The organism is Pantoea sp. X-Soil-YNGN-844 (genome assembly GCF_059730595.1).
The window spans coordinates 1,493,032-1,549,317 of sequence record NZ_AP036007.1 but is presented as its reverse complement, the minus strand read 5'-3'; the positions used below and the strand labels follow the sequence as shown (position 1 = coordinate 1,549,317).

Genomic DNA, 56,286 nt, shown 5'->3' with positions numbered 1-56,286 from the left:
TCCGACACATTAGCAAGTTAAATGTAAAGAAACTTCACAAGCTGGCTAAAGTCGCCTTGCTATATGAAGGTTAGCAATGGAATAATGCCTGAGTTTCTTAACTGAAGCATTTCAGAGCAGAAACCGAGCGAAATTGTCATTTTGCCGGATTGAGCAGACACGCAGCAATGGCGTAAGACGTAATGCGAAATCAGGCACTTAGCGGGCTGCGGGTTGCGGCCTGGACAACAGTATGGGATGCACGGGTTTTCATTATTCTCTCAGGCATTTCCACTATCTGGTGCTGTTTTCCCTTATGAAAAACAGGCCACCGACGTTATTTGCGCCCCTCGCGCGGTCGACAGCCGTGAGGTTGACGACATTGCACTAAGTCACGGGGCCATCGGTTGATACTCGTCCAGGGTAACTATGCCCGCAGCTGTAATCACTCATGAAAGAATAACGAGTAAGTCACGATGAAAAGAATGTTAATAAACGCAACTCAGCAGGAGGAGTTGCGCGTTGCCCTGGTTGACGGTCAGCGTCTGTACGATCTGGATATCGAAAGTCCTGGACACGAACAGAAAAAAGCCAACATCTACAAAGGTAAAATCACTCGCATTGAACCCAGCCTTGAAGCTGCGTTTGTCGATTATGGCGCAGAGCGTCACGGTTTCCTCCCGTTAAAAGAAATTTCCCGCGAATATTTCCCCTCCAGCTACAACGCACATGGCCGTCCGAATATTAAAGACGTGCTGCGTGAAGGCCAGGAAGTCATTGTTCAGATCGATAAAGAAGAACGCGGCAACAAAGGCGCTGCGCTGACAACCTTTATCTCTCTGGCGGGCAGCTACCTGGTACTGATGCCGAATAACCCACGTGCAGGCGGTATCTCTCGCCGCATCGAAGGTGACGATCGTACCGAACTGAAAGAAGCCCTGTCAGCGCTGGATCTGCCGGAAGGCATGGGTCTGATTGTGCGCACTGCCGGCGTTGGTAAATCTGCCGAGTCGCTGCAGTGGGACTTAAGCTTCCGTCTCAAACACTGGGAAGCGATTAAGAAAGCCGCTGAAAACCGCCCTGCTCCGTTCCTGATCCATCAGGAGAGCAACGTGATTGTGCGTGCCTTCCGCGACTATCTGCGTCAGGACATCGGTGAAATCCTTATCGATAACCCGAAAGTGCTGGAACTCGCGCGTCAGCATATCGCGGCGCTGGGTCGTCCGGACTTCAGCAGCAAAATTAAGCTCTACACCGGTGAAATCCCGCTGTTCAGCCACTATCAGATCGAATCGCAAATCGAATCCGCCTTCCAGCGTGAAGTCCGCCTGCCTTCCGGTGGTTCGATTGTGATCGACAGTACCGAAGCGCTGACCGCTATCGATATCAACTCAGCACGCGCTACGCGTGGCGGTGACATCGAAGAGACGGCCTTCAACACCAACCTTGAAGCGGCCGATGAGATTGCCCGTCAGCTGCGCCTGCGTGACCTGGGCGGTCTGATCGTTATCGATTACATCGATATGACGCCAGTACGCCATCAGCGCGCCGTTGAGAACCGTCTGCGTGAAGCTGTCCGTCAGGACCGCGCCCGCATTCAGATCAGCCACATTTCACGTTTCGGCCTGCTGGAGATGTCCCGTCAGCGTCTGAGCCCGTCATTAGGTGAATCCAGTCATCACGTCTGCCCACGCTGTAGCGGCACCGGCACCATCCGTGATAACGAGTCACTGGCGCTGTCCATTCTGCGTCTGATTGAAGAAGAAGCGCTGAAAGACAACACCAAAGAAGTTCACGCTATTGTTCCGGTTCAGGTTGCTTCTTACCTGCTGAATGAAAAACGTGAAGCGGTAAACGCCATCGAAAAACGCCAGGGTGGCGTGCGGGCAATCATCGTTCCTGATGACAAGATGCAGACCCCGCACTACTCCGTGCTGCGCGTGCGCAAAGGCGAAGAGACCCAGACCCTGAGCTACCATCTGCCGAAGCTGCATGAAGCCGAAATGGCTATGCCATCGGAAGAGGAACATGCTGAGCGCCGTCGTCCTGAGCAGCCTGCTCTGGCCGCCTTTGTGATGCCTGACGCGCCTCCTGCGCCGGTAGAAGTTGAGCCTGAAGTGAAGCGCACTGAAGCTCAGCCAGCAGCAAAATCAGCCCCGGCTGTTGCTGCACCAGCGACCGTCAGCACCGGTTTCTTCGGGCGTCTGCTTGGCGGCCTGAAAAAAATGTTCGCTGGCGAAGAAGCGCCTGCTGCTGCACCAGTGGCCACTGAGGTTGCTGAACCGCAGAAAGCGACTGAAGAGCAGGAAAGCAACAGTGGCCGTGGCGAGCGCCGCAGCAACAATAACAACCGTCGTAACAACAATCGCCGTGAACGTACGCCGCGTAACGGTGACAATGCACAGTCCCGTGAAGGCCGTGAACCACGCGAAAGTCGCGAGCCGCGTGAAAGCCGTGAACCGCGCGAAAGTCGTGAGCCACGTGAAAGCCGCGAGCCGCGCGATGGCAACGACAACCGTCGCAACAAGCGTCAGTCTCAGACGGGTGAAGTGCGCGAAGAGCGTCCGGCACTGAGCGAAGAAGCGCGTCAGCAGCGTGATGAGCAGCAGCAACAGCGTCGTGAACAGCGTGCTGAACGTCAGCGTCGTCGTCAGGAAGAGAAACGTGCCGGTGAAGAAGCGGCCAAAGCCGCTGAGCAGCCAGCCGTCGTTGCTGAAGCCCTGGACGTCACTGAGGCGCAGGATGATGAACGCGTTCAGGTTATGCCGCGTCGTAAGCCGCGTCAGCTGAACCAGAAGGTGCGTGTGGATGATAACCGTCAGCCTCTGCCAGCCGAAGCCAGCGACATCGCCCAGCCTGCTGAAGTGCGTCAGTCACAGCCTGCTGACGTTGCTCAGACACAGCCTGAGTTCCAGGCTTCTCAGAATGACGAGCAGGATGACAACGACAGCCGTGATAACGCCAATATGCCGCGTCGTTCACGTCGTTCGCCACGTCATCTGCGCGTCAGCGGACAGCGTCGTCGTCGTTACCGTGATGAGCGTTACCCGACGCAGTCCGCTATGCCTCTGGCCGCTGCTGCCGCTTCACCTGAAATGGCATCCGGCAAAGTCTGGATTCGCTATCCGGTGAGCCAGTCCAGCGAAGAGCAGGTTCAGAATGTAACGCATGAGACGCCAGCTTATAACAGCGAAGAGACCGCAGACGCGACCCCTGCGCTGCCGGTTGCTGTCGCCGTTGAATCGGTTACTCAGGACGCGCCAGTGCAACAGGCCGAGCCGCAGGCAGAAACGCCAGTGTCGATCGTCAACACTGACGATACCCGTGCTATCGACGCCCCGGTTGACGAGCAGCCTTCTGTTGTTCCGGCTGCTGATGAGGCCAAAGCGGAAGCTGTAGCGGCTGAAGCTGTGCCTGCTGAGCCCGTCGCTGAAACGCCCGTGTCACAGCCCGCTGAGCCGGTCACCGAAACAGCGGTGGTAACGCCAGCTGCTGAGGTTTCACAGCCTGTCGAAGTTGCACAGCCTGCCGACGTTGCTGAGCAGTCAGCTACTGATGTCAGCGAAGCGATCGCAGCAGAGGTGGAAGAAGTGCTGAACGCGCCGGTTGCTGCTAACGCTGAAATCGCGCCAGTCAGTGAACCTCATGCGCCGGTTGCCGCGCGTGATGTCGCGCCTGAAGCACCGGTAACGGCAGCTGAACCTGTCTCATCAGCGCCGGCTGCTGAAGCGGTGCCGAATGACGGTACGCGCTGGAAGCACTATGCCTCTGCGCCGATGACCAAAGCGCCTGCGCCGGTCTGGCAGTCAGAACCCGCTCCGCACAGTGACTGGGTCCGTGCGCCGTATGAGTTCGACGGTCGCGGTTCTGCGGGTGGTCATAGCGCCACCCATCAGGCCACTGCCCCGGCGACAAAGCCGTAACGCATAAGCTGTTGTGAACTGAACCCCGGCCTGAAAGCCGGGGTTTTTTTATGGCATCGATTCAGCCCCAGGCTGAAAAGAATTAATAGTGCCCCGTTTACGTTGTCAGCCATCAGGAAAGACGGCGTCAGTTACCCTGGCGTAACAAAGTGCGGGAAAATATCAGGCATGCATGGGTGCGGGATAGTGTGAAATGAGGAAGCAGGAAAGCCATGCGTGCAGACTTTATGACAAATCGCCCTGCCACCAGCTGAATCACAGGCAAAAAAATCCCACTCTCCTTTAGCAGGAGAGTGGGAAAAAGTAAGCGCATCCGGTTAAAGTACGCTCAAAATTTCAGGTCAGACTACGAATTCATCTGGAACAGAGACATCTTCGACATATCAGTGAAGGTCTTATAAGAGGCCTGAAGTGCTGTCTGCTGCATGGTGTAGCTGGAAGCCGCTTCCGTTAAATCCACGTTAACCAGGTCACTCATCTGCGAGCTGTAAATCACTTTACGATCATCGCCCTGCGCATTCAGCGTATCAATTTCACCAAGCTGAGTACCAATCTCAGAAACCACGGTTGAGACATTATTCAGCGCGTTGCCCAGTCCGCGGTTGGTTTTATCCATTGCATCCTGGAATGTCTGCTTAGTCGCGGCATCCGCATCATCCTGCGGGACTTTCAGTGCTGCAATGGCGCTATCCAGCATCTTAAACAGATTGGTTTCGCTGGCGCTGCCATCCGGCTCTTTGGTGGCATTGCCGGTGATTGACATGAAGATGCTGTCACCGGTATGCGCCACGGTCATCGTACGACTGGTATCAACCTTCTGGGTGATCGCATCGGTGCCGCCTGCATAACTGACACCTGTGCCCGCCGTATCAACAAAAGGCGCGCTGTCGGTTTTATAGCCAGCAAAAATGTAGCGGCCATTGGCATCTTTGCTGTTGGCCAGGTTCAGCAACTGGGCGCGAACACCCTCCAGCTGGGTAGCAATCGAACCACGATCGTCGTCGCTCAGCGTACCGGTTGAACCATTGACGATCAGCCCCTGCGCCGCAATGATGCCATTGGTTACGCCTTTCAGCGTATTGTCTTCCAGTGACAGGCCCTGTTCAGCGAAGGTGCGCGCCAGCGCATACTGTTCACCCTGCTGCTGAGTCTGAGTCAGCACCACAGCACGTGACGCGGCAATCGGGTCATCCGAGGGATTCGTTACACGGCGACCGCTGGAAAGCTGCTCACCCACTTTCAGCCAGGAGGCTTGCGAGTCAGTAATGCCGCGCACCTGCTGTTCAAAAATCATATTTGTACTGATTCGCATGTTATCTCCTGCCCTTAGCGAATATTGATCAATGCGTTAAACACGGTGCTGGCAGTCTGAAGCACCTGCGCATTGGCCATGTAATATTGCTGATACCTGGTCAGATTGGCGTACTCCTCATCAAGGTTGACGCCAGAGACCGACTGCTGGCGTTCGGTCAGCTGACTGACCACACTTTTCTGAGTCGTACTGGTCGTTTCCAGCGAGCTGGTTTTGTTACCCACGGTGCTGACGATAGCCGCATAGGCCTGCGAAAGCGTGGCATTACCGCCGACCAGCTTTACATCCTGCAGATTCAGCAGTTTCTGCGCATTGCGGTTATCACTTTCACCGCCAACCGCGCTCGCAGCAGCCACCTGAGATTCACTGGTGATCGCCACGGACATGTCGTTAATCACATTCTGGACCGGCTTCACCAGGAAGCTGTCTTTGGCGGCAGGTGCAGGTGAGGCACCCACAGTCAGTTGCAGGCCATCAAAGCTCAGCGTGGTATTGCCACTGGCATCAGTACCCTGCGTGATGGTCACAGCCGTGCTGTCAGAGGCTCGCGTGGCGGTCCAGTTACTGCCATCAAAGCTGACGTTGTAGTTAGTGGCTTTCAGCGCGCTGGTGTCAGTCCATTCTGCGGTCACGGAGGCGGCGGTGCTGTTTTTACTGTTACTCACCACAGTTGGACTGCCGATATTAAAGAAATCGACGCCCTGGTCGCCATTGCTGTCAAAGCCCTGCTTATGGACATCGTTAAAGCTGGTGGTAAACGCCGCCGCTAACTGACCCAGCTGATTCTGTGCCAGATCCAGATCCTGAGTACGGAACGCCAGCAGACCGCCGAGCGAGCCGGTGGTGATTAGCTTTTCCGGGATCTCGACGTTGCCCGCCTGCTTATCGACATAGCCGATGGTGGTGCGCGTCGGATCGCTGCTGGAGTTCATCGCCACCAGATCGTGAGATTTGTTGCCGTTCACCAGCGTCAGGCCGTTGGCCATCGATACGGTGTAATTGCCATCCTGCTGCGATACCGTCACGCCAACGACTTTATTCAGGTCATTGACCAGTTGATCACGCTTATCAAGCAGATCGTTAGGCGCAGCACCGTTGCCATTAGTCAGCTTGCCAATCTGCTGGTTAAGATCAGCAATCTGGCTGGTGATCGTGTTGACCTGTTTAACACTGGAACTAACATCAGAATTGACGCTGTTCTGCATATTGTTCAGGTATTGCGCTGAGGTCTGGAACTGGTTCACCAGACCCTGCGCATTGCTGAGCATCGACTGACGCGCTGACGGATCGTTGGCGTTGCTGACGACGTTCTGCAGGTTGGTAAAGAAGCCCTGCAGCGAGGTCGACAGGCTGGTCGTCGCGGTCGACAGCAGATCGTCAATGTTAGAAATCTGCGTATGCTGAGTATCAACTGCACTGTAGCTCGCGCTGGCACCCCGCAGCTGTGTGGCAATGAATGAATCATATTCACGTTGTACACCGGTGATATTCACGCCGTTACCATAATAGCTATTGCCCTGCAGGGTACTGTTTGCCTGCGCCAGTACCGTGGTCTGACGTGAATAGCCCGCCACGGTGTAATTGGAAATGTTGTTACTGGTGGTGCTCAGAGCGGCCTGCGCGGCACTCAATCCGCTCATCGCGGAGTTAATTATGCTGGACATCTCGGTTCCTTACGTTCCCCGTCAACCGGGCTGGCAGACATCAAAGTGGGCGCCAGCAGGCAAAAGCGCTTCTGGCTATAGGGATGTTATCGGCTTGCTTAAGTGAAACTTGAGGCGAAATAATCAGAACAGGTCGCCAATATCCTGGCTGTACGCTTTAACGACTTTGTCGCCCATGCTTTTGAATTGCTGAATCATTCCCACCAGCTTTTGCGCATATTTCGGGTCGGTGGCATAGCCTGCCGCCTGTAATGCCTGCGCGCCCTGCTCTGCGCTTGGGGCGTTGGTCACCGCCGCATAGCGAGGGTTTTTGGTCAGCAGTTTGACGTAATCGGTCAGCGCCTCGAAATAGGAGTTGTACACCCTGAAGCTGGCACGGACTTTCTTCGCTGCGCCCTGCTCATATTCGGTGGTCATGATATCGGTGGTCTCACCTTTCCAGTCACCGCTGGCTTTAATCCCGAACACGTTATAGCTCGGCTTGCCGTCGCGGGTCAGGATCTGTCGCTGGCCCCAGCCTGATTCCAGCGCAGCCTGCGCCAGAATCAGGTGATGCGGAATACCACTCTGCTGACTGGCCGCCTGCGCTGGCTGCGTCAGCTGAGCGATAAACTCACGGCTGTCGCTCGGCAGCCCCGTCGGAGACGCAACCGGCGGCAGACGTGGCATCGCTTTACGCACCATCTGCTCCAGCTGCTGGGCGGGCAGTGGTGTAGCCCCGCTGGTGCTGAGAATAAAGCTGTTATCCAGCTTCATCGGCACCGTACCGGCTTTTTCATCCGGCGCGGTGGCGGGCTGCATCTGTTTGACGATGGTTTCCGCCAGGCCGAGGCCACGTTTGCCCATCTCCTGTGCAATCTGCTGGTCATACATAGAGGTAAAGAGTTTGGTCTGCTCGTTGCCCATAATGCCGTCCTGCGGCAACGCATCGCGCATACTCTTCAGCATCATCTGTACAAACATCCCTTCAACCTGACGTGCAACCTGCAACGCATGTCCTTTCGGATCGTTGCTCGCCTGGCGTTTAAGATCATTCAGGGAGCGGCTGTCGAAAGCCGGACTCGTAACAGATTGCATATCAGCCATCAGATAATTTCCAGTTTGGCACGCAGACAGCCGGCACTCTGCATCGACTGCAGAATCGACATCAGTTCGATAGGTGATGCACCCAGCGCATTCAGCGCACGCACTACATTGTTCAGGTTAGCGCTGGCATTGACGCGCTGCAGCGCACCGCCGGTCTGGCGCAGATCGATCTGGGTCTGCGTCGTCGCCACGGTCTGACCACCGGCCAGCGGTGTATCAGGCTGACTGACGTTCTGCTGCTGGTTAACCGTCACTGACAGGTTGCCCTGCGCTACCGCACACTGATTCAGTGTGACTTCGCGGTTCATGACTACCGAGCCGGTACGGGAGTTGATGATCACTTTGGCATCTTCAACCGGAATCGAGACATCAATGTTCTGGATCTCAGCCAGCAGACGCACCTGCGCACCATTATTGGGTGATACGCGGATCTGCACGGTACGGGCATCCAGCGGCTGCGCTGCGCCATAACCGCCACGGGCGTTGATCGCATCAGCAATACGCTGCGCCATCGAGAAATCTTCATTATTAAGCTGCAGGTTAAGGGTGTTCTGCGAGCCAAAGTTGCTCTGCAGTTCACGTTCAACCGTTGCACCGCCGGTGATACGACCACCGTTCAGCTGGTTGACCTGAACACTGCTGCCGCCCGCAGAGGCACCTGCACCACCGACCAGGATGTTGCCCTGAGCCAGCGCATAGACCTGGTTATCAACCCCTTTCATCGGCGTCATTAACAGCGTGCCGCCGCGCAGGCTTTTGGCGTTACCCAGCGATGAGACCACCACATCCAGGTTCTGTCCCTGACGGGCAAACGACGGCAGCTTAGCCGTCACCATGACGGCTGCGACGTTTTTCAGCTGCATGTTGGTGCCCGCAGGCACGGTGATACCAAGCTGTGACAGCATGTTGCTGACTGTCTGGGTAGTAAATGGCGTCTGCGTGGTCTGGTCACCGGTGCCATCCAGACCCACCACCAGGCCGTAGCCCAGCAACTGGTTATCACGTACGCCCTGTACCGTGGTTAAATCGCGAATCAAATCGGCTTTGGCCAGCAGGCTGACGCCCAGCAGCAGCGCCAGCCCGGCGCGTAACAGCGTTAACTTTTTCATTGAAACCTCTTACATCGGCGAGATGTTCAGGAAGAAACGCTGGAACCAGCCCATGGTCTGCGCCTCATTGATGTAACCATTTCCGACGTACTCAATACGTGCATCGGCGACAGCGGTAGATAACACGGCGTTACTGGCGCTGATGGTGCGTGGGTTGACCACGCCCGAGAAGCGAATGAACTCCGTGCCCTGATTAATGGCGATCTGTTTTTCACCGACCACGTGCAGGTTGCCGTTTGACAACACCTGATCCACGGTGACGGTAATGGTGCCGGTAAAGGTGTTATTGGCAGATGCGCCGCCTTTACCTGCGAAGTCGTTTTTGCCTTCGGCGCTGAGATTGGCTTTTTCGCCACCTGCACCCACCAGGCCTGCCAGACCCGTCGGCACACCGCTTACGCCAAAGCTGTTGCTGCCGTCGCGGCTGGCACTGGCTGAGGAGCTTTTGCTGGCGCTGACGTTTTCCTGCAGCGTAATGGTCAGGGTATCGCCGATGTTGCGTGGACGGCGATCTTCAAACAGCGGCTGATAGCCGTAGTTAAGTGGCGCGACGCCCTGAAATATAGAGCCGTTTACCACCGGTGGCGCGGACGGCATCGGCTGCGCCGTGGTTGCGCCTTCGACCAGCGGAGTACGCGGGACCAGGGCACATCCGTTAAGAGTTAGCAGCAACGAGGCGACTAACCAATGTCCAGGCTTGAGAATCTGTTGCTTCGCCACGGTGTCACGACCTTATTAATGTCTGTATCTCAGGCCAGCACGGGCTGGCCCTGTTCGGGATTAAAGCTGGGTTAATTTCGCCAGCATTTGATCAGAGGTGCTGATCGCCTTGCTGTTGATTTCGTAAGCGCGCTGCGTCTGAATCATGGTAACCAGCTCTTCCGCCACGTTAACGTTCGAGGTTTCGGTATAGCCCTGATAGAGCAGACCCGCGCCGTTCTGGCCTGGCGTGCTGTCCGTCGGTGCGCCCGAGGCCTGGGTTTCCTTGTAGAGGTTTTCACCCACGCTATCGAGACCGGCGTCGTTCATAAAGGTGCTCAGCGTTAACTGACCGACCTGCGCGGCCTGAGCCTGCCCCTGCTGCGTCACGCTGACCACACCGTCACGCGACACCGTAATGCTGGTGGCGTTGGCCGGAATGGTAATGCCTGGCTGCACCGGGAAACCGGAGTTGGTCACCAGCTGGCCGTTTTGATCAACCTGAAACGCGCCATCACGGGTATAGGCAGAGGTGCCGTCCGGCATCTGAATCTGAAAATAACCCTGACCGTTAATAGCGATATCTTTTGAGTTACTGGTCTGCGACAGGTTGCCCTGGGTGTGCAGACGCTCAGTGGTCACCGGACGCACACCGGTACCGATCTGCAGGCCCGATGGCAGCGTTGTCTGTTCTGACGACTGCGTGCCCGGCTGGCGCATAGTCTGGTACATCAGATCTTCAAACACGGCACGTGAACGTTTAAAGCCGTTGGTGCTGACGTTTGCCAGGTTGTTGGCAATGACGTCCATGTTCATCTGCTGCGCATCAAGACCGGTCTTAGCGATCCATAAAGAACGAATCATGTTGTTATCCTCGCGCCTTAGCTCATGTTCAGGAGCTGATTGGCTTTTTGTTCATTTTCGTCGACGTTGGTGATGACTTTCATCTGCATCTCAAAACGTCGGGCGTTGGCGATCATATCAACCATGGTTTCCACTGGTTTAACGTTGCTGCCTTCCAGCACGCCAGGCATTACCTGCATGGTGGCGTCAGCCTGCAGCGCAGCACCACGGGTCGCCTGCGTCGACGCAGTAGGACGGAACATGCCGTCATCACTGCGCTGCAGCTCCTGCCCGGTTGCTCTGACCAGCTTCAGCTTGCCCAGCTGAACCGTGGCGTTCGGCGAATCACCGGCGTTCAGCCCGGTGATGGAGCCGTCTGCCGCAATGGTGATTTCCGTACCCTGCGGGATCACAATCGGACCGCCATCGCCCATCACAGGATTGCCCTGAACCGTCAGCGTACCGGTCGGACTGATTTGCATATTGCCGTTGCGGGTATAGGCTTCGCTGCCGTCAGCGGTACGCACCGCCAGCCAGCCATCCTGCTGCACCGCCACATCGAGCGGACGCTCGGTGTAATCCATCGCGCCCTGACTCATGTCGGCGCCGGGTGTAGAGGCGGCGACCAGCGTACGGGTCGGCAGCGACCAGCCACTCACCGGCACCGCGCGCAGCGCATTCAGCTGTGCACGAAAACCCGGTGTTGAGGCGTTGGCGAGGTTGCTGGCGGTCACCGCCTGCTGATCCAGCGTCTGGCTGGCCGCGCCCATCGCGGTATATATCGCGTGATCCATATGGCAATCCTGTTAGCGAATTAACGTAAGTTAACCAGCGTGTTGAGAATCTGGTCCTGAGTTTTGATGGTCTGGGCATTCGCCTGATAGTTACGCTGCGCGACGATCATGTTCACCAGCTCTTTACTCATGTCGACGTTGGACGATTCCAGTGCGCCCGCCGTCAGTGAGCCGAAGGTGCCGGTATTGGCCAGACCAATAGCTGCCTGGCCGGATGCGCTTGATGCAGACCAGACGTTGTCGCCCTGTGACTGCAGACCTTCCGGGTTAGAGAAGCTTGCCAGCACAATCTGACCCAGCAGCTGGGTTTTCTGGTTTGAATAGGTACCGGTAATGGTGCCGTCATCATTAATCGCGTAGCTGGTCAGATCGCCTGGCGCATAGCCATCCTGCGTCGGGCTGCCAAAGGTGGTAGTACCGGTGTTCTGCTGCAGGCTGCCCAGCATGCTCAGGTTGATCGGCTGATTGGCGACCGCGCCATTGGCGCCGCCCACGTTCAGCGTCAGGCCGACGGTGCCATCCGTGGTGGTGCTCACAACGGCACCGGTGGCATCCAGCTTAGAGACGCTGGTCAGCTTACCGCTGGTGTCAAACGCCATTCTGAAGTCACCCGCTGAGGTGCCGGTGTTGCCATCAATGGTGTGGACGGTCCAGCTGTTGCTGGTGGTGTCTTTCACGAAATACATGTCGAGCGCATGGTCATTACCCTGCGAATCGAACACGGTAGCGGTGGTTTTCTTGTTGTAGCTGTCTGCGTTCGCCGTCGAGAAAGTGGTCACCGTTGGCGTGGTATCCGTTGAGTTCAGGTTGGCAACCAGACCGGCGGTGGTGGTCGCGCGGGCTGACATCTGCGTGGTAGGAATAGTCAGCGCCACCGGGTTCGCACCCGCCTGGATGGTGGCCGGTGAACCGCTGGCCGGATAGCCGGTCACGTTCAGACCCTGGGTGTTCACCAGGTTACGGTTGGCATCCAGCGTTAACTGGCCGTTACGTGAATAGAAGACGCCGCCGCTGCTGTCGGTCATACGGAAGAAACCGTTGCCGCTCAGCGCAACGTCCAGGCCACGGCTGGTGGTGGTGGTCGCGCCATCGTTAAAGTTCTGGATCACCGCAGCGACTTTGGTACCGAGACCGACGTTAGAACCGGCAAACATATCGGCAAACGCGATGGTGCTGGATTTAAAGCCCGCTGTCGCGGAGTTAGCAATGTTGTTACCGATGACATCAAGGTTACTTGAAGCAGCACCAAGGCCGCTGACCGCTTGGGAAAATGACATGTGTTTGTTTCCTGTCTACAGGTTAATCAGAGAATCTGACGTACGTCGTCAAGGGTGGCGGAGCCCATGGTGCCGAGATCCAGTTTTGTGGTGTTGTTCGCAGTACTCACCCCATTGACGTAGGCGTAGTTAAGCGGTTGTGCCACCAGTTGTGTGTTGCCATTGCTTGCGGCAATCGCAACGCTGTATTTACCATCCGGTGCGACAGAGCCATCAGTCAGCTTGCCATCCCACGAGAAGGTGTGGACGCCAGCGCTCAGCGCGCCCAGATCGACGGTGTCGATCACCGTGCCATTGGCATCTTTAATGGTGGCGGATGCGCCGGTAGAGGCGGAAGCCAGCTCCACGCCAAATGGCGTTGTGGTGCCGTTGCCTACCAGAATCTGTCCGCCATTAACCATCACGCCATGCCCAATCAGCGTGGAGCTCTGCAGCGACTGACTGGTGCTGATCTGACCGGAGATCGATCCCAGTGTTGTATTCAGTTTTTCAATGCCGCTCAGGGTATTGATCTGTGCCAGCTGCGTGGTGAGCTGGCTGTTATCCATTGGATTGGTTGGATCCTGGTTCTTTAACTGCGTCACCAGCATGGTCAGGAACTGATTCTGCAGATCCTGCGCGTTGTTGCCGGTGCCACTGGTGCTGGATGAGCTAAGGACCGTGGGGTCCAGCTTTTCATTAACGCCTACCGCGATAGCCATAATTTTTCTCCGTTATTGCCCGATCGTCAGGGTTTTCATCATCATCGACTTCACGGTGTTGAGCACCTCAACGTTGGCCTGGTAGCTGCGTGACGCCGACATGGTGTTGACGCTTTCAGAAACCACATCCACGTTCGGCATCTTCACGTAGCCTTTGGCATCGGCCATCGGGTTGCCCGGGTCATAGACCAGCTTCGCAGGTGTCGGATCGTCCACGACGCGTGCCACTTTCACACCGCCGGTCGCAGAACCCGGTGCCGCATCGGTCTGGAAGACCACCTGCTTTGCCACGTAAGGCTTGCCATCGGGGCCGGTGACGCTGTCGGCGTTTGCCAGGTTACTGGCACTGACGTTTAATCGCTGTGATTGCGCGGTCATCGCTGAGCCGGCAATGTCAAAAATATTCAGCAAGGCCATAATTATTGCCCTTGTAACACGCTCATCATGCCTTTGATCTGGCTACTGATGAGGGTGAGGTCGGTTTGATATTTCAGGCTGTTATCCGCGAACTGCGTACGCTCACGGTCCATATCTACGGTATTGCCGTCGGCAGAAGGCTGATCGGGAATGCGATAAAGCATATCCATCGATGGCGCTCCGTTTGTCTGTGCTTCAATGTGGCGAGCTGACGTGACTTTTAACGCCATGCTGTTGCCTTCCGCACGACCATTGGACATCACCCGACTCAGCTCGCTGGCAAAGTCGATATCCCGGGCCTGATAACCAGGGGTATCGGCGTTGGCAATATTTGACGCCAGGATCTCCTGACGTTGAGCACGCAGGTTGAGGGCCTCCGTTCCAAATTTCAGCGCCGCATCCAGTTTGTCGAGCATGTTTCCTCCGCGTATGAGAATTTCGAGCTCGCAGCTTAATTTGAAAAAGCAAGCCGTCATCGTCTGAATAACGCCTTAAATGACCGCTATTTTGACAATTGAGGATTTTTCTTAACGGGTACACTCGTCGCCATCATCAGTGAGGAACTGCACAATGCGTCGATATCTGACTCTGCTGACCAGCCTGCTGGTCGTGCTCGCCCTGCCAGCTTCTGCCGGGGATCTCAATGCACAACTGAATCAATTTTTTAAAGCGCGTGACGCTCAGCATGCTGAAGGCATGGTGGTAGTGGTGCGCACGCCGAAAGAGCAATGGCCAGCCTGTGAGACGCCTAAGTTCACCCTGCCAGGCAATAGCCGGTTATGGGGCAACATGAGCGTGGCAGCAAACTGCGATGAGAATCGCCGTTATATCCAGGTACAGGTTCAGGTCACCGGGTCTTATCTGGTGGCGACCCGGCTGCTGAGCCAGGGCAGCAGCGTCAGCGAAAGTGATTTCACGCTGCAGACCGGCCGCCTTGATACCCTGCCTGCCCGCGCCCTGCTGAATGCGGACGCAGTCGCAGACGCCGTAGTGCTGCGTGATATCCAGCCAGGACAGCCGATTAATCCCTCCACGCTGCGTCAGCCATGGCGTGTTAAGGCGGGTCAGAATGTGATGGTGATTGCCAGCGGCGACGGCTTTGACGCCAGCGGTGAAGGCAAGGCGCTGAACAACGCCGCCCGCTCGCAGTCGGTTCGGGTGAGGATGGGAAATGGCCAGATTGTCAGCGGTAAGGTGCGCGAGGATGGGAATATTCTTATAACGCTGTAAAGTGTTAAAGAAGCCCGCAGTGCTGCCGATAGAAGAATCAACAAAGCGATAACGCTATTATGATTCAGGTGGCAGACTTCCCCTGACCGTACAGGAGCCCGAATATGAGCATTGACAGAACGCAACCTTTGAAACCCGCCAGCACCGTACAAAGCCGCGACAGCAGTGAGTCTGGCAGCAGCAAAGTGCGTCAGAGTGCCAGCCCGGTAGCAACCACGACCCCCGCTGCAGCCCAGGTCAGCCTGAGCAGCGCGCAGTCGCAGCTGATGCAGCCGAGCAGCAAAGATATTAACGTCGAGCGCGTTGAACAACTGAAAACCGCCATTCGTAATGGCGAACTGAAGATGGATACCGGCAAAATCGCCGATGCGCTGATTGCCGACACTAAGGCGTATTTAGAGGGTAATTAATTCCCATGAGTAATTTGCAGACCACATTAGATAAGATGCAGGACGTGCTGGCGTCGCTTTCAGCGGTGCTGGAAGAAGAGCAGCAGCAACTGGCAGCGGGCAGCATTAACAGCAACCTGTTGCAGCGCATCACCGAAGATAAAAGTGCGCTGCTCAGTACGCTGAACTATCTGGATGAGATGCGCCGCACCGCTGAACAGAGTCAGGCGACATCGGCACCTTATCGTGGTCAGAACGACATGGCGCGCCGCTGGGACAGCATTCAGCAGCATACCCGTCGTCTGCAGGACGCCAATGTTCATAATGGCATGCTGCTGCAGCACCAGATTCGCTACACCGAAAATGCACTTGAAGTGCTGAAGCCGCATCAGACCCAGGCCTTTTATGGCCCGGATGGGATGGGTAAAGGTCAGGCAACGTTAAGTCGAAAAGCCTGAGCCGCTAAGTAGCGAAAAAAATCCCGCCTGGTGCGTAATGCTTGTCAGTTAAGATTAGATTTGTAAAGGCTGCCACGGTCAAACGTGGCAGCTTTTTTTATGGGCGAGGGAGCCGCAGTGCGGGCCAGCGCACCTCTGCTGCTGCCGGGCCGTCCTCGCGCCGCTCACGCGGTACCTTCGGCTTTGACGTCGTGCCGACGAACCGTTCGGGGATCGGCCCTCCCTGGCCGGCCCCGACCTGTCCACGCTTCCCGGCGTGGACTTCTGGCCCGCCGTCACGCCTCAGCGCTGCGGATAGCCCTTTCAGCAGCAGAGGCGCTCAGGCCTTCACTCTCGTGCCCTTTTTAACAATACGCACCAGAAGCTTCAGAGCAGGCAGGGGCCGGGCAGGGGCAGGCAATCCGCAGCGCTGAACAGAATGAGTCTGCCAGGAGAGCCCGCAGGACGCGGGCGAAAGGCGGGGCGGCACAGGATGTGCCATCCCCGGCGGTCCGTCAGGCAGGCGAATGAAGTGAAGGAACCGCGCAGCGGCGCGAGGACCGCCAGCCCCTGCCCGGCCCCAGTCTGCGTTATCACCTGTCGCTTAACTGACTGGCATTACGCCTGGTGCGGGATTTTTTATTGTCTGCTTTACGCTCAGTCTTACACAGCGGTGCGCCGTGCATAGTCGCGCAGCCGGAAGCCCAGCACTGCCAGCGCCAGGAAATAAGCGCCGCCGCCGACAGCACAAACCGCCGCCAGACGCAGCAGTCGCCACAGCATGGAGCCCTGTTCCCAGGCCGGCATCCACTGCAGCATGGCAAACAGCGCGCCGGCCATCACCACCACAGCGATCAGCAGGCGGAGCAGGAAGCTGCTCCAGCCAGGCTGCGGCATAAAGATATTCTTCTTACGCAGCTGCCAGTAGAGCAGCGACGCATTCAGACAGGCCGCCAGACCAATCGACAGTGACAGACCGGCATGTTTCAGCGGGCCAATAAACGCCAGGTTCATGAGCTGCGTCATGATCAGCGTGATAATCGCGATTTTCACCGGCGTTTTGATGTCCTGACGGGAATAGAAGCCCGGCGCCAGCACCTTAACCACAATCAGGCCCATCAGTCCCACGGAGTAGGCGATCAGCGCACGCTGCGTCATCAATGCATCAAAGGCGGTGAACTTACCGTACTGGAACAGCGCCACGGTCAGCGGACCGGAGAGCATGCCCAGCGCCACGGCACTCGGCAGCGCCAGCAGGAAGCAGAGGCGCAGGCCCCAGTCCATCAGTCGGGAATATTCATCATGGTTGCCGCTGGCAAAACTTTTAGCCAGCGACGGCAGCAGAATAGTGCCCAGCGCCACGCCCAGCACACCCGAAGGAAACTCCATCAGGCGATCCGCGTAGTACATCCAGGAGACCGAACCCGAAACCAGAAACGAGGCGAAGATGGTGTTGATGATCAGCGAGATCTGACTGACGGAAACGCCCAGAATGGCCGGTCCCATCTGACGCATCACTCGCCACACGCCCGCGTCGCGCAGATTAAGACGCGGCAGCACCAGCATTCCCAGCTTTTTCAGGTGAGGAAGCTGATAGCCGAGCTGCAGCACGCCGCCCGCGACTACCGCCCACGCCAGCGCCATTACCGGTGGATGAAAGTGCGGCGCAGCAAACAGCGCAAAACCAATCATGCTGACATTCAGCAGGGTTGGCGCAAACGCCGGCACCGAGAAGCGGTTCCAGGTGTTCAGCACCGCCCCCGCCAGCGAGGCCAGCGAAATCAGCATAATGTAGGGGAACGTCACCCGCAGCAGCGAGCTGGTCAGGGCAAACTTATCGGCACTGTCGGCAAAGCCGGGAGCCGTGACCATGATGACCCAGGGCGCAGCGATCATCCCCGCCACCGTGACCAGCGCCAGTGCCAGCGTCAGCAGGCCTGAGACGTACGCCAGGAACAGTTTCGTCGCCTCTTCACCCTGCTTGCTTTTATATTCAGCCAGAATCGGCACGAACGCCTGAGAAAATGCGCCTTCAGCGAAAATACGGCGCAGCAGATTGGGCAGTTTAAACGCAACAAAGAAGGCATCGGTCGCCATTCCGGCACCAAACACCCGCGCCACGATGGCATCACGGGCAAAGCCCAGTACGCGGGAAAACAGGGTCATAGAACTGACCGCTGCCAGCGATTTCAACAAATTCATAATTGACGGCGCATCCTGAAAAGAATCGGCAAAAAAGGAGAATTAGCGCGGGCACCCGAGGATGCCCGGCGACAGTCTACTGCCACGGAGGGAAATGACCAGCACGGAGTGTTACAAGGCGTTATTCCTGCGTCGCCTCACGCCACAGTTTTTCCACCACACGCTGCGCCATCAGCGCCTGCTCACCGCTGGTTTCAGGCTTCGTCTGATTTTGTACGCAGTCAATAAAATGGCGTGCTGCACCGCTGAAGCCGCGCTGCGTCAGATGGCTCTGCCAGGCGGGCGGCGGGGTGATTAGCAGGCCATCACTGCGCTCTTCCTGCCAGTCGCGCATCTCGCTGATGTCGATGCACTTACCGTCACACACTGCGCTGACCCGCTCGCGCTGACTGCCTGCGCGCCGGTGCATACTGGTGGTGATCGCCAGGCCTTCAACAGCGAAATGGTGTTCGGCATAGAGCATCTGCCCCTGTTCATTGGTATCAATGCGTCCGTGAACCTGGCGAACAGGCTTGCCGCCCAGCCAGAGCGCGGTGTCCACCACATGCAGGTAGTCATCAAGCAGAGTAAAGCGAAGATCCCGTGGCCCGACGCTGTCGCTGCGGTGCTTTTCAATCCGCAGAGAGGCGGCATCAGCCATCTCCGTCTGCAACTGCTGATAGCGCGGAGCGAAGCGGCGGTTAAATGCCACCATCAGTTTACGCTGACGTTTTTCTGCCAGCGCCACCAGCGCTTCAGCCTGCTCCAGGGTTTCAGCCAGCGGCTTGTCGACGCAGACATCTTTTCCTGCCAGCAGCAGCGCCCTGACCACTTCATAGTGGGTGGCGGTGCTGCTGTGGACAAACACCGCGTCGCAGGCTGCGGCTAATTCATTCAGTGATCCAAAGCACTGCATGCGATAGCTGTCACAGATCGGGCGGGCTTTGGCCTGATTCGGGGAAAACGCCCCCACCAGCGTCCAGTCTGTCGCGGCCGACAGCACCGGCAGCCAGGCTTTCTGTGCGATACCGCCCAATCCCACCACGCCAATACGTAATGTCATCTCAGCTCTCCGGTTGCAGCAATTGGGTGAGTTGTGCCTGAAGTGCTGCAACCTGTTGTTCCAGCGTAGTGACGCGCGCCGCCAGATCGCCCTGCTCCTCCGGCGCGTCGGCAGCCTGATGCGCGTCATCTTCATCGCCCAGCAGATGCATAAAGCGGCTTTCACGCTTGCCTGGCTCACGCGCCAGGCGGATGACCTGTGCACTGTCTTCGCGCTGCATCAAGCCTTCCAGCGTCTGCTCAACGTCGCCGACATCACTGAACTCGTGCAGACGACCGCTGCGGGTACGTAGTTCGCCTGGCGTCTGCGGCCCGCGCAACAGCAGCAGGGTGAGAAGAGCGACTTCCGCACTATTGAGTTTCAGTGTACCAAACGCGGAATTACAGAAACGCTGCTCATATTTCACCACCCGCTGTCCGGCGGCGCTGCTGCCGGTGACCAGATGACGCTTTTCAAGCTGATCGAGCTGATTCTGTACCTCGCTTTCACTCAGCTCCATCACCGGCTCGCGATTCGATTTCTGATTACAGGCCACCACTACGCCATTCAGTGACAGCGGATACTGCTCTGGCGTGGTGACCTGCTTCTCCAGCAGGCAGCCCAGCACGCGCAACGCCTGCGCGGATAAAGCCATCTTCATGCTCGCGTCCTCATTATTGTCCACGCCGGTCAGGCGTCCATTCCCGCAGGGTTAAGGCTGTCAGCACGTGATCCTGCCAGCGTCCGTCGATCAGCAGATAATCTTTCGCGTAACCCTCTTTTTCAAAACCGAGTCGCGCCAGCAGATCGCCGCTGCGCTGGTTGTGCGGCATGTAATTCGCCATGATGCGGTGAATATGCTGCTGGCGCTGCATATAGCGGATAGCCGACTGCAAGGCTTCAAACATCAGCCCCTGCCCCTGCCACTTTTCACCCAGTGAATAGCCAAGATAACAGGCGTGAAAAGAACCGCGCAGCACGTTGCTGAAGTTCGCCACGCCCCGCACTTCGGTTTCATCGCTGTCCATTAAAATGAAATAGAAGGCCGACCCCTGCTTATGCATGTCGGAAATCAGCCCGAGGCGCGCCTGCCAGCCCGACGGGTAGCAGTGGCTGTCATCGCGCACCGGCTCCCACGGTTTTAAAAACAGGCGGTTTTCCGAATAGTAATCTGCCATTCGCCAGGCATCACGTTCGTGAACCAGACGGACCACCAGTCGATCGGTGGTTAATCGCACCCTGGGCGCGGCAGAACGATAGCCAAACATCCTGACTCCTGAAATCAATGGCTGTGAGTGATAGCCGTCATTACCCGGCTTTCACTATAACCGCCGCCTGGGCTGCGGTAAAACGTTACAGCGGTTTAGCTTTAAAGAGGTTGATTTTGCTCTGTTATCACAGCGATGACCCGTCGGTTCGCCCGGCTACAGCCACCAATCCTGGCTGGCAGGTTTGCCCTGCAGGGTAATCTCTTCCATACTTTTTGAGCGCCCGAAAACAGGATGAATTGATTCACTCTGTTAAACACTAAACCTGTAAAAATCCGGGAGATCAGGATGAAACTCTATATCTATGACCACTGTCCTTTCTGCGTTAAGGCGCGAATGATTTTCGGTCTGAAGAATAAGCCGGTTGAGCTGGGGGTGATGCTCAACGACGATGAAGAGACGCCAAAACGACTGATCGGGCAGAAAATGGCACCGATTCTGCAAAAGCAGGATGGCAGCGCAATGCCTGAGAGCATGGAGATCGTGCATTATGTCGATCAGCAGGATGGCGCGCCGCTGATCACCGGCGCGCTGAACCCGGCGATTGGCGACTGGCTGCGCCACATGAACAGCTATGTCAATAAACTGCTGCTGCCGCGCATTGCCGAAGCGGCCTTTGCCGAGTTCGCGACGCCTGAGGCGCGTGACTATTTCCGCAGCAAAAAGCAGGCGAGCCTCGGTGATTTTGAAACGCTGAAGAGTCACTCGGCCGGGCTGATTAAGAATGTGAGTGAGGATCTGCGCAAGCTTGACAAACTCATCGTTCAGCCCAATGCGGTAAACGGCGAGCTGTCGGAAGATGATTTTAATCTCTTCCCGCTACTCCGCTCTCTGACGCTGGTCGCCGGTATCGACTGGCCGAGCCGGGTGGCGGACTACCGCGATAACATGGCGAAACAGACCCAGATTAATCTGCTCTCTTCGATAGCGCATTAGTCCCGCCCTGATGAGAGACGCTGCGGCGTTTCTCATCCCTTTCCTGATGACACCCGGCACGCATTCAGGCAGGCTATGGCCTGTTTACTGGCTTTGATATTCAGGATAAAGATCGATGAAAAAGGCTTTTTTCGGGCTGACTGCCCTGTTGATGGCGCTGCTGGTCAGCGGCTGTAATCAACTGACGCAATACACCATCAGCGAACAGGAAGTAAACCAGGCGCTGCAGAAGCACAACAACTACGAGAAAGATATTGGCGTTTCCGGGCTGGTTAACGCACACATCGTGCTGAACAACCTGACCAGTCAGATTGGTCGCGAAGAACCGGGTAAAGTGACGCTCTCCGGTAACGCAAAAATCAACGTCACCTCACTATTTGGCCCGCAGCAGGCCGACATGCAGCTGAAAATGCGTGCTCAGCCGGTTTATGATCAGCAGCAGGGCGCCATTTATCTGCGCGATCTGGAGATTGTCGATGCGCAGGTTGCGCCGGAAAAAATGGCCTCCATCATGAAGACGCTGACGCCTTACCTGAATCAGTCGCTGAAAAGCTATTTTGATCAAAAACCCGCCTATGTGCTCAGCGCTGACCGCAGCAAAGGCGAGTCGCTGGCGAAGAAGTTTGCCAAAGGACTGGAAGTGAAGCCTGGCGAACTGGTCATTCCCTTTACGCAGTAGTCCCGATTTCCGCGCCATCCGGCGCGGATTTTCTCTGGCGGCATAAAAAGCAGGTGCAAACGGTTGCCTGAATCCTTATGCTTAGACCCCGGCCAAAACACGCCTTTTGTTTCCTTTCTGCCGGAGCTTCACTGATGACAGCACAACCTCAGCAACTTACCCTGCGTCGCCCTGACGACTGGCATATTCATCTGCGTGATGATGAGATGCTTAAAACGGTCCTGCCCTATACCAGCGCGGTGAATGGTCGTGCCATTGTGATGCCAAACCTGGTGCCGCCGGTAACCAGCGTGGCGGCCGGTGAAGCGTACCGCGATCGCATTCTGGCGGCACTGCCCGCCAATCACGCCTTTACGCCGCTGATGACCTGCTACCTGACCGACTCGCTGGATCCTGATGAGCTTGAGCGCGGTTTCACCGCCGGTCTGTTCACCGCGGCGAAGCTCTATCCGGCGCATGCTACCACCAACTCCAGTCATGGCGTGACCAATATCGCGTCGATTGCCCGCGTGCTGGATCGGATGCAGACGCTCGGTATGCCACTGCTGATCCATGGTGAAGTCACTGATGCCCATATCGACATCTTTGACCGCGAAGCCCGCTTTATTGAAACCGTGATGGTGCCGCTACGCAGCCAGTTTCCGGCACTGAAAGTGGTGATGGAGCACATTACGACGCAGGACGCCGCTGAATATGTTGCCGATGCCGGTGAAACACTGGGCGCAACCATTACCCCGCAGCATCTGATGTTTAACCGCAACCACATGCTGGTGGGCGGTATTCGCCCGCACCTCTACTGTCTGCCAATCCTTAAGCGCAACGTGCATCAGGAAGCGCTGCGTAAAGTGGTGGCAAGCGGGAATCCACGCTTCTTCCTTGGCACCGATACCGCGCCGCATCTGCGTCATCTTAAAGAGGCCAGCTGCGGCTGTGCGGGCGTTTTTAATGCGCCGACGTCGTTGCCCGCCTACGCCACCGTTTTTGAAGAGCTGAATGCGCTGGAACATTTTGAAGCGTTCTGTTCTGAAAATGGCCCGCGTTTTTACGGTCTGCCACTGAATGAGGGGACGATCACGCTGGTGCGTGAGCCGTGGCAGGTGCCGGAGTCAATTGCGCTCGGCAGCCACTCACTGGTGCCGTTCCTGGCCGGTGAAACGCTGAACTGGCGCATCGCATAATTTTACTTGCCTCCGGACCATCAATACTGTAAATATATACAGCATCTTAACCGGAGGCTATTATGCGCGTTGAAATTACCGTATCCAATACCCGACCTCTTCCTGCTGGCGCGATAGAAGCGTTAAGCGATGAATTATCGCGCCGCATCGACGAACAGTTCCCTGACTCGACCAATCACGTCAAGGTACGATACGCCAGTGCTAACAATCTCAGCGTGCTGGGCGGTGGAAAAGAGACGCGCGACCAGATCAGCGAAATCCTGCAGCAGACGTGGGAAAGCGCTGACGACTGGTTCATTACTGATTAACCGCCACTGTGCTTTTTTTCCGGGTGTCGCCACCCGGTTTTTTTATCTTTTCTCCCCTCTCGCACTTCCCCCTCTCTGCATCTAGACTCTTAATGATCAATGCCCTATCCTTGCGCTCGTCACGCATAACAGGAGGTGCGACACCATGACTACTGATAAACCGGAAGAGGCGATGACCTTTGGTGAGTTGTTAGCACTGATTGGTGATCAGCAGCGTCGTTTAACGGTGCTGGAAAATGCCTTTTCCAGTCTGATTTTCTGTCTTGACGATCGTGCCAGTCAGTTGCTGGTGCACAATCTGTCGCTGGAAGCCCAAAATCAAAACCATGATGAGCAGCTTCAGCAGCACTTTGCCCGTCTGGCAGAAACACTGCAAAAACGTGGCGGCGGCATCGCGCCGGAAACCCCGGCACTTTAAGCTCGTTCACGCGGCTTAACCCGCTTTTTGCATGCCCATTGAACAGTGATAAAAATGCCTGCCCGTCAGGCATTTTATTTTTCAACGCCCTCCTTTCAAACGCAAATATTCTGTGAGAAGCTGGCTCACGGCATTTTTTAAACAGTGATACCCAGGTTTACTGTTATAATTGTTTCGCTATCGGAATAAAAAAGCCGCATTGAACCTCATCATGCACTTCGTTTAACGAGTAATAAGGAGGTTATAATGGACAGAAGAAAAGACGTTATCCAGACCCATCCGCTGGTGGGCTGGGACATCAGTACCGTTGATAGCTATGATGCCATGATGATCCGCCTGCACTCGCTGTCGTCGCAGGATCAAAAAGAAGAAGAAGCGGATGTTGGCCCAACCTACTGGCTGACAACGGATGTGGCAAGGCAGTTTATCACGATCCTCGAAGCAGGCATCGCCAAGATAGAATCAGCCGAGCAACCAGAACGACTCCTCAATAAGCATTAATTTCTGCCGCATCAAAGAGGCGCCCTCAGGGGTGCCTTTTTCGTTTCTGTTTCTGGTATGCTTTTGATTATGTGACTCTTAGAGTGTCGTTATCATGATTTATGATCTTATCGTCGTCGGCAGCGGCTCAGTGGGCGCGGCGGCTGGCTACTATGCTACCCAGGCGGGTTTATCGGTATTAATGATCGACAGCGGTCATCCTCCTCACAATCAGGGAACGCATCATGGCGAGAGCCGGCTGATTCGTCACGCCTATGGTGAAGGCGAACGTTATGTCCCGCTGGTTCTGCGGGCGCAGACGCTGTGGGATGAGCTGGAACAGCGCGCCGATGAGCGCATCATGCATCGCAGCGGCGTACTTAACCTTGCACCCAATCATTCCCCCTTTATCCGCAACGTTATCGACAGCGCGAGCCGTTGGCAGCTCAATATCGAGGTGATGCAGCCCGATGACGTGCGTAAGCGCTGGCCGCAAATCAACGTGCCAGAGGGTTATCTGGGCGTCTTTGAGCCGCAGTCCGGCTTTCTGAAATGTGAACAGGCGGTTCGGAGCTGGATCCAGCTGGCAGAACACGCGGGCTGTGCGCAACTGTTTAACTGCCCGGTCTCAGAGATTGGTCGTGATGGCGACCTGCAGCAGGTCACCACCCTGGATGGCATCTACCGGGGCCGCAAAATGCTGATAAGCGCTGGCACCTGGGTCGGCAAATTAATTCCTGGCCTGCCGGTCGCCCCTACCCGCAAGGTATTTGCCTGGTATCAGGCAGATGGCCGCTACAGCGAGAATAATAAGTTTCCCGGCTTCACGGTTGAGATGGCAGATGGCAGCCAGTTTTATGGCTTTCCGGCGGATAATAACGCACTGAAGGTAGGTCGCCATGATGGCGGTCAGCTGATGCAGCAGCCTGAAGATCGTAAACCTTTTGGCGCGGTAGCGGCGGACGGCAGTGAGGCTTTTGGTTTTCTCCGTCAGTTTTTACCTGGCGTCGGCGTCTGTCTGCATGGCGAAGCCTGCAGCTACGATTTCAGCCCGGACGAAGACTTTATTATTGATACCCTGCCGGGTGAACCTGACCGCCTGTTAATCACCGGACTTAGCGGACATGGTTTTAAATTTGCCAGCGTGTTAGGTGAGCTTGCTGCGGAATTCGCACAGCAAAAACCGTTCTCCTTTGATTTGTCCCCCTTCCGCCTCTCGCGTTTCTGACTCTGATAACGGGTGGCATCAGTCTGATGCTGCCCTGTTGACATAACCTGACGAAAACTGAATCTTACTGACATAACGTTGATTTATATTTCGCCCATATCGTTAATTACCGTTATTCAACGTTGACGACTAACCCGCCAGAAATATCTCATTCAGTAATACTGGTCATTTCACTGCTGTTTTATTCAACCTTTTCATCCCGGAAATTGAAATTTATAGAAGCGTAAGGTCGATTGCTTTTATATTTCATAATGTGGATGCTTATTTCAGATTATTTCTTCATGAAACCCACTTTATGTTATTACGCAATACACCTCATCAGTTTGGACTGGTTGCTGTGCTACTGCACTGGTCAATGGCGCTGGCGATTTATGCTATGTTTGCACTGGGACTCTGGATGGTTGGTCTCGGCTATTACGACAGCTGGTATCACGACGCGCCGGAAATCCATAAAAGTATTGGCGTCATCCTGTTGCTGACGCTGATCATTCGCCTGCTGTGGCGCGTTATTTCCCCGCCGCCAAAGCCGCTGAGCAGCTATTCCCCGCTGGTGCGCATCAGTTCGGTAGTGGCGCACCTGCTCCTTTATACCCTGCTGCTGGCCATTCTGATCAGTGGCTATCTGATCTCCACCGCCGATGGCAAGCCCATCTCCGTATTTAACTGGTTTACGCTGCCCGCACTGTTCAGCGGCGCAGGCGAACAGGCAGACCTGGCAGGCGACATTCATCTCTGGCTGGCCTGGACGGTTGTGGTCCTGTCGGTACTGCATGGTCTGGCTGCGCTAAAGCATCACGTTATCGATCGCGATATCACCCTAAAACGGATGTCAGGTTTACGTCTCCCCTTACCCTCTGAAAAGGATAAATAATATGTTTAAGAAGACCCTGCTGGCGATGACCGGTGCCAGCCTGCTGCTCGGCTCAATGACTGCCAATGCCGCGGACTATAAGATTGATAAAGATGGCCAGCACGCCTTTATTCAGTTCCGCATTCAGCATCTGGGTTACAGCTGGCTCTACGGCACCTTCAAAGATTTTGACGGCAGCTTCACCTTCGATGAGAAGAACCCGGCCGCAGATAAAGTTGACGTGACCATTAACACCAGCAGTGTCGATACCAATCACGCAGAGCGTGACAAGCACCTGCGTAGCGCTGACTTCCTGAACAGCAGCAAAAACCCGCAGGCAACATTCAAATCCACAGCAGTGAAAAAAGAGGGTAACGAGCTGAAGATTACCGGCGATCTCACGCTGAATGGTGTGACTAAACCGGTGACGCTGGAGGCGAAAATGCTGGGTGAAGGCAAAGATCCGTGGGGCGGCTACCGCGCAGGCTTTGAAGCCGAAGGCGAAATTACACTGAAAGATTTTAATATTACCAAAGATCTGGGGCCAGCTTCGCAGAAGGTTGAGCTGATGATCTCGGTTGAAGGTGTGCGCCAGTAAAACAGCAAGCCGCCTGAAGCTGACTTCAGGCGGCCACGCTTATTTCTTCACTGGCGACGGAATAGTCATGTTTAACAGGCCACGCGACTTGTTAAAGATCTTGTTACCATTCTCACGTCCCGCCCGGCGAGCGCGCTGCTCCTCCGGTGAGAGTTTTGCTTCTTCCTGACAGATCGGGCTACAGCAGTTCTCAAACTTCTCTGCGCAGCTTTTGCACTGGATAAACAGCAGATGACAGCCGTCATTCACGCAATTGACATGGGTATCACAGGGTTCGCCGCACTGATGACAGTTCGACAGCACGTCGTCAGAGATCCGCTCACCCATCCGCTCGTCAAACACAAAGTTTTTGCCTTTGAAGCGAACCGGTAATCCCTGTTCACGGGCGCGTCGGGCATACTCAATGATACCGCCTTCAATATGGTAAACATCCTCGAAGCCGTTATGCCGCATCCAGGCGCTCGCCTTTTCACAGCGGATCCCGCCGGTGCAGTACATGACGATCTTTTTGTCTTTCTGATCCTGCAACATATCAACCGCCATCGGCAGCTGATCGCGGAAGGTATCAGCAGGTACTTCCAGTGCATTATCGAAGCGACCCACTTCATATTCGTAGTGGTTACGCATGTCAACGAACAGGGCGTCAGGATCGTCCAGCATGGCGTTAACTTCTGCCGCTTTCAGATACTGACCCACGTCGCTGGCATCAAAGCTGTCGTCTTCAATACCGTCCGCCACAATGCGGTCGCGCACTTTCAGACGCAACACCCAGAACGATTTCCCATCATCATCCAGGGCAATATTCATGCGCAGGTTGTTGAGCGCCGGGTCAAAGCCATACAGCCACGCTTTCATCTTTTCATACTGGCTGGCGGGCACGCTGATCTGCGCATTAATGCCTTCATGCGCGACATAGACGCGACCAAAGACTTTGAGTGACGTCAGGCCAAGGTAGAGCGCATCGCGGAAGGCTTTAGGGTCGGCAATCTGGAAATATTTATAAAAAGAGACAGTGGTGCGCGGCTCAGTTTCAGCCAGCATGCGCGCCTTCAGCTCTTTATTGGAAACGAGGTTATGTAACACTGGCATGGTGTTCTTTCCTGTTATCAATAGGAGAAATTTAGCGGGCACATGATACCTGATTTCACCGGGATGCAAAGACCAGTCTCGGAATCAGGCGCGGGTTGCTGTTTTTTCCGGCACTATCTGGCTATTTAACAGCAGCCTGCAGTAGTCCGTTCTGTCGGTGATATTTATACGCACGATAAAAACTGGCACAATGGCGTAAATCAATGAGATATCAGCACTGCATGGTGCGCGACGCAGGAAAATTAATCTTCACATGACTCAGTTGCCTCAGTTTTCACGAGAACTGCTTCACCCGCGCTATTGGCTGACCTGGCTGGGTGTCGCTTCTCTTTATCTTTTGGTGCTACTTCCTTATCCCCTACTTTATGTGCTCGGCTGCAATATTGGTCGTATTGGGATGCGTTTTATGACGCGACGCGTCAGTATCGCCCGACGTAATCTGGAATTAACATTTCCGGATATGCCGGTTAACGAACGCGAAGCGATGGTTAAGCACAATTTTGAATCAGTCGGTATGGGATTGATTGAGACCGGTATGGCGTGGTTCTGGCCAGACTGGCGCATCAACAAATGGCATAAGCCTTCGGGTCTGGAGCATATCCAGCAGGCGCGAGATAGTCAGCGTGGCGTGCTGCTCATCGGCATGCACTTTCTGACGCTGGAGATTGGTGCACGCATGTTTGGCATCCATAATCCTGGCATTGGTGTCTATCGCCCCAATGACAATAAACTGATCGACTGGCTGCAGGTAAAAGGCCGGATGCGGTCAAATAAAAGCATGATCGACCGGAAAGATCTTAAAGGCATGATCCGCGCACTGAAGCACGGTGACATCATCTGGTACGCACCCGATCATGATTATGGCCCGCGTAGCAGCGTCTTTGTGCCCTTTTTCGCTGTAGAAAAAGCAGCCACGACGGTGGGCACTCATCTGCTGATCCGCACCGGTAAACCGGCGGTTATCCCCTTTGTACCGCGTCGTCTGCCCGACGGCCGTGGTTATGAACTGATGATACTACCTGACATCAGCGCCGAATTTACGCTGGAAAGCGATGAAGTGACCGCCGCCAGGATGAATAAAGTGGTCGAAGAGGGCGTCCTGTTGGCTCCCGAACAGTACATGTGGCTCCACCGCCGCTTTAAAACACGCCCTGAAGGTGAGCCTTCACGTTATTAATCAGTTCGCGCTAAATGTCCGCCTGGCATTTAGCGCGTTTCTGACCCGACATCCTGCTAAATAAATGATTCACTCAGCACAGAAGACTCCTTTCAGCCATATTTCAGGGCCAGCGATAAGTATGGGACTATAACCGGAATATAATTTCTTTCTGATTACCGTTAAAGTCGCTAACCAATTAATTCACCGCAAAGCGCTGCACGCTCACTTTAGCTTTTTATTAATTAATATTGCAGCGATTTCTTTTTAATTTTATCTGGCGCTATTTATTCCGCATGCCAGGCCTAATCCTATTTAGCCGACCTTAATGATATCTCTGCGCTTATGGATCAATAAAAATTAACTGATTTTACAATCGATTACCCAGTTAATCTGGCTTATATTCCATTTTGTATTTTTTTAACGCACTGATAGATTGTTATGGAATTTGAAGTCGTTTGTGCTTATCGGTAGTTTCGTTTGTAACAGTCAGACCTTTAATAGACCTGGCTAAAACTATAAAAAAGACAATACACAGCAACCTCTAACGGGACAGATTATATGAACAAAGGTCTCTACTATTACGTTACTATCAGCACCGATCAGGACAATTATCACTTTCTGCATCGAAAGGGGTGTAAACGCCTGCCAGATAAAGACGAGCTGATATTTATCGGCACATTATATAATCTGAGTCAGGCACTTTCGATCGCCAGAATTAATTTTAAGAAAGTGAAGCCCTGTATAAAATGTTGTATCCGCTATTCCGCACCGGTGATTCATGAGTCCGTTCAACCCGTCCTGCACTTTCCGCAAAAGATGATCTGACCCTGGCTGGCGGGAAATGGCTTATTTCCCGCCAGTTGCACCGCCCTGCCCTTTCCCTCCCTCAGATTTCGTCTATCCTTCACTGAAATCAAAACAATCCGTAGTTAATAAACCCGTAAGGAGAAGAGCGATGAGCATGTACAGTACGTTAGAGGAAGCGATTGATGCTGCACGTGAGGAGTTTCTCGCTAACAACCCTGAAGTGGATGAAGAAGAAGCCTCAATCGGTCAGTTTGGTCTGCAGAAATATGTGATGCAGGACGGCGATATCATGTGGCAGGCTGAGTTCCTGGCGGATGAAGGTGATGCGGGTGAATGTCTGCCTTTCCGCAGCGGTGAAGGCGCACAGGCTATTTTTGATGCTGACTTTGATGAAGTGGAGCTGCGTCAGGAGTGGCTGGCGGAAAATACGCTGCATGAGTGGGATGATGGCGAATTCCAGCTGGAGCCGCCGCTTGACACCGAAGAGGGTGAAGCAGCGGCACAAGAGTGGGAGGATGATAACAGCGACTCCGATCGCAGTTATTCGTAAGGACCGTGACTGGCATCCACCGGTAATAACAGGGTGTCCATCACCAGGGACAGCGGCAGATCAAGGATGGTCAGTACCCGCCACCCGCTGTCACGCACATCCCACTGCACGCCAGGATAATATTGATTACCGTGCCCCTGTCCGGGTACGGTACGGCTGATAATACTGCCGCATCCGCTTAAACAGAGCACAGCCGCAACGATAACGCCTGTCTTTAATAACCCTTTCACCACTGATATCCGCCCAGAACAGCCGTTGAAGTCGTCACGCGCTACCTGCGGTAACGCCCAGCACTCAATTTATCATCCTGACGCTGTTTTAATCCGATAAAAAAAGCGGCATTGCTGCCGCTTTTTCAGATTACGCGTTTTTTGCCAGCGCGTGAGGGTTGAGCGTGAGTTTCTGATAACTCTCTACCCACTGATGATACTTGTCCGCGTTTTCCCACAGTCGGGTGTGAACACGGGCCAGCACTACCGGATCGCTGATCAACTGCAGACGCTGTTCACGACCCAGTTTATCCGGAGCATCGCTCAGCGCCTGATCCACACGGCGGTCACGCGCATAGTCCAGTAACTGACTCTGCCTGTGGCGCGATGTCGCCAGTGCCGTTGCCAGCGCGTTGAAGGCGGGATGGAACAGGGCATGCATAAAGCCATTTTCCAACGCGCGCTCACGATTCAGCAGCACATAGCGATCGGTATCGACCAGCTCCTGCGGCGGCGAGTACTCTTCCGGGATCAGGAACAGCTTCGCTCGCTTGCTCTTAAGGCCTAATGTTGCGCGGCTCGACATCACCGAAACAAACGGCGACAGGATCAGTGAGAACACAATCGGAGCCAGCCACCACAGGAAGTTAAGATCCAGCAGTCCCATACCAATTGCCCACACCAGACCCAATGCCATCTGCGAACCGTGACGTTTAAACGCCTCGCTCCATGGAGTGGCATCGTCATCACGCTGCGGTGAGTTCCAGACGACTTCCCAGCCGAGGAAAGCACTGACGACGAACACCGTATGGAACAGCATGCGCACCGGTGCCAGCAGCACCGAGAACAGCGTTTCCAGCACCAGTGATGCCAGCAGGCGCAGCGGACCACCATAGGCCTTCGATCCTTTAAACCAGATCAACACCACACTCAGCATCTTCGGCAGGAACAGCAGCACCATCGTGGTTGAGAACAACGCTATCGCCAGCTCAGGACGCCACTGCGGCCAGACCGGGAACAGCTGTCTGGGTTGCAGGAAGTAGGTCGGCTCCATCAGCGTATGCACCACCTGTAAGGCAGTGGAGAGCGCCAGGAACATGAACCACAACGGAGCCGACAGATAGGACATGACACCGGTCAGGAATACCGCACGGTGAACCGGGTGCATCCCTTTTACCAGGAACAGGCGGAAGTTCATCAGGTTACCATGACACCAGCGGCGGTCACGCTTCAGCTCATCCAGCAGGTTCGGTGGCAGCTCTTCATAAGAGCCCGGCAGGTCATAAGCAATCCAGACGCCCCAGCCTGCACGACGCATCAGCGCGGCTTCAACGAAGTCATGCGACATGATCGAACCGGCAAAGGAGCCTTCACCCGGTAATGGGGCCAGCGCACAGTGCTCAATAAAGGGTTTCACGCGGATAATGGCGTTATGGCCCCAGTAGTGAGACTCGCCCAGCTGCCAGAAGTGCAGACCGGCAGTAAACAACGGACCGTAGACGCGGGTAGCGAACTGCTGACAGCGCGCATAGAGCGTATCCATACCTGAGGCTTTCGGCGACGACTGGATGATACCGGCATTCGGATTCGCATCCATCATGCGCACCAGACCGGTCAGACACTCACCGCTCATGACGCTATCGGCATCCAGTACGACCATGTAGCTGTAGTTGCTACCCCAGCGACGGCAGAAGTCATCGATGTTACCGCTTTTACGCTTCACGCGACGACGACGGCGGCGATAGAAGATCTTGCCCGCCCCGCCAACATCCCGCACCAGTTCCATCCAGGCTTTCTGCTCGGCAATGGCGATATCCGCATCGTAACTGTCGCTGAGAATGTAGACGTCGAAATGTTCAGCGTTACCGGTGCGAACCACGGACTCCCAGGTTGCACGCAGACCGGCGTAGACACGTTCAACGTCTTCATTACAGATCGGCATAATCAGCGCGGTACGATGCGCCGGATTCAGCGGCTCATCTCCGACCGTTGAATACGAGATACTGTATTTGTCACGGCCAATTAACAGTTGCAGGAAGCCCATCAGGGCGGTCCAGAAACCGGCTGAAACCCAGCAGAACAGGATAGCGAACAGGAACAGGATGCCGGTCTGCAACACATAGGGCAGGATCTGCATCACCGACTGCTGCCAGTTCTGATTGATCATCTCCATCGGGTCCAGCAGCGTCCAGCCCTGATAGGGCAGAATGCTCTTCATGTACCAGGTGGCGACCACGGTCTGGAAAATGGTCAGGATCAGCAGGATGTAGCGGCGAATCGAACCGACATGACGCCACTTCTCTTCGGCACGCTGCTCTTCCGCATTGGCATAACGCGGCACCGATTTGTGTCCACGCAGTGAGTCCCAGGCACGGGCAACCGGGTTGGTACGCCAGGCTTCCGGAAACATCAGTGAGCGTTTGACCTTCGGCATCGCTTTCAGCGTGGTGCGGTCGAGATAATCTTTACCTAACTGCTGGCCGTCGGCCAGCGAATCGGGCCAGGCCATTTCTACCCGCGATGAGACCGATTTTAACGGCGCATCGTCGGGACGATCACTGGCTGCGACATCCCTGCCCAGCGCATCATGGATGAAGTGGAACTCGCCGGCATTCTGCAATGAGACGCTCAGGCGGGCCTTCCCTGCCGCATCCAGCGGCAGAGATTCCACATAACGTTGAGGTGTAAAAGTGGATTTATTCATTGGCAGGTAACTGATAGCTCCAGGTTTCCGTCAATGTCTTGTCGCCGCTTACCAGGGCCGCACGCATTTCGGTGGACTGCTTGGTATCTTTCACACGCAGACGCAACACCAGACGCCAGCCTTTGGTGACCGGGTTATAACGTACGCTCTGCTCAACCACATCGGCATTTTTGCCGACGCTGACCTGCGGCGCCACCTGGCTGTTTTCCGCCATCTTGCTCATGTCTTTACCCACGAAGTCGATGGTGAAAGCCACGGTGCCATCCGGCTGACGCACGAGATTAGACTGCTTCACGTCACCCGCTGAACGGAGGGTATTTTTGACCCAAGCCGTATCATCGGAGTGCAGCTGATTTTCGTCGCGCGAGAAGTGCAGACGATATTTGAAGTTCATCTCTTTGCCAGGCTCTGGCAGCGTCTCCGGCGTCCAGAACGCAACGATGTTGTCGTTGGTTTCGTCTGCCGTCGGGATTTCAACCAGTTCAACCCGGCCTTTACCCCAGTCGCCGATCGGCTCAACCCAGCCGCTTGGACGCAGGTCATAGCGGTCATCAAGATCCTGATAGTTGTTAAAGTCACGCCCGCGCTGCAGCAGACCAAAACCTTTTGGATTTTCGATGGTGTAAGTGCTCACCGCCAGATGACGCGGGTTATTCAGCGGACGCCAAATCCACTCCCCGTTGCCATTGTGGATGGAGAGACCGTCCGAGTCGTGCAGTGCCGGACGGAAGTTGTTCACCGTGGATGGCTGATTCTGACCAAACAGGAACATACTGGTCAGCGGCGCAATACCCAGTTTGCCGACGTTATCACGCAGGTAAACTTTTGACTGCACATCAACGGTTGATGCCTCCCCCGGATGCAGCACAAAGCGATACGCACCCGCCGCGCGCGGCGAATCGAGCAGTGCATAAATCACCAGCTGTTTGTCCTGTGGTTTAGGACGCTGAATCCAGAACTCTTTGAAACGCGGGAACTCTTCACCGGACGGCAGCGCCGTATCGATGGCGAGTCCTCGCGCCGACAGGCCATAAACCTGACCGGCACCGATCACCCGGAAGTAGCTGGCACCCAGGAAGCTGGCGATCTCATCGTTTTTCCCCTTGTTGTTCAGGGGATAAAGCACTTTGAAACCGGCAAAACCGAGGTTTTTCACCGCATCCGCGTCATGTTTTACATTACCGAAATTAAAATAATCGGGGTTGTATTTAATCTCGCGCACCGCGCTGGCGGTCACTTCGTTAATCTGCACCGGGGTATCGAAGTACATGCCCTGATGATAGAACTCCAGCTTGAATGGCGTGCGCAGTTTGCCCCAATACGCTTTATCGTGGTTAAACTGGATCTGCTGATAATCAGCAAATTTCATTTCACGAAATTGAGAGGGTAAATTGCTTTTGGGCGCTTCGAAGCTTTTCCCTGCCAACGCTTTGGCTTGTTTTGCAACATCATCGATATTAAACGCCCAACTGTTATTAGCGTACAACGCCAGCAGAACCGCAGTACCAATCCAGCGTACCTTCATCAGTCCGGCTTTATTTTTTTCTTTAGTCAGCACATCCCCCCCTTTCGTGTGCTTAAATCAAACCCGTTTATCTTAAAGGATTATTCGGTTTTCCGACAGCTTATGCGCAACATTGTTCCCGCATTTCGTCAGGCTTAACGCTACTTTTAGGACAATTAGACACTACGGATTCCACTGATAGTATACCCGGTTTATCCCAGGTAGAATTTTGCCCGAGCATAATCCGGTTTCAGGGTGAAACTGGCCAAACGTACTAACGAACTGGAACTTTATGAGTACTGTAAAACCTGAACGTGAATACTTCCTCGACTCCATCCGCGCGTATCTGATGTTACTGGGGGTGCCGTTTCACGTTTCCCTCATCTACTCAGCACAGAAATGGGCAGTAAACAGCCAGGAGGCCTCGTTATGGCTGACGCTGCTGAATGATTTTATTCATGCGTTTCGTATGCAGGTCTTTTTTGTCATCTCGGGCTATTTCTCCTACATGCTGTATCTGCGCTATCAGCCACGCCGTTTCCTGAAGGTGCGACTGGAACGCGTGGGGATACCCCTTCTCACCGCCGTTCCGCTGCTCACGCTGCCGCAATTTTTCATGCTGAAAGCGTGGACAGATAAACTGGCTGACTGGCCGCGTTTCACGCCCTATCAGAAGTTTAATAATCTGATGTGGGAGCTGATTTCACACTTATGGTTCCTGGTGGTGCTGGTGATGCTGACCACGCTGGGCATGGTGACGTTCCGCTGGTTGCGCGATCAGCATCGCACCATTGATTACACGCGGGTTGGCTGGGGTGCACTGACCGCTGGCATGCTGGCGTGGGCGCTGGTGTGGTGCGTGTTCCGCCGTCTGGTGTTTCTGTTCCAGCCCGCCTGGCTGATGGATGGCCTGTTCAGCATTGTTGTGATGCAGACACTTTTCTATCTGCCGTTCTTTATGCTGGGCGCGCTGGCGTGGAAACATCCGCCGCTGAAAGCGCTGTTTGTGCGGTTTAATCCGGTGATGTGGATTGGCGCGGTGTTGATGTTTGTCGCTTACTGTACCAATCAGCGTCTGAGCAGCGGCGATGGCTGGTTATATGAGCTGGATGCGATCATCACGACGCTGATGGGCCTCTGCATGCTGAACGTCTGCTTCTGCTTTGGTCACAAACTGCTGAACGCGCATTCGCCGGGCATCATGTATCTGGTCAATGCATCGCTGTTTATCTACCTGGTGCATCATCCGCTGACGCTGCTGTATGGCATTTATGTCACGCCGCGCATCGAAAACAACACGCTGGGCTTCTTCGTTGGCCTGCTAATGGTCTTTGGCATTGCGTTTCTGCTGTATGAGATTCACCTGCGCATCCCGCTGCTACGGTTCCTGTTCTCAGGGAAGTTTGAGCGTAAACAGGTCGGACAAGGGCATTGATGGTGTTGCCTGAATACAGTTAACAACTCAAAGCGATGGGACTACCCCCTCATCGCCTTGAGTCCAGCGAGCAGGCTCAGGGAGCCAGTGCCCTCCGCAAAGACGCAAAAGATGCCATCCATGGCCCGCGATGCTTTGCTACGGGCACTGGCTCCCATCGCTTTACGTCGGGGAGTCGTCTGTGGTGAGTGAACTGTGGTTTTGGAAGCCGACTGTGGTGAAGAGTCCTGCTTACAGCAGCCACTCAATCGGCAGTCGCCACACTAACCGCACCTGAAGCCGTTGCCACCAGGAGCAGCCCGGCTCGTGCTTGTGCACGATCTGCTGCGGCTCATCCGGAAACTCCAGCCAGTTTACCCTTCCCCACTTATCCAGCCGCAGTGTCCATGCCCGATCGCGCATCGACTGGCTGAAACGCTGATGCGTTTCTCCGGCCAGCGCCGTACTCTCGATAACCAGTCCCATCTCGGTATTCAGCACGGCTGAACGGGGATCAAAGTTAAACGAGCCGATGAACAACGTTTTTTGGTCCACCGAAAAGGTTTTGGCATGCAGGCTGGAGCCAGAGTTACCGGTTAATCCCCGGTCGTGCGGGCCTTCAGGGACGCCCGCCTGCGGTTTCAGCTCATAAAGCGCAATGCCGTGGCGCAGCAGCTTTTTGCGCCATTTAGCGTAACCGGCATGAACAATCGACACATCGTTGGCCGCCAGCGAGTTGGTCAGAATGGCAATTTCCACCCCTTTGCGCTTCAGTGCCAGCAGCTGGGCGACGCCTGCGCGGGTTGGCACAAAGTAGGCCGAAATGATGTCGAACTGCTCCTGCGGCGTGCCAATCACCTCCAGCATCCGCTGCGGCAGCAGGCTTCTGGCGCGCGCTTTACCCAGCCCTTTACGCGGATCGTCACTCAGCAGGCGCGCTTTTGCCCAGGTCAGCGCCAGCGTCCCCTCTTCCAGCTCCTGCAGCAGCGATGAATTTTCCAGCCGCTGCAGATAGCGCTGTACCGGCTCACTGTGACGCCATTCTGCTGGCAGACTCACACTGTCCTCTTCCGGCGTCTCATCATCCAGCACCTTCTGCAGCGGGGACACCGGCTTACTATGCCAGTAGCGCTCAAAATCCTCTGCAACCTCTTTCACCACCGGACCAATCGCCATCACATCAAGATCGGCAAACAGCGGTTCATTACCGGTGCCGAAATATTCGTCGCCGATATTGCGCCCGCCGACCACGGTCGTCACGCCATCCACCGTAAAGCTTTTGTTGTGCATGCGGCGGTTCAGACGGGCAAAATCAGTGAGATAGCCCAGCGCTCGCAGCGTGCGAAAAGAGAATGGGTTAAACAGCCGGACCTCAATATTGGGATGGCGATTAAGCTGGGCCAGCGTCTCGTCCAGGCCCGGCGTATTATTGTCATCCAGCAACAGCCGTACCTTCACGCCGCGCCGGGCTGCTTCCAGTACAGCGCTGAACAGCAGCCGGCCAGAGAGATCGTTTTGCCAGATGTAATACTGAATATCGAGTGAACGCTCCGCTTTCTGCATCAGCAGATAGCGGGCAGCAAAGGCATCCAGCCCGTCGCTCAGCTGATGGACACCGCTCAGACCTGGATGGCGCTGACACTGAGGCTCCAGCCGTGTTTCCAGCCAGCTGGTCTGTTCTGATGGCTGCGAGAGCTCAAACGCTTCGGTCATGAAAATTCCCTGTAAAATGCAGTTATTTTTATTATTCCCCGGCCCGGCGTCTGACGCCATACCTCTGCTCCGATTGAGTAAGCGGTCACGGGCGTTTTTTAGTCTAGACTTAACCGGACGATCTGTGACCGGCATTTGTCCGGCAGGAGAGGAATATGTCTCATCAATCCCTTACAGATGCTCGCCAGCGCTACCATCCCAGCTTGTTTCGCAGCTTTTTCCAGGGCAGTTTCCCCTGCTCCACCGCCTGCCGTACGCCAGGGAAACGTCTGGATATGGTGATCAGCAGCGGACACGATATGCTGCTGGAAAAAGATTATGCTGCGCTGGCTGAGCAGCATCTGCTCACCGCCCGCGACGGTGCGCGCTGGCATCTGATTGAAAAGATTCCCGGTCAGTATGACTGGCAGAGCTTTCTGCCCATGGTTGACGCCGCACGACGCCAGCAGATGGAGATCATCTGGGAGCTGGCGCACTTTGGTTATCCCGATCATCTTAATATCTGGAAAGCCGAATTTGTTGATCATTTTAGCCGGTTCGCCCGCGCGATGGCGCAACTGATGCGCGACCAGGGCATTGAGCGCCCCTTTTTTACGCCGGTGAATCAGATTTCATTCTGGTCATGGGCTGGTGCGGATGTTGCCTGGTTTAATCCCCATGCCGCACAGCGTGGTAAAGAGCTGAAGCGCCAGCTGGTCCGCGCCTCGCTGGCGGCGATTCATGCGATTCGCGACGTCTATCCGGAGGCACGCTTTGTGCTGACCGACCCACTGGTTCAGATTGCCCATCATCCTGATAACCCGGACAGCAAGCCTTATGCCGATGCGCATCACCAGGCGCAGTTTGAAGCCTGGGATATGCTGGCCGGCCGCGTTGATAAGGAGTTAGGCGGCAGTGAAGATTGCCTGGATATCCTCGGTCTGAACTACTATCCCGACAACCACTGGTTTTTCCCCGATCAGCCGATGTCACAGGAGGATCCGGTCCGCGAGCCGCTGCATATTCTGCTGGCGCAGTGCTGGCAGCGCTTTCGCCGTCCGATGCTAATTGCCGAAACCGGCGCAGAAGGTGATGCACGTGCGTCCTGGCTACAGGAGATCAGCGAAAATGTGGCGGTGGCGCTGGATCAGGGCATTGCGGTGGAGGGGATATCGCTCTATCCGGTGGTGGAATATCCCGCCTGGGCCGATGACCGGCGTTCGCCAGGTCCGCTGCTGGGATTAGCCGATCCTAATGGCAACCGAAACCTGCATGAGGCGTTAGCGCTGGTGTTGCGCAGTCAGCAGATTAAGTTTGCGACGCGTAATCAGACAGGCTGAGAGGGTGGCTTTTTGGGGTGACAGGACTGAACGTCGAGCGTGGGGTCGGCAGGATGACGAACGTCGGTGAGCCAGACCATCGTAAACAGGAAGGTCACCCCGATCAGGCATGCAGCCAGTAAGCCGATAATTGCGATTAATTTATCATCTCCGGAGTCCATCGCCTTCTCCTTATTCAGTCCGTTGGATCCCCTGTCTGCGTCAGCTCATCCAGAGCGTAATCATCAGCACAAAGATTATAAGCGTTACCGAGGTCACCGCAAGCACCACTATCGCAAAGTGCGCATCGTCAAGTGACTGGCGAATCGGCTCATCGTGATCGTCGGGCGGCAAGGGCAAAGACATAACTATCCTGTGAAAAATAGGGGTAGCCGGCAGTGATGCGGCGGGTGACAGTGTAAATCAAAGGCTGATTATCGTCCGGTTTTTTCTTCTGAAAGATAAACCGACCGGTGTAATCCCGGAACCAGCGCCTGTCAGTCGACCTGTGAGTCAGCGAGTGACATCCCTACACTCTTTTCGTCATCGGTGTAGAGTCGGCGTTCATCGGATCGTTCACGCTGATATAAAAGAGTGCGTGTCTGAAAGCCTCTGCCGGCCCTACATAAGGCTTTCACGGTAGAAGTTTATTCTGCGGTTCAGCAATAGCGGGTCATCTGATTTGTCGGCAGGCTGCTGGCAATCTTTATGCTCAAAACGTCTGCTGACAGATCAGTGCAACAGCGCGCAGATTACTGAGCGGCCAGGACTGACAGTCGTAACCGGGTATCCTGACCGGGACTGGCAATCCAGCAATTGTAATTATTGAGAATCACGCCCTGCCCCGCTGACAGCACAGAGGCCGGCCCCGCCTGTAAAACCTGACTGCGGCTGGATCGGCCTTGACAATTACGGTGTGGAAGCAGGTGTCCAGCCACCGCCCAGCGCGCGGTAGAGGTCGATCTGCGCCAGCAGCAGATTGTTTTTAACCGACACCCGATTGAGCTGAGTTGAAAACAGGGTTCGCTGCGCATCCAGTTCATCCAGATAAGAAGCGTAACCGTTCTGATAGCGATTGCGCGCAATGCGCAGTGCCTCCGTCACATAGGCTTCCTGCTTTTGCAGCTCCTGGAGCTGTTCCTCACCCCGTCTGATAGCATCAATGGCATCGCTGACTTCCGAGAAGGCGTTGCGCACCACTTTTTCATAACCAAAAAGTGCCTGATTGCGCGTCGCCATGGAGACATCCACCTGCGCCGTCAGCGCTTCACGGTTCAGCAGCGGCGCGAGGATGCTGCCACCTACGCTCCACAGCCGGAACGGGTCATCCGCCAGCTGATGCAACACCGAACTCTGCAGGGTGCCGGTGGCGGTGAGGTTCATGCCCGGCAGCAGTTTCGCCCGCGACGATGCCAGGCTCGCATCTGCGGCCAGTAACTGACGCTGTGCCTGCACAATGTCCGGACGGCGATTGAGCAGCTCTGAGGGCAGCAGTGACGGCATCTGCTGCGGTAAGATCTGGTCGAACTGCTGACGACGGGCAATGCTGCGCGGATTCATGCCCACCAGGATGCTCAGCGCATTCTCTTGCTGAGTGATCTGATGCTGCAACTGGGGCATCTGCGCTTTGGCCGACTGATATTCCGAGGCCGCCTGCATCCACTCCAGTCTGGAGGTGTAGCCGGTTTCAAACTGACGCTGTGCCAGCTTCAGGGAGTTGTTACGGGTCGCCAGTGTCGCCTTCGTCACCCGCAGCTGCTCATCCAGCGCACAGAGGTTAAGATATCCTGACGCCACCGAACTGGCGATGGTCAGATCGGCCGCAGACGCGGCAGCCTGCTGCGCCGCTAAAGTCGCCTGTGCCGCCGAAATGCTACTGCTGCGCGCTCCCCAGAGATCGACCTCATAGTTTGCTTGTAATAAGCCCTGGAAAACATCGGTTTCATACGGCTGGCCCGTCACTGACGAGAGCGTGCGCTCGCGGGTCGCTGCCACCCCGGCGCTCAGCGTCGGAAAGTTATCGCCCTGCGTGGCGCGCAGCTGGGCGCGATACTGATCGACCCGGGAGCGTGCCGTGAGAATATCGGGATTATTGCGCAACGCCTGGGTCACCAGCCGGTTGAGATATTCATCATGAAACGCGCGCCACCACGCCGCCTCCGGTGCGGCAGAAGGACCGACACTATTACGCCACGCGTCGGGGATCGGCAGAGAGGACGGTGCCTTTTCAACCTGGGTGGCACAGCCTGTCAGCAGCAGCGCCATCACACCGATCAGTAAGCGAACCCTCATGGTGCGCCCTCAGCAGCGGGCTGGGCGGCGGTGTCGATATTCACTTCAACCGACATACCCGGACGCAGCTGATGCATATCCTGATCGTTAATGCGGATGCGAACCGGAATACGCTGTGCGATTTTAACGAAGTTACCGGTAGCGTTATCGGGCGAAATGGCGCTGAACTCCGAGCCTGCGGCCGGTGAGATAAATTCCACCTGCCCGTTAAAGCGTTTGCCATCCAGCGCATCGACCCGAATAGTTACCGGCAGGCCAGGCCGAATATTGGCCAGCTGGGTCTCTTTCAGGTTCGCGATGATCCATTTGTTATTCGGGACTACCGAGGTCAGGCGCGTACCGGCCGTGACATAGGCCCCGGTGCGAACCGACAGCTGACCGAGCTGGCCATCGTCGGGCGCGGTAATGCGGGTATTGGCCAGATCGATCTCTGCCAGCTCCAGCGCAGCCCGGGCGCTCCCGACATCGCCTTCCAGCGCGTCGCGGTTAACGATGACGGTTTGCAGATTCTGTTCGGCGACAGCGATCTGCGCCGCCGCCTGACGCACCTGCGCCTGCGCCTGGGCGTTTGCAGCGCGGGCGGCGTCACGCTCGCGCACCGACAACGATCCATCCGCCGTAAGATTTTCAACGCGCTTCAGATCAAAGCCGCTTTTCAGCGCCTGGGCTTTGGCATTCTCCAGCGCCGCTTTATTACTCTGAATTGTCGCTTCTGCACTGCGCCGCTGCTGCAGATTATTGTTGAGTGCCGCCTGCTTCATCGCCAGCTGCGCCTGCGCCTGATGCACCCGCTGGCGATAGATACGGTCGTCAATCGTCATCAGTAACTGCCCTTTTTTCACCGGCTGCAGGTCAATCACCTCTACCGACGTGAGATAGCCATTAACCTGCGGACTGATAAAGGTGACCTGACCGCGCACATAGGCGTTTTCGGTACTTTGTATGGCGCTGGTGAAGGGCCAGAGTTGCCACGCGTAGAGAATAACCAGTACGCCAATCACCACAATGCCGCTGCCTGCGGCAATAGAAAGAATACGGCGGCGATTCGCGCGCTCACGTTCCGCCGCCTGAAGCTCATCCTGCTGACTCATTATTTCTCCGTTGATTCCTGTAACGCGGCCAGCTGTTGCTGCTCGCGCAGGTTAAATTGCGCCTGGCGCCAGTCAAGATAGCGACGTCGGGTTAAACGCCAGATCACCCACATCAGCGTGACCAGGGCCAGCGCGGCAGTTAACAGGTAGGTGTCGTTATAAGCGAGCACGTTGGCCTGCAGCGTGGCAACCGTCTGTAACTGGCTGGTGCTCTGCGCGCCGCGCAGAACGTCGTCACCCACCAGCGAATTAAACAGCGCATTGTACTGGCTGAGCCGCTCGGTAACATTGGGATCGAGCAGTGAGAGCTGATCGCCCAGCAGGCTGGAGTGATATTTTTCCCGCCAGACCTGAAACGTGCCCAGAATCGCGGAGCCGATCAATCCGCCCAGGTTCTGACTCATGCCAAACAGCACCACAAAGCTCACCAGATTTTTCGGCTGCGTGACCACGCTGCCAATGCCCATCAGCATGGCGGGTGCCATGAAAAATGCGCTGCTGAAGCCCAGCAGAAACTGGCTGAAATACATCTCGGGGCCACGGGTCAGCGGACTGGATTGCGCATCCATCAGCGAGGCGATAATCATCACCACCAGCGACGCGACAATCGGCCAGTTAAGATGCGCAGGCTTGATGGTCAGCGCACTGGCAGCGATGCCCACGATAACCCCGGCCATGATCGCCAGCGCCAGACCGCGCATCTGATCGTTCTGCAGGCCGATCTGCTGCAAAAAGCCGACCGCACCGGTGTTCTGCTCCGCCAGCACAATACGGATCATGATCATCACAATGCCCAGCCGCACCATCATGCCGCTACTGAGCCAGCGGGTATTAATCAGCGGGTTTCGCCGATTATGTTCAATGACGATAGCCGCGACAATCAGCGTCAGGGCAATCGCAGTACAGATACCGAGCCAGGGCGTGGTAAACCACCACTCAATACGGCCCAGCGTCAGTACACCGCACAACAGCGCCATGCCGGGCGCCAGCAGGATAAAGGTGACGAAGTCCATCTTCTCAAACGTTTTGATGCGATCGCCCGGAGGCAGTTTCACCAGCAGGACTCCACCGAGCGCAATCAGCGCCAGACCGAGTTCAAATAGATAGAGACCGCGCCACTCATTGAGCTGCAGTAATTCCGACGAGAATAAGCGGGCCAGCGGGATAGCCAACTGCGAGACCGTCAGGCCTATCACCAGCGCTTTCAGCCTGTGTTTCGCAGGCCAGGCCTGTACCTGATAGTAGATACCCAACGAGCTGAGCGCCGCAGCCACCATGCCGTGGGCCGTGCGCACAACAATCGCCGAGCTTAAATCGTTGGCGAACAGATGAAAGAACGCCACCAGCACATAGAGCACCAGAAACGCTTCGGTAAAGACACGCAGACCAAACTGCTGACGGAACTTCACCAGCAGCAGATTAATGGAGATATTGCCCATCACGTAGACTGCAGGCAGCCAGGCAATTTCATTCGACCAGGCCCCAAAGGTGCCCTGCAGATTAACCAGGTTCGCCGTGACCAGCGCATTACTCAGCGCACCAGTCAGCGAAATCAGTAAGCCGATTAGGCCAAACGCCAGGCGTTTTGGCATCGGATGCAGCGGGGTCGAGGGCGAACCCGGCAGCATCGGTTTTTCATGCGGCAACCACTCGCGTGCAGCGTAGGGATTTCGCTTTGCCACTGCTACATACTTCCCATGCGGCTCAGCAGTTGTTGCAGTACACGCTCGGTCACAGCCAGATCCTGCGGATCAATATCGGCCAGCATTTCAGTACGGAGTGCATCAGCTTCGGTTTTCACTTTAGCGAACGCTTCGTTGCCCTTTTCGGTCAGCACCAGGTGACGTTTACGGCGATCTTCCGGCGGCTGTACCCGCGTCAGCAGTGACTGTTTGACCAGCCGATCCACCAGCGGCACCATGCTGGCATCTTCCAGTCCCAGCAGCTGCGCCAGTTCGGTCTGAGTCATGCGTTGCGGTTCACTGGCAATCAGCCCGATGGCCATCCAGCTGCTCATGCTTAAGCCGCTATCTTTGAGGTGACGATCCACCGCCAGCCGCCAGGCGTGGGCGGTCAGATGCAGTAAATGGGTAAAGGTACGCGTATGCTGAGACAAATGTTAGCAGCCTAATAGTAAGACATCTAATTGAGTGGAAGCGTTATTATACGCAAAGCGAAACACGATTGAAAAGCGTCCGGTCTGTTAAAAATTAGTGGATCACGTCAGAATGTCCAGAGGCCGTAACCGGGAGCCGGATAACATGAAACAGGCATCAGCAAATTGGGTCGATCTGCGTCGCGACGCCGTGAGTGGTATCGAGGCCCTGCGCGCCCATTTTACCGGACACGCCTATGACCCGCACTGGCACGACAGTTACCTGATTGGCGTGACCGAGCAAGGTGTACAGCAGTTTCATTCGCGACGCAAACAGCATCAGAGTCGTCCCGGAACGGTATTTATGCTTGAGCCGGAGGAGCTGCATGATGGTGATGCCATCAACGACAGCGGTTTTACCTATCGGATGCTCTATCTTTCGCCACAGCAGATTACCCGGCAGCGCGCCCCTGAGCAGACTGATGCACCCTCACCGCGTGAGCTGCGGTTTGCCGCCACGCTGCGCGATGACCGCCCGCTGGCGTATGCTGTCTGGCACGCATTTGATGCGCTGTGGTACAACCATCCGGCCATCATCAAAGAGGCGGCGATGGATAGGATGCTGAGTCAGCTCATCCCGCACCAGCAGTGGTCTCTGCCCGCGCAGCCCACAGACAGAGATGCCCGGCTGGCGCTGCAGGCACGTGACTGGCTGATTGCCCACCATGCAGAAAATCCCGGTCTGGCGCAGATGGCACAGCATCTGCAGACAGATCGCTTCCGGCTGTCGCGCCTGTTTCAGACGCACTGGGGTTTGCCGCCCCACGCCTGGCTGGTGCAGTGGCGACTGAGCCAGGCACGACGCCAGCTGGCGCAGGGCCAGCCTGTCGCCGATGTGGCCGCTGCGCTGGGTTTCGCCGATCAGAGTCATCTGGGCCGCTGGTTTAAGCGCGCCTGCCAGCTCTCCCCCGCCCGTTATCAGCACGCCTGCACAAATCTTCCAGACCCGGGCTGAGTCACTTGCCACAATGCGTTTTTTTCGTCAGGAGAAGCGCAATGCAGGACAAACGATGTGTGATGATACTTAATGCCGCTCTGCCGCCAGGCAAAGCGACCAACGCCGCCGCCGTGATCGCCTTAACCCTGGGACAGCGCCATCCGGCATTGGTTGGTGACGCGCTGGAGGATGCAGAGAAATACCCCTCACCCGGTTTGATTACTACCGGCATTCCGGTGCTGGCTGCCTCCGACCAGGAGCTTGATGTTTTGCGGGAACAGTGCGAACAGGCAGAGTACGATCTGGTGCTGTTTCCGGAAGCAGGCCAGAGTACCACCGATTATCAGGCGCTGTGTGAGGTACTGCGGCAACAACCCCGACAGCAGTGGCGTCTGCTGGGGCTGGCTATCGTCGGCGATAAGAAAGCGCTGCGCAAACTGACGGGAAAACTGGCGCTTTTCAGTTAGTTTTTCAGCGGGAAGCAGGCTAAAACTTCCCCTACTCCTTCCTTTCATAAGCCGAACCCATCGTTTGTATAGGTTATTTGTACAGATTTGGGTTCGGATTAATCCTTATAAGCTGCTGATAAGTGATTAATAGCACGTTTTGCCAAAGGATCCGATTGTACAGATTGCCCTTCATTGTATAAGTTTACTGCCAAGAGTTGTCATGCGACTCTGTAACGAATGATGCACTTGCGTCGCCTCTGAAGGTGTCAGTGGATTTCCACCTTCAGAGGTTATTTTTTTATCTGCTCAGTTTTTGCAGCTGGCACCATCGCATCTGTCCATGTGATGGTTTTTTGATCGATTTTGTCCTGACATCCGAACCGGAATCGGGCTGTTCTGAAGGGCTTACACATGCAAGATAGTCTTCCCCGGACCAATCAGGAAATTGCTGATTACTTTAATCCTGCCGCCAATAAGCCAGCCAGCGAGATGGAAATGCTGGGTATCCTTGTTGCAGAAATCCTGCAATCAGGCATGCCAGTGAATAATAAAGCCATTATCTCAAAGCTTATTCACCGGCTGGAACTGGAAAGCGACAGGGAGATGCTGGACATCTACCGGCAGCTGCTTGACCTGGTGGTGCATAAAACCCCGGACGATTTTTCACTGTAATCGCGACTCCACGGAGGGAGTCACCCGCCTTTTTCTGGCATCTTCGCCAGTCGCCCGGTACTATCTGCCCCTCACCATTATCCCAATCTTCCCGCCCCTCGCGCGGGAGCAAAACAACTAAAGAGCCTGCAAAACTTTATGACTCAGACCAATGATGTTGCCGCAACCGATGTTGTGGCGGGCGATATCAGTGTGGGGCGCGTTCTGCGTTCGCCTGCGCTGCTGACCCGTGAATGCCTGGCCGGTGTGATTACCGCGCTGGCGCTGATCCCTGAAGTGATCTCTTTTTCCGTTATTGCCGGTGTCGATCCGAAAGTCAGCCTGATCGCCTCGGTGGTACTCTGCCTGACGCTGTCGATACTGGGCGGTCGTCCGGCAATGGTCACAGCAGCGGCAGGTTCAGTGGCGCTGGTGATCGGGCCGATGGTCCATCTGCACGGTGTTGAATATATTCTGCCTGCGGTCGTGATGGGCGGTGTGATTCAGATTCTGTTTGGTGTGGCTGGTCTGGCGCGCATGATGCGCTATATCCCCCGCTCGGTCATGCTGGGATTTGTGAATGCACTTGGCGTGCTGATTTTCTTTGCTCAGGTGCCGCACGTCTGGGGTCAGTCATCCCTGGTGTGGATCTTCTTTGCCGTCACCCTGGCTATCGTGCTGCTGCTACCACGCCTGTTAAAGAGTGTTCCTTCACCTCTGGTCGCCATTGTGGTGGTGACTGCGGTCGCACTGTTAATGGGTTATCGCATGCCCAACGTGGGCGATGAAGGGCCAATGAGTCCCGGCCTGCCCGGTTTTAACAATCTGCTGGTGCCGCTTAACCTGCAGACCCTGCAGATTATCTGGCCCACTGCACTCAGCATCGCCTTTGTCGGGCTGATGGAGTCACTGCTGACCGCCAAGCTGGTTGATGACCTGACCGATACTCCCTCCAGTAAGCGACGTGAAGCGTGGGGCCTTGGGGTCGCAAATATTTTTGCCGGTTTTTATGGCGGCATCGCCGGGTGCGCGATGATAGGTCAAACGATTGTAAACGTTGAGCTGGGCCGGGCGCGCAGCCGTGTCTCCACCCTGGCCGCCGGTCTGGTGCTGCTGTTACTGGTAACCGGACTGAGCCGGATTATGGCGCAAATCCCGATGGTGGTGCTGGCCGGGATCATGATGGTGGTGGCGGTAAAAACCGTTAACTGGCATAGCCTGCAGCCCGCTACCCTGAAACGTATGCCGTGGTCAGAAACGCTGATTATGGTGCTGACGGTAGCTGTGACGGTCTGGACAGGTAATCTGGCGCTGGGCGTGCTGGCTGGGGTGATCCTCGCGATGCTGCTGTTTGCCCGTCGTATTGCGCACGTTATCCATGCGGAACGCCAGCTGAGCGACGATGGCAGGTCAGTGCGCTATGTGGTGCGTGGTCCGCTGTTCTTTGCCAGCAGCAACGATCTGTTTGAGCATTTCGATTATGCCCATGACCCGAAAAAGGTGACGATCGATTTAACCCACGCACAAATCTGGGATGCATCCAGCGTCGCGGCACTGGATGGCATTGAGTATCGCTATCAGCGTTATGGTGCAGAGGTGACCATTGAGGGGCTGGATCCACGCAGTACTGATTTCCATCAGCGCCTGACCGGTAATTTCGGCTAAGAGGGTGCATTCTGCTGCCTCTCCGGCAGCAGAATTTACTCAGCCTGCTGTCGGCGCGCCCGGTAACGGCTCACCATCGTAATCAGCGCCTGATAGATTAAACCGGCGTAGAGACTTGTCAGAACCGCCAGACCAGGCTCCTTGCCCTGCTGCTGCCATGACATAAACCACATGAATACGCCCCACAGAACAGAGAACACCAGCCAGCCGCGGACGAACTTCATCATGCCATTCATAACGACTCCTCTTAAATGAAGCGCTACCTTAGCGTGCTCCTGCCCGCAACGCATGCCCGGCTTGCAGGAGTTGAGAGGCGTCTCAAATAAACGCCATTAATTTACGCTACGCAGCGGGCGATCGACGCTGACTGCGCGATTTTTTGGCGATTCTCTATACTTTACGTTCCGCTTACCTGATCAGGGAATTACGATGAAACGCACGGCTTATCTGTTATCGACGCTGGCTATTCTTGCTACCCTCACCGCCTGTGCACCTCCACCGCCGGGCAGAGATGCCCCACCACCGCCACCGCCTGGCGGACAGCAGCCGGTTGGCGCACCGGGTGGTGTCGGTCCGGCATGACAACCGCAGGGATAATGTGTTTCAGGCCAGCCTGTCTTGCAGGCTGGCTAGTGCCGAAAGGCGCAGCCGCAGGCTGACATCTCACCCGGAATGACTTTGCCAGAATGAGAGTGGCGCTGCTGTAATTGCCCCTCTGCACCGTTATTCTCTGCCTGCTGCCCCAGCCAGCGATCCAACGCGCGGCCAATGATCTGTCTGACGTCCGGTGACCAGCTGGTGAGATGCCAGGTCGGGCTGCGGGCTTCCTCAGTGTCACCAAATCCTGCCACTGCCAGATGCGCACCCTGACCAAAATCGCGTACTGCCTGTATCGCACCAAACGCCAGCAGATCGCTTTCACAGAAAAGTGCCTGAATGCGCTCAGCAGCACGGGTCTTTTTCAGATACTGCATCATCGCCTGATAAGCGCCGTCACGGTCGTCAGTGGCAGCAGTGAGTTCTGCATCCAGCGTCATGCCCGCCGCCTGTAATGTGGTGCAGTAGCTCTGCTTCTGCGCCACGTCACCGGGCTGGCTCTGCAAAAAGCCAAACCGCTGATGCCCCTGCTCGAGCAGTAACGCTGCTGTCACTTCGCCCGCCCGCAGCGCATCCGCCTGCCATTCAGGTTCTGCGTCAATCTCCAGCACCGGCAGATTACAGGCACTGATGGCCTTGTTTCCGGGCAACAGTAGCAGACCCCGTAGCGCAAGGGGCGTCGCCTGCTGGATGAGAGCTGTTAGTGCCACGTCAGTTTCGGTATTCAGCAGCACCGTGATAACCCCGCGCGCATTGAGCTGGCGTGTGACCTCATCCAGCATTTTCTGTTGAAAGGGATTGCGCAGCTGGCTGGCGACAACGCCGATAATCAGGGGTAAAGCCGGTTCCGTTAAGTCAGGAATAGAAGGTGTACTCATTGGCGTTAACTTCTCTGAGACGGCAAACAATCCTCCACTTTACGATAAGCCAGGGTGTTTCAACAGGTTACAGAGTTCGATGCAGGCCGCAAAAATGAGTGAAATCAGATGTAAATGAGTTTGCGGTGGCAGAGCAGCAGGTGTTAAGAAGAGGCGAGAGAAGGACCGGGCAGCAGGAATTGAACCCGCATCGTCAACCCATTAAGAGTTGCAGTAATACCTTTATACCATGCCCGAAAAGTTTGCCTGGAAAGCACACTGTGTAGACAAGGTTAGTGCTCCTTTCAGAACTGACAAGCGCAAGCGGCGTGTTTATTCAGCCATCGCTGCATAAACTCATAAACCAGGCGCGGGTACCTGCAGACATTGATTATTCCGCTAACCTTAAATTTCAGGCAACCTGTCCCGCCCGGGACATATGGCCAACACTACATAGAGGTCAAAACTATGCCTTCAGGACAATTCTACGTGGTTGATCAACCCGAATTGAGCTTTACCGCCAACTATCGTCTGGATAAGGTCAATGACAAGCCCTTTGCCTCGCGGATGGTTCTGGAGATTCAGAAGCAGTCGCAGCCAACAGATGCATTCGATGCTATCAGCATCGGGAATGAAGTAACCTTTGTTTCATCCAGTGGAGAGGCGCAACGAATGGTGCTGGTAAGTGATACGGATGATGAACTGGTTTTCAGCTCCCGCGGCTGACGGCGGCTGATACCGGCGGTCAGTTGTTTCGTCACCGTCGCGCCAGATAACAGACACAAAAAAACCGCCCTTGGGCGGTTACGACATTACTGCATATTACTTTTTATTCTTTTTTCTGCGGCAGAAATATGGTGCCCGGGGCGGGACTTGAACCCGCACAGCCTTACAGCCGAGGGATTTTAAATCAGGCGCTTTTAGAAGTTAAATCAATACAATATGCTAGGTTTTCATAATTTAGCCTCAAAGTCAGCCCTAATTTATTCAATAACTTAGATGCGAACATGAGGCCATATTATGAAGTTTTTACTTAAATTATTGGCCTGCAAGGCTCATAAACTGACACTACCTCGGCCGTCACTTTCCCCAGCACAATGATGCCTTCCATACCCTCTCCATCGATTGTCTCACCGTCTGAAGTGATGATGCCTGTACGAAAGAGTCTACCAAGTTGCGGGAACTCGCCTATCTGGAATGCGACCTTATCGCCCGGCGCTGGCTTCAGTGATTTATCTGCCAGCACGAACCCGTCCGGCGTCTCAATCAGGATCATGTTGTTGCGGTGAGGCATCAGTACATCGTTAAGGTCGATGCGCCGCTCTATATAATCGGACGCTGGTGATGGAAATCCCATAGTTACCTCACGTATCCCATGTTGCGTAACGACCAGGTCTTATTCTCGCTTTCCTCTGTGACCAGCTCGAAGAAGAAATTCTGGTAACGTCGAATCCACCGGTTGCACTCCTGCAGCGTCCATACGTGGTTCAGGTCATCCAGCCGCTTCTGGAATGCCGCAGTGGTGACGATCTGCCGACCCCGCCCGTCCTTCGTTATCGCTCCAGTGAAGGCCGCGTGTATGTCACTCTCTCTCGCCATGATAAATCCCCCTCTGATAAACACTGTATGAATAAACAGTAATATCAATCGATAGATTTGATCAAGGCGGAGCGGCTCACAGATTTGTAAAAGGGTTGAGGCGAAAGGGTTTTTAGTTGGCGCTTGCGATGGTGAGTGACTAATCTCAAATCACCCATCCCGCAGCCTACTGAGATTGGCGCGGTCTGTAGCTGCCCCGTCGCCGGGGCTTTTTTATAATATTCTTTTCACAGGCTAGATCATGACTTGCAAGCGTATATAATGGCTTGTTATTAATTAAACCTTCAATAGGAAAAATTTTATGTCAGCAATCATTCTCTTGTTAGCCATGGGATTTAGCTTCGTCATACTTTGCTGCATCCTGTTCACCATGAGCTACCTCGCATCCAAAAAATGAACATATCCCTCGTTGTCCCAGTCTTCAATGAAGAAGAAGCTATCCCCGTATTCTACGCAGCAGTCAAAGAAAAGCTGTCCCAATATGAAGTTGAAATTGTCTTCATCAATGATGGCAGTTTAGACAGTACAGAGCATGTTATCTCATCCCTTGCTTCTGAAGACCCCAGCATCAAGGCCATCTCCTTCACACGCAATTTCGGTAAAGAACCCGCGCTATTTGCTGGGATTGAAGCTGCTACAGGCGATGCAGTTATACCCATTGACGTAGACCTTCAAGACCCTATCGAAGTCATCCCAGAGATGATCGAATTGTGGAAAGCAGGCGCTGATGTTGTGCTTGCAAAGCGTATTGATAGAAGCTCTGACGGGCATTTGAAGCGCAAAACGGCTGAATGGTTCTACCAGTTGCACAATAAAATAAGCTCGCCAAAAATCGAAGAGAATGTTGGTGATTTCAGACTGATGTCTCGTGAAATGGTAGAGAACATAAAGCAGCTCAAAGAAAGAAATCTCTTTATGAAGGGGGTTCTCAGCTGGGTTGGCGGTCGGACTGAAATAGTTGAGTATGCAAGAGCTGAGCGTGTTGCAGGCAAAACCAAATTCAATGGCTGGAAACTCTGGAACCTTGCGATTGAGGGGGTAACTTCATTTTCAACATTCCCTCTCCGCATGTGGACGTATATCGGGCTGTTCGTTGCGGGATTATCATTTCTGTATGGTGCATACACTGCCATTAATACAATGATTTTTGGCAACCCTGTCAGCGGCTATTCATCCATCATAGTTTCTATACTATTTCTTGGCGGTGTGCAACTCATAGGGATTGGCGTTCTCGGAGAATATATTGGAAGGATTTATATCGAGACGAAAGATAGGCCAAGATACGTAATTAAGAAAGGGAGATAGAATTGAAAGAAAAACATAACAACCTTGCCGCTATCGCCATTGGGGTAATATTCTTTTTATATATTTTCGGGGTAAAGTCTTTGGACCCATCAAGCATCGCATGGCTTGGTGGTGGAGACTTACTGCAGAATTACCTCGGTTGGGCATTCTACAGGCACTCACCATGGACGTTCCCGGTAATTGGCCTTTCTCCTGATTATGGGATGGAGGTTGGAAGCTCGGTAGTTTTTACGGACTCAAACCCACTGCTGGCTATATTATTTAAAGCCCTATCTCCCGTTCTTCCGGAAACATTCCAGTATTTTGGAATTTGGCTTCTGGCGTGCTGCGTCCTTCAGGCGTTGTTTTCATGGAAAATTGCATCTTTATACACTAAAAGCGCGCTGCTGAAACTATCATTCACTATTATCCTGATGTTTATTCCTTCATGGATAATGAGAGTGGGCCATATTAATTTGATGGCAAACTTTTTATTACTGGCTGCGATATACCTCAGCTTGAAAAATAACGGCAGAGGGAGCGCGAGAGGCTGGGCTTTTATTGTATTTTTATCATGCGCAATACACTTTTACATCGCCATGATGGTAATAATTCTGTGGGGTTCCAATATATTTGTGAGATTCATCACGGACAAAGCTCAGGCGAAAAAGAACTTATATGAATTGCTATTGGTGCTGATTGTTACAGTGACTACCCTATTCGTACTGGGCTATTTTACTGTAGGTAACGTATCAGTTTCTGGCGGATATGGATATTACAATAATAATATTTTTTCGCCTTTAATGTCCTCCGGATGGTCTTACTTCTTTAATATAAAATCATTTGGCCCTGCTTCATTTGAGCAATTTAACTACTGGGGTGCTGGCATCATACTTCTTGTAGCAGTTAGCATCATACTTCTTCCTAAGTGTATCAGTAGATTTCATTTTAAGCAGGGCTATGCTGGTCTGGCTATTGCTTCCGCCGCGTGCTTTATAATCGCCACCACTAACCACATATCGATTGGCAGCTATACGACGGACATCCAATTGCCGTATAAGCTTATAGACGCATTATCTATATTTCGCGCATCATCGAGGTTCTTTTGGGTTGTTACTTACTGCGTTGTAATTGTTTCTTGCGTGGTATGCATACGCACACTTGAAGAGAAGAAGGCTGTAACACTATTGTCGCTACTTGCCATTGTGCAAGTAGCGGACACAAGTCACGGATATGGACGGAGCAATTTCTATTTCTTCAAAACTCCGACTTTTAACGAGCAGCTTACTTCTCAATTCTGGATGAGTGAACTTAAAAATTACCACTCGATCAGGTCGTTTCCATTCGAAAGCAAGGTAGAGAACTGGGCATCTATATCATCGATCGCACTCAAGAATCACTTGTCGACAGATGCTGTTTATCTCGCAAGGTATAGCGATATAAAGGCTGATGAAATGAACTATATCAACCTCAACAAGCTCGTCACTGGCAAATATGACAAAAATACTGTTTATATCATACGAAATGATTTCATTGACTTTATTTCTCTGAGGCAGGGTGATAAGTTATTTAAAGTAGATGGTGTTGTTTTGCTCGCGCCAGGCCTCTCTGGGTGTGAAGGATGCAGTCAGGTAGAGCAGCGCAAATCGCCGGGATATTTCGTTGTTCCTAACTCATGGTCAAAAACCCAGAATTCAGGCGACTGGAACGAAGGGAAAAGAATCGTGCTAATTGTCAGAACTCATCGTGGTGAGAATGTAATAAGCATAAAATACAGAGCATTAATAACGCCTGCAACTCCTGAGCAGAAGCTTATATTTAAAGTTGATGGCGAGAAAGTTTCAGAGATTGAGGCGAAGGGGAATGGTGAATCAAATGTCAAATGGAACAGATTAAGTGACGATAGCGTCACAATTATTACTATTGAAACACCAAATGCAAGATCGCCTCGCGATATTGGCATGAACTCTGATATAAGAAAAATATCGATAGGAATTGAATCTATCACTCTCAACTAAATAATGATTATAGTACTGTTTAATCGCACTTTCCTTTTGCAAAAAATACGGGGCGAAAGCCCCGCTTTTTTCACGTCATTTACCTTACTGAATATTTCACATGATTTACTAGTGTGGCAACCATCACCTTTCTTGATGCTGGCCGGCCTCGCTGATTATTTAACTATCCCTCGTACCGAACGATGAACTTAATGAGCGAAAATAATGAGCAAAATATTTCTGTATTAAATCATGTGCTGTTTTTAGCCATCGTGTGAAGGACTTTTTTTAACTACCGGGCTTCACAGGCCATTCGATATCAGGAGCACTGGACGTATCGACAGCCTGCAGGGATTGGTAATACTTCATCCATGTCGTCAGTGATTCCTTATCAGCGTCCGTAATGATCCCCAGCATAAGTTGTGTTTGCCATGGCTGCGTGAAGGCGTTTGCTTCACTCATCAGCCACTTCTTGCCAGCATTTGCCTGAGCGACTAAATCTTCTTTCGGGATTTCCGCCACGGCTGGAGGGTAAAATTTTCCTTTTTTGTAAGTCCCACCGATTTGGCAATTTGCGTCGCCGCAAGCAACAGCCTTAAGGCCTTCCCCTGGAGTCCATTCAGTTTCTCCATCCCATAATACTGCATTAACAATATTACCTTCGCCATCAACGACAGCGTAAACTTCATTCGTCATTATGCATACTCCCAAATCTCAAGATAACCAGAGGTTCCCGCGCCACCCGCGTCACCACTATTGCTAGCCAGCTGAGAGCAGCCCCCTCCTCCAGCACCGAATCCTACGCCAGCCAAGCCAGGAGCACCTCCAAGCCCCCCTTGACCACCTATACCCAACGGAGATGAACCTCCAGTTCCTCCTTTGGCCTGGTTTGTTCCTGACCCTAATATCAGTGCTGGCTGTCCTGAAGCTGCTGCCAATAATATCCGGTTAACACCAGCGCTAACGGTAGGGTATGTGGTTCCGTTACTAACCCCGCCGACCGAAATCGTGGGTGCTACCGCTGCCCCTGCATAGCCTCCTGACCCACCGGGGATAAGAAGGACGCCCGCCATAATGGTCGAGCCTCCCCCGCCCCCCGCGGTTGGCGTTTTAAGCCCAGCAGAGCCACCAATGCCGATGGTGATAGCGTAACTTGATAGTAATGATTCAAGGGTAATCTCTGCGTAGCATCCTGACTGCCCGCCCCCAGCCGTTGATTGCTGGCTGGATGTTGTAGAG

57 protein-coding genes and 1 tRNA gene (1 of these 58 only partly in view) are annotated in these 56,286 nt (G+C 54.6%); 26 read left to right on the top strand and 32 right to left on the bottom strand.

The window, feature by feature from the left end:
* The first annotated feature begins 455 nt into the window (after positions 1–455).
* Positions 456–3,902, top strand: coding sequence for a ribonuclease E (rne, locus tag AC6I8C_RS07190; RefSeq protein ID WP_497822022.1), 3,447 nt, complete (start codon positions 456–458; stop codon positions 3,900–3,902).
* Between the two features lie 346 nt (positions 3,903–4,248).
* Here rne and flgL read toward each other — a convergent pair whose 3' ends face one another.
* The 11 genes from flgL to flgB all read right to left on the bottom strand — a co-directional run bounded on the left by flgL (position 4,249) and on the right by flgB (position 14,220).
* Entirely contained in the window at positions 4,249–5,214 is a 966-nt protein-coding gene (gene flgL / locus AC6I8C_RS07185) for a flagellar hook-associated protein FlgL (RefSeq protein WP_033732246.1), read from the bottom strand.
* A gap of 14 nt (positions 5,215–5,228) precedes the next feature.
* Positions 5,229–6,878, bottom strand: a complete 1,650-nt coding sequence (flgK, locus tag AC6I8C_RS07180) for a flagellar hook-associated protein FlgK (RefSeq protein ID WP_497822021.1) — start codon at positions 6,876–6,878, stop codon at positions 5,229–5,231.
* 123 nt (positions 6,879–7,001) lie between these two features.
* Positions 7,002–7,964, bottom strand: coding sequence for a flagellar assembly peptidoglycan hydrolase FlgJ (gene flgJ / locus AC6I8C_RS07175; protein WP_497822020.1), 963 nt, complete (start codon positions 7,962–7,964; stop codon positions 7,002–7,004).
* Positions 7,964–9,073 carry a flagellar basal body P-ring protein FlgI gene (locus AC6I8C_RS07170; protein ID WP_161733791.1) on the bottom strand — a complete coding sequence of 370 codons (1,110 nt, stop codon included), beginning with the start codon at positions 9,071–9,073 and terminating at the stop codon, positions 7,964–7,966. Before AC6I8C_RS07170 ends, flgJ begins: the two co-directional genes overlap by 1 nt.
* Before the next feature lie 9 nt (positions 9,074–9,082).
* The gene (locus AC6I8C_RS07165) at positions 9,083–9,793 is read right to left on the bottom strand and encodes a flagellar basal body L-ring protein FlgH (protein WP_033732242.1); all 711 of its coding nucleotides are present in this window, start codon (positions 9,791–9,793) and stop codon (positions 9,083–9,085) included.
* Positions 9,794–9,853: 60 nt separating this feature from the next.
* A complete protein-coding gene (gene flgG, locus AC6I8C_RS07160) occupies positions 9,854–10,636 on the bottom strand; it encodes a flagellar basal-body rod protein FlgG (RefSeq protein ID WP_003849881.1) in 783 nt (260 codons plus the stop codon).
* A 17-nt stretch (positions 10,637–10,653) separates the two neighbouring features.
* Positions 10,654–11,409, bottom strand: coding sequence for a flagellar basal body rod protein FlgF (locus tag AC6I8C_RS07155; protein WP_013357443.1), 756 nt, complete (start codon positions 11,407–11,409; stop codon positions 10,654–10,656).
* Positions 11,410–11,429: 20 nt separating this feature from the next.
* Positions 11,430–12,686 (bottom strand): flagellar hook protein FlgE, encoded by a 1,257-nt coding sequence (flgE, locus tag AC6I8C_RS07150; RefSeq protein WP_260057885.1) that lies wholly within the window; start codon positions 12,684–12,686, stop codon positions 11,430–11,432.
* Positions 12,687–12,712: 26 nt separating this feature from the next.
* Positions 12,713–13,387 (bottom strand): flagellar hook assembly protein FlgD, encoded by a 675-nt coding sequence (gene flgD / locus AC6I8C_RS07145; protein WP_013357441.1) that lies wholly within the window; start codon positions 13,385–13,387, stop codon positions 12,713–12,715.
* A 12-nt stretch (positions 13,388–13,399) separates the two neighbouring features.
* Positions 13,400–13,804 (bottom strand): flagellar basal body rod protein FlgC, encoded by a 405-nt coding sequence (gene flgC / locus AC6I8C_RS07140; RefSeq protein ID WP_013357440.1) that lies wholly within the window; start codon positions 13,802–13,804, stop codon positions 13,400–13,402.
* A gap of 2 nt (positions 13,805–13,806) precedes the next feature.
* Complete coding sequence (gene flgB, locus AC6I8C_RS07135) at positions 13,807–14,220, bottom strand: flagellar basal body rod protein FlgB (RefSeq protein WP_497822019.1); 414 nt, start codon at positions 14,218–14,220, stop codon at positions 13,807–13,809.
* A 154-nt stretch (positions 14,221–14,374) separates the two neighbouring features.
* On the opposite strand from flgB, the gene flgA reads away from it, so the two are divergent.
* The 3 genes from flgA to flgN all read left to right on the top strand — a co-directional run bounded on the left by flgA (position 14,375) and on the right by flgN (position 15,881).
* A complete protein-coding gene (gene flgA / locus AC6I8C_RS07130) occupies positions 14,375–15,034 on the top strand; it encodes a flagellar basal body P-ring formation chaperone FlgA (RefSeq protein WP_497822018.1) in 660 nt (219 codons plus the stop codon).
* Between the two features lie 104 nt (positions 15,035–15,138).
* Positions 15,139–15,444: a flagellar biosynthesis anti-sigma factor FlgM gene (gene flgM / locus AC6I8C_RS07125; protein ID WP_497822017.1), complete on the top strand. Its 306-nt coding sequence runs from the start codon at positions 15,139–15,141 to the stop codon at positions 15,442–15,444.
* Positions 15,445–15,449: 5 nt separating this feature from the next.
* Entirely contained in the window at positions 15,450–15,881 is a 432-nt protein-coding gene (flgN, locus tag AC6I8C_RS07120; RefSeq protein WP_033732237.1) for a flagellar export chaperone FlgN, read from the top strand.
* Between the two features lie 642 nt (positions 15,882–16,523).
* Here flgN and murJ read toward each other — a convergent pair.
* The 4 genes from murJ to rimJ all read right to left on the bottom strand — a co-directional run bounded on the left by murJ (position 16,524) and on the right by rimJ (position 20,351).
* Positions 16,524–18,062, bottom strand: a complete 1,539-nt coding sequence (gene murJ, locus AC6I8C_RS07115) for a murein biosynthesis integral membrane protein MurJ (protein ID WP_497822016.1) — start codon at positions 18,060–18,062, stop codon at positions 16,524–16,526.
* 121 nt (positions 18,063–18,183) lie between these two features.
* Positions 18,184–19,104 (bottom strand): Gfo/Idh/MocA family protein, encoded by a 921-nt coding sequence (locus AC6I8C_RS07110; protein WP_497822015.1) that lies wholly within the window; start codon positions 19,102–19,104, stop codon positions 18,184–18,186.
* 1 nt (position 19,105) lies between these two features.
* A complete protein-coding gene (locus AC6I8C_RS07105; RefSeq protein ID WP_147788400.1) occupies positions 19,106–19,744 on the bottom strand; it encodes a DUF480 domain-containing protein in 639 nt (212 codons plus the stop codon).
* Between the two features lie 13 nt (positions 19,745–19,757).
* Positions 19,758–20,351, bottom strand: coding sequence for a ribosomal protein S5-alanine N-acetyltransferase (gene rimJ / locus AC6I8C_RS07100; RefSeq protein ID WP_013357432.1), 594 nt, complete (start codon positions 20,349–20,351; stop codon positions 19,758–19,760).
* A 288-nt stretch (positions 20,352–20,639) separates the two neighbouring features.
* Here rimJ and grxB point away from each other — a divergent pair, with 288 nt between their 5' ends.
* The 9 genes from grxB (at position 20,640) to AC6I8C_RS07055 (ending at position 27,026) form a co-directional block, all read left to right on the top strand.
* Positions 20,640–21,287 carry a glutaredoxin 2 gene (gene grxB / locus AC6I8C_RS07095; protein WP_497822014.1) on the top strand — a complete coding sequence of 216 codons (648 nt, stop codon included), beginning with the start codon at positions 20,640–20,642 and terminating at the stop codon, positions 21,285–21,287.
* A gap of 115 nt (positions 21,288–21,402) precedes the next feature.
* Positions 21,403–21,966, top strand: coding sequence for a lipoprotein (locus AC6I8C_RS07090; RefSeq protein ID WP_013357430.1), 564 nt, complete (start codon positions 21,403–21,405; stop codon positions 21,964–21,966).
* 134 nt (positions 21,967–22,100) lie between these two features.
* Positions 22,101–23,144, top strand: coding sequence for a dihydroorotase (gene pyrC / locus AC6I8C_RS07085; RefSeq protein ID WP_497822013.1), 1,044 nt, complete (start codon positions 22,101–22,103; stop codon positions 23,142–23,144).
* 62 nt (positions 23,145–23,206) lie between these two features.
* The gene (gene dinI, locus AC6I8C_RS07080; RefSeq protein ID WP_003849907.1) at positions 23,207–23,452 is read left to right on the top strand and encodes a DNA damage-inducible protein I; all 246 of its coding nucleotides are present in this window, start codon (positions 23,207–23,209) and stop codon (positions 23,450–23,452) included.
* A gap of 145 nt (positions 23,453–23,597) precedes the next feature.
* Positions 23,598–23,870, top strand: a complete 273-nt coding sequence (locus tag AC6I8C_RS07075) for a hypothetical protein (protein ID WP_497822012.1) — start codon at positions 23,598–23,600, stop codon at positions 23,868–23,870.
* Positions 23,871–24,116: 246 nt separating this feature from the next.
* The gene (gene bssS / locus AC6I8C_RS07070; protein ID WP_497822011.1) at positions 24,117–24,371 is read left to right on the top strand and encodes a biofilm formation regulator BssS; all 255 of its coding nucleotides are present in this window, start codon (positions 24,117–24,119) and stop codon (positions 24,369–24,371) included.
* 94 nt (positions 24,372–24,465) lie between these two features.
* A complete protein-coding gene (gene solA / locus AC6I8C_RS07065; protein ID WP_497822010.1) occupies positions 24,466–25,578 on the top strand; it encodes an N-methyl-L-tryptophan oxidase in 1,113 nt (370 codons plus the stop codon).
* 295 nt (positions 25,579–25,873) lie between these two features.
* Positions 25,874–26,449, top strand: a complete 576-nt coding sequence (locus AC6I8C_RS07060; protein ID WP_497822009.1) for a cytochrome b — start codon at positions 25,874–25,876, stop codon at positions 26,447–26,449.
* Between the two features lies 1 nt (position 26,450).
* A complete protein-coding gene (locus AC6I8C_RS07055) occupies positions 26,451–27,026 on the top strand; it encodes a YceI family protein (RefSeq protein WP_497822008.1) in 576 nt (191 codons plus the stop codon).
* 39 nt (positions 27,027–27,065) lie between these two features.
* On the opposite strand, the gene trhO is transcribed toward AC6I8C_RS07055, so the two are convergent.
* Entirely contained in the window at positions 27,066–28,115 is a 1,050-nt protein-coding gene (trhO, locus tag AC6I8C_RS07050) for an oxygen-dependent tRNA uridine(34) hydroxylase TrhO (protein WP_110331684.1), read from the bottom strand.
* Positions 28,116–28,368: 253 nt separating this feature from the next.
* Here trhO and AC6I8C_RS07045 point away from each other — a divergent pair, with 253 nt between their 5' ends.
* The 3 genes from AC6I8C_RS07045 (at position 28,369) to AC6I8C_RS07035 (ending at position 30,631) form a co-directional block, all read left to right on the top strand.
* Positions 28,369–29,292, top strand: a complete 924-nt coding sequence (locus AC6I8C_RS07045) for a Kdo(2)-lipid IV(A) acyltransferase (protein WP_150009773.1) — start codon at positions 28,369–28,371, stop codon at positions 29,290–29,292.
* 540 nt (positions 29,293–29,832) lie between these two features.
* Complete coding sequence (locus AC6I8C_RS07040) at positions 29,833–30,099, top strand: hypothetical protein (RefSeq protein ID WP_041457193.1); 267 nt, start codon at positions 29,833–29,835, stop codon at positions 30,097–30,099.
* Between the two features lie 130 nt (positions 30,100–30,229).
* Positions 30,230–30,631, top strand: coding sequence for a MysB family protein (locus AC6I8C_RS07035; RefSeq protein ID WP_013357421.1), 402 nt, complete (start codon positions 30,230–30,232; stop codon positions 30,629–30,631).
* Here AC6I8C_RS07035 and AC6I8C_RS07030 read toward each other — a convergent pair.
* The 3 genes from AC6I8C_RS07030 to AC6I8C_RS07020 form a co-directional block, all read right to left on the bottom strand.
* Positions 30,622–30,834 carry a YceK/YidQ family lipoprotein gene (locus tag AC6I8C_RS07030; protein ID WP_161733850.1) on the bottom strand — a complete coding sequence of 71 codons (213 nt, stop codon included), beginning with the start codon at positions 30,832–30,834 and terminating at the stop codon, positions 30,622–30,624. The two genes, AC6I8C_RS07035 and AC6I8C_RS07030, sit on opposite strands and share 10 nt — an antisense overlap.
* A 157-nt stretch (positions 30,835–30,991) precedes the next feature.
* A complete protein-coding gene (gene mdoH, locus AC6I8C_RS07025; RefSeq protein WP_033732223.1) occupies positions 30,992–33,544 on the bottom strand; it encodes a glucans biosynthesis glucosyltransferase MdoH in 2,553 nt (850 codons plus the stop codon).
* Positions 33,537–35,072: a glucan biosynthesis protein G gene (locus AC6I8C_RS07020; RefSeq protein ID WP_179291200.1), complete on the bottom strand. Its 1,536-nt coding sequence runs from the start codon at positions 35,070–35,072 to the stop codon at positions 33,537–33,539. Before AC6I8C_RS07020 ends, mdoH begins: the two co-directional genes overlap by 8 nt.
* Before the next feature lie 268 nt (positions 35,073–35,340).
* Here AC6I8C_RS07020 and mdoC point away from each other — a divergent pair, with 268 nt between their 5' ends.
* Positions 35,341–36,483 (top strand): glucans biosynthesis protein MdoC, encoded by a 1,143-nt coding sequence (mdoC, locus tag AC6I8C_RS07015; RefSeq protein WP_497822007.1) that lies wholly within the window; start codon positions 35,341–35,343, stop codon positions 36,481–36,483.
* A 231-nt stretch (positions 36,484–36,714) separates the two neighbouring features.
* Here mdoC and AC6I8C_RS07010 read toward each other — a convergent pair whose 3' ends face one another.
* On the bottom strand, positions 36,715–38,175 hold the full coding sequence (locus AC6I8C_RS07010; protein ID WP_497822006.1) for a phospholipase D family protein: 1,461 nt from the start codon (positions 38,173–38,175) through the stop codon (positions 36,715–36,717).
* Positions 38,176–38,330: 155 nt separating this feature from the next.
* Here AC6I8C_RS07010 and AC6I8C_RS07005 point away from each other — a divergent pair, with 155 nt between their 5' ends.
* Complete coding sequence (locus AC6I8C_RS07005; protein WP_497822005.1) at positions 38,331–39,494, top strand: beta-glucosidase; 1,164 nt, start codon at positions 38,331–38,333, stop codon at positions 39,492–39,494.
* Here AC6I8C_RS07005 and AC6I8C_RS07000 read toward each other — a convergent pair.
* The 6 genes from AC6I8C_RS07000 to AC6I8C_RS06975 all read right to left on the bottom strand — a co-directional run bounded on the left by AC6I8C_RS07000 (position 39,482) and on the right by AC6I8C_RS06975 (position 44,972).
* Positions 39,482–39,655 carry a hypothetical protein gene (locus AC6I8C_RS07000; protein ID WP_187668470.1) on the bottom strand — a complete coding sequence of 58 codons (174 nt, stop codon included), beginning with the start codon at positions 39,653–39,655 and terminating at the stop codon, positions 39,482–39,484. The two genes, AC6I8C_RS07005 and AC6I8C_RS07000, sit on opposite strands and share 13 nt — an antisense overlap.
* A gap of 40 nt (positions 39,656–39,695) precedes the next feature.
* Entirely contained in the window at positions 39,696–39,839 is a 144-nt protein-coding gene (locus tag AC6I8C_RS06995; RefSeq protein WP_010246429.1) for a hypothetical protein, read from the bottom strand.
* A gap of 543 nt (positions 39,840–40,382) precedes the next feature.
* Positions 40,383–41,765 (bottom strand): efflux transporter outer membrane subunit, encoded by a 1,383-nt coding sequence (locus tag AC6I8C_RS06990; RefSeq protein ID WP_497822004.1) that lies wholly within the window; start codon positions 41,763–41,765, stop codon positions 40,383–40,385.
* The gene (locus tag AC6I8C_RS06985; protein WP_497822003.1) at positions 41,762–42,856 is read right to left on the bottom strand and encodes an HlyD family secretion protein; all 1,095 of its coding nucleotides are present in this window, start codon (positions 42,854–42,856) and stop codon (positions 41,762–41,764) included. Before AC6I8C_RS06985 ends, AC6I8C_RS06990 begins: the two co-directional genes overlap by 4 nt.
* Positions 42,856–44,538 carry an MFS transporter gene (locus AC6I8C_RS06980; RefSeq protein WP_497822002.1) on the bottom strand — a complete coding sequence of 561 codons (1,683 nt, stop codon included), beginning with the start codon at positions 44,536–44,538 and terminating at the stop codon, positions 42,856–42,858. Before AC6I8C_RS06980 ends, AC6I8C_RS06985 begins: the two co-directional genes overlap by 1 nt.
* A gap of 2 nt (positions 44,539–44,540) precedes the next feature.
* Positions 44,541–44,972: a MarR family winged helix-turn-helix transcriptional regulator gene (locus AC6I8C_RS06975; protein ID WP_013357394.1), complete on the bottom strand. Its 432-nt coding sequence runs from the start codon at positions 44,970–44,972 to the stop codon at positions 44,541–44,543.
* Between the two features lie 145 nt (positions 44,973–45,117).
* Between AC6I8C_RS06975 and AC6I8C_RS06970 the strand changes: the two genes are divergently transcribed.
* From AC6I8C_RS06970 to AC6I8C_RS06955, 4 genes are all read left to right on the top strand, one after another.
* Positions 45,118–45,966: an AraC family transcriptional regulator gene (locus AC6I8C_RS06970; protein ID WP_497822001.1), complete on the top strand. Its 849-nt coding sequence runs from the start codon at positions 45,118–45,120 to the stop codon at positions 45,964–45,966.
* A gap of 41 nt (positions 45,967–46,007) precedes the next feature.
* The gene (locus AC6I8C_RS06965; protein ID WP_497822000.1) at positions 46,008–46,415 is read left to right on the top strand and encodes a DUF2000 domain-containing protein; all 408 of its coding nucleotides are present in this window, start codon (positions 46,008–46,010) and stop codon (positions 46,413–46,415) included.
* A 393-nt stretch (positions 46,416–46,808) separates the two neighbouring features.
* The gene (locus tag AC6I8C_RS06960; protein WP_497821999.1) at positions 46,809–47,069 is read left to right on the top strand and encodes a biofilm/acid-resistance regulator YmgB/AriR; all 261 of its coding nucleotides are present in this window, start codon (positions 46,809–46,811) and stop codon (positions 47,067–47,069) included.
* Positions 47,070–47,207: 138 nt separating this feature from the next.
* On the top strand, positions 47,208–48,713 hold the full coding sequence (locus AC6I8C_RS06955; RefSeq protein WP_497821998.1) for a SulP family inorganic anion transporter: 1,506 nt from the start codon (positions 47,208–47,210) through the stop codon (positions 48,711–48,713).
* Between the two features lie 35 nt (positions 48,714–48,748).
* On the opposite strand, the gene AC6I8C_RS06950 is transcribed toward AC6I8C_RS06955, so the two are convergent.
* A complete protein-coding gene (locus AC6I8C_RS06950) occupies positions 48,749–48,949 on the bottom strand; it encodes a DUF6404 family protein (RefSeq protein ID WP_497821997.1) in 201 nt (66 codons plus the stop codon).
* A gap of 193 nt (positions 48,950–49,142) precedes the next feature.
* On the opposite strand from AC6I8C_RS06950, the gene AC6I8C_RS06945 reads away from it, so the two are divergent.
* Positions 49,143–49,295: a hypothetical protein gene (locus AC6I8C_RS06945; RefSeq protein ID WP_497821996.1), complete on the top strand. Its 153-nt coding sequence runs from the start codon at positions 49,143–49,145 to the stop codon at positions 49,293–49,295.
* A 47-nt stretch (positions 49,296–49,342) separates the two neighbouring features.
* Here the strand turns inward: AC6I8C_RS06945 and AC6I8C_RS06940 are convergent, their stop codons facing one another.
* Entirely contained in the window at positions 49,343–50,188 is an 846-nt protein-coding gene (locus AC6I8C_RS06940; protein WP_497821995.1) for a substrate-binding domain-containing protein, read from the bottom strand.
* A 164-nt stretch (positions 50,189–50,352) separates the two neighbouring features.
* Positions 50,353–50,425 (bottom strand) — tRNA-Lys (locus AC6I8C_RS06935).
* Positions 50,426–50,656: 231 nt separating this feature from the next.
* Between AC6I8C_RS06935 and AC6I8C_RS06930 the strand changes: the two genes are divergently transcribed.
* Positions 50,657–50,893 (top strand): hypothetical protein, encoded by a 237-nt coding sequence (locus AC6I8C_RS06930; RefSeq protein WP_497821994.1) that lies wholly within the window; start codon positions 50,657–50,659, stop codon positions 50,891–50,893.
* Positions 50,894–51,200: 307 nt separating this feature from the next.
* On the opposite strand, the gene AC6I8C_RS06925 is transcribed toward AC6I8C_RS06930, so the two are convergent.
* Positions 51,201–51,524, bottom strand: a complete 324-nt coding sequence (locus tag AC6I8C_RS06925) for a S24/S26 family peptidase (protein WP_497821993.1) — start codon at positions 51,522–51,524, stop codon at positions 51,201–51,203.
* A 635-nt stretch (positions 51,525–52,159) separates the two neighbouring features.
* Here AC6I8C_RS06925 and AC6I8C_RS06920 point away from each other — a divergent pair.
* On the top strand, positions 52,160–53,071 hold the full coding sequence (locus tag AC6I8C_RS06920; RefSeq protein WP_497821992.1) for a glycosyltransferase family 2 protein: 912 nt from the start codon (positions 52,160–52,162) through the stop codon (positions 53,069–53,071).
* Positions 53,072–53,073: 2 nt separating this feature from the next.
* A complete protein-coding gene (locus AC6I8C_RS06915; protein WP_497821991.1) occupies positions 53,074–55,068 on the top strand; it encodes a DUF6311 domain-containing protein in 1,995 nt (664 codons plus the stop codon).
* Positions 55,069–55,335: 267 nt separating this feature from the next.
* On the opposite strand, the gene AC6I8C_RS06910 is transcribed toward AC6I8C_RS06915, so the two are convergent.
* Positions 55,336–55,743, bottom strand: coding sequence for a tail fiber assembly protein (locus AC6I8C_RS06910; protein ID WP_497821990.1), 408 nt, complete (start codon positions 55,741–55,743; stop codon positions 55,336–55,338).
* Positions 55,743–56,286, bottom strand: partial view of a glycine-rich domain-containing protein gene (locus tag AC6I8C_RS06905; RefSeq protein ID WP_497821989.1) — the 3' portion only. The gene runs 344 nt beyond the window's last position; only the last 544 of its 888 coding nucleotides appear in the window; its start codon lies beyond the right edge, outside the window — the gene reads right to left on this strand; the stop codon is at positions 55,743–55,745. The genes AC6I8C_RS06910 and AC6I8C_RS06905 overlap by 1 nt, the downstream gene beginning before the upstream one ends.

Excerpts from the sequence above, each read along its gene's own strand:
- rne (WP_497822022.1), top strand. The coding sequence starts at position 456 with ATGAAAAGAATGTTAATAAACGCAACTCAGCAGGAGGAGTTGCGCGTT.
- flgL (WP_033732246.1), bottom strand. The coding sequence starts at position 5,214 with ATGCGAATCAGTACAAATATGATTTTTGAACAGCAGGTGCGCGGCATT.
- flgK (WP_497822021.1), bottom strand. The coding sequence starts at position 6,878 with ATGTCCAGCATAATTAACTCCGCGATGAGCGGATTGAGTGCCGCGCAG.
- flgJ (WP_497822020.1), bottom strand. The coding sequence starts at position 7,964 with ATGGCTGATATGCAATCTGTTACGAGTCCGGCTTTCGACAGCCGCTCC.
- AC6I8C_RS07170 (WP_161733791.1), bottom strand. The coding sequence starts at position 9,073 with ATGAAAAAGTTAACGCTGTTACGCGCCGGGCTGGCGCTGCTGCTGGGC.
- flgG (WP_003849881.1), bottom strand. The coding sequence starts at position 10,636 with ATGATTCGTTCTTTATGGATCGCTAAGACCGGTCTTGATGCGCAGCAG.
- AC6I8C_RS07155 (WP_013357443.1), bottom strand. The coding sequence starts at position 11,409 with ATGGATCACGCGATATATACCGCGATGGGCGCGGCCAGCCAGACGCTG.
- flgE (WP_260057885.1), bottom strand. The coding sequence starts at position 12,686 with ATGTCATTTTCCCAAGCGGTCAGCGGCCTTGGTGCTGCTTCAAGTAAC.
- flgD (WP_013357441.1), bottom strand. The coding sequence starts at position 13,387 with ATGGCTATCGCGGTAGGCGTTAATGAAAAGCTGGACCCCACGGTCCTT.
- flgC (WP_013357440.1), bottom strand. The coding sequence starts at position 13,804 with ATGGCCTTGCTGAATATTTTTGACATTGCCGGCTCAGCGATGACCGCG.
- flgB (WP_497822019.1), bottom strand. The coding sequence starts at position 14,220 with ATGCTCGACAAACTGGATGCGGCGCTGAAATTTGGAACGGAGGCCCTC.
- flgA (WP_497822018.1), top strand. The coding sequence starts at position 14,375 with ATGCGTCGATATCTGACTCTGCTGACCAGCCTGCTGGTCGTGCTCGCC.
- flgM (WP_497822017.1), top strand. The coding sequence starts at position 15,139 with ATGAGCATTGACAGAACGCAACCTTTGAAACCCGCCAGCACCGTACAA.
- flgN (WP_033732237.1), top strand. The coding sequence starts at position 15,450 with ATGAGTAATTTGCAGACCACATTAGATAAGATGCAGGACGTGCTGGCG.
- murJ (WP_497822016.1), bottom strand. The coding sequence starts at position 18,062 with ATGAATTTGTTGAAATCGCTGGCAGCGGTCAGTTCTATGACCCTGTTT.
- AC6I8C_RS07110 (WP_497822015.1), bottom strand. The coding sequence starts at position 19,104 with ATGACATTACGTATTGGCGTGGTGGGATTGGGCGGTATCGCACAGAAA.
- AC6I8C_RS07105 (WP_147788400.1), bottom strand. The coding sequence starts at position 19,744 with ATGAAGATGGCTTTATCCGCGCAGGCGTTGCGCGTGCTGGGCTGCCTG.
- rimJ (WP_013357432.1), bottom strand. The coding sequence starts at position 20,351 with ATGTTTGGCTATCGTTCTGCCGCGCCCAGGGTGCGATTAACCACCGAT.
- grxB (WP_497822014.1), top strand. The coding sequence starts at position 20,640 with ATGAAACTCTATATCTATGACCACTGTCCTTTCTGCGTTAAGGCGCGA.
- AC6I8C_RS07090 (WP_013357430.1), top strand. The coding sequence starts at position 21,403 with ATGAAAAAGGCTTTTTTCGGGCTGACTGCCCTGTTGATGGCGCTGCTG.
- pyrC (WP_497822013.1), top strand. The coding sequence starts at position 22,101 with ATGACAGCACAACCTCAGCAACTTACCCTGCGTCGCCCTGACGACTGG.
- dinI (WP_003849907.1), top strand. The coding sequence starts at position 23,207 with ATGCGCGTTGAAATTACCGTATCCAATACCCGACCTCTTCCTGCTGGC.
- AC6I8C_RS07075 (WP_497822012.1), top strand. The coding sequence starts at position 23,598 with ATGACTACTGATAAACCGGAAGAGGCGATGACCTTTGGTGAGTTGTTA.
- bssS (WP_497822011.1), top strand. The coding sequence starts at position 24,117 with ATGGACAGAAGAAAAGACGTTATCCAGACCCATCCGCTGGTGGGCTGG.
- solA (WP_497822010.1), top strand. The coding sequence starts at position 24,466 with ATGATTTATGATCTTATCGTCGTCGGCAGCGGCTCAGTGGGCGCGGCG.
- AC6I8C_RS07060 (WP_497822009.1), top strand. The coding sequence starts at position 25,874 with ATGTTATTACGCAATACACCTCATCAGTTTGGACTGGTTGCTGTGCTA.
- AC6I8C_RS07055 (WP_497822008.1), top strand. The coding sequence starts at position 26,451 with ATGTTTAAGAAGACCCTGCTGGCGATGACCGGTGCCAGCCTGCTGCTC.
- trhO (WP_110331684.1), bottom strand. The coding sequence starts at position 28,115 with ATGCCAGTGTTACATAACCTCGTTTCCAATAAAGAGCTGAAGGCGCGC.
- AC6I8C_RS07045 (WP_150009773.1), top strand. The coding sequence starts at position 28,369 with ATGACTCAGTTGCCTCAGTTTTCACGAGAACTGCTTCACCCGCGCTAT.
- AC6I8C_RS07040 (WP_041457193.1), top strand. The coding sequence starts at position 29,833 with ATGAACAAAGGTCTCTACTATTACGTTACTATCAGCACCGATCAGGAC.
- AC6I8C_RS07035 (WP_013357421.1), top strand. The coding sequence starts at position 30,230 with ATGAGCATGTACAGTACGTTAGAGGAAGCGATTGATGCTGCACGTGAG.
- mdoH (WP_033732223.1), bottom strand. The coding sequence starts at position 33,544 with ATGAATAAATCCACTTTTACACCTCAACGTTATGTGGAATCTCTGCCG.
- mdoC (WP_497822007.1), top strand. The coding sequence starts at position 35,341 with ATGAGTACTGTAAAACCTGAACGTGAATACTTCCTCGACTCCATCCGC.
- AC6I8C_RS07010 (WP_497822006.1), bottom strand. The coding sequence starts at position 38,175 with ATGACCGAAGCGTTTGAGCTCTCGCAGCCATCAGAACAGACCAGCTGG.
- AC6I8C_RS07005 (WP_497822005.1), top strand. The coding sequence starts at position 38,331 with ATGTCTCATCAATCCCTTACAGATGCTCGCCAGCGCTACCATCCCAGC.
- AC6I8C_RS07000 (WP_187668470.1), bottom strand. The coding sequence starts at position 39,655 with ATGGACTCCGGAGATGATAAATTAATCGCAATTATCGGCTTACTGGCT.
- AC6I8C_RS06995 (WP_010246429.1), bottom strand. The coding sequence starts at position 39,839 with ATGTCTTTGCCCTTGCCGCCCGACGATCACGATGAGCCGATTCGCCAG.
- AC6I8C_RS06990 (WP_497822004.1), bottom strand. The coding sequence starts at position 41,765 with ATGAGGGTTCGCTTACTGATCGGTGTGATGGCGCTGCTGCTGACAGGC.
- AC6I8C_RS06985 (WP_497822003.1), bottom strand. The coding sequence starts at position 42,856 with ATGAGTCAGCAGGATGAGCTTCAGGCGGCGGAACGTGAGCGCGCGAAT.
- AC6I8C_RS06970 (WP_497822001.1), top strand. The coding sequence starts at position 45,118 with ATGAAACAGGCATCAGCAAATTGGGTCGATCTGCGTCGCGACGCCGTG.
- AC6I8C_RS06965 (WP_497822000.1), top strand. The coding sequence starts at position 46,008 with ATGCAGGACAAACGATGTGTGATGATACTTAATGCCGCTCTGCCGCCA.
- AC6I8C_RS06960 (WP_497821999.1), top strand. The coding sequence starts at position 46,809 with ATGCAAGATAGTCTTCCCCGGACCAATCAGGAAATTGCTGATTACTTT.
- AC6I8C_RS06955 (WP_497821998.1), top strand. The coding sequence starts at position 47,208 with ATGACTCAGACCAATGATGTTGCCGCAACCGATGTTGTGGCGGGCGAT.
- AC6I8C_RS06950 (WP_497821997.1), bottom strand. The coding sequence starts at position 48,949 with ATGAATGGCATGATGAAGTTCGTCCGCGGCTGGCTGGTGTTCTCTGTT.
- AC6I8C_RS06945 (WP_497821996.1), top strand. The coding sequence starts at position 49,143 with ATGAAACGCACGGCTTATCTGTTATCGACGCTGGCTATTCTTGCTACC.
- AC6I8C_RS06940 (WP_497821995.1), bottom strand. The coding sequence starts at position 50,188 with ATGAGTACACCTTCTATTCCTGACTTAACGGAACCGGCTTTACCCCTG.
- AC6I8C_RS06925 (WP_497821993.1), bottom strand. The coding sequence starts at position 51,524 with ATGGGATTTCCATCACCAGCGTCCGATTATATAGAGCGGCGCATCGAC.
- AC6I8C_RS06920 (WP_497821992.1), top strand. The coding sequence starts at position 52,160 with ATGAACATATCCCTCGTTGTCCCAGTCTTCAATGAAGAAGAAGCTATC.
- AC6I8C_RS06910 (WP_497821990.1), bottom strand. The coding sequence starts at position 55,743 with ATGACGAATGAAGTTTACGCTGTCGTTGATGGCGAAGGTAATATTGTT.